Genomic DNA, 55,401 nt, shown 5'->3' on the forward strand with positions numbered 1-55,401 from the left:
AGCGCTCCGCCCATGACCGTGATCCCGGACAGGAGCTCCGGCAGGCGCGGTTCGAGCAGCAGCGCGAGGGCGAGGTTCGTCAGCGGTCCCAGGGCCAGCAGGTGCAGCTGGCGCGGCTGCTGCCGGGCGAGGCGGACGATCTGCTCCGGGCCGGTCCCGGCGGCCGGCGCGGGCGCGGCGGACGCGGCCCCGCCCGGGGTACCGGCGTCGCCCAGCCCGTCGTGGCCGTGGATGTGCGGGACGTGGGTGCACCGGCCGCCGCGCAGCGTGCGCTGCGCCCCCACCGCGACCGGTACGTCGTCGCGGCCGACGAGGCGCAGCACGCGGAAGGTGTTCCGCGCGGCGGTTTCCGCGTCGACGTTGCCGGAAACGGTGCTCACCGCCCGGATCTCGGTCTCCGGGTCGAGGGCGAGGTAGAGCAGGGCCAGGGCGTCGTCGATGCCGGTGTCGCAGTCGACGAGCAGAGTGGTGCGCGGGTTCACTGCGTCGTTCCTCCTGGTGCGCCCCGCCCGGCAGGGTGCGCGCCGCCGGGCGGGGACGGGTGGTCAGGGGGTCTGGAACAGCGAGAGCGGCGGTGCTCCGCTGGGGAGGACGTACTTGGCGATGAGCACCGGACCGGTCTCCGCGCGCACGACCTGGGTGACGAGGACGACCGGGGTGTCGGCGGGGCGTTCGAACGCGGCGCCGCGCTGCCGCCCCAGCACGGTCGCGGTGACATCGCTGGCGGCGTGCAGGGTGAGCTCGAGGTGCTCGGCGGTGAACGCGGCGAGCATGGAGCGCGACTCCTCGGCCCCGCGGTGGAGCTCCTCCGGCAGCTCAGGGTGCACGCCGGCGAGGACTTCGTCCGGCAGGGTCCACTCCTGCACGAGGCACGCGGGCGCGCCGTCCACGGCGACGACGCTCTCCCAGAAGCGGATCTCGCCGTTGGCGGGGGCGGGGAGGTGCTGCAGGACCAGGTCGGTCGGCTCCTCGAACGCCCGCGCGAGGGGGCGCACCCCCGCGCTGCCGGTGAACTGGAGCTCGATCGGGGTGAGGCGTTCGAAGCCGCGGCGGGGGCGGTTGCCGGTGACGGTGCGGCCCACGCCGCGGCGGACCGTGATCACCCCGTCCTCCTGCAGCAGGATCAGCGCCTCGCGCAGGGCCGGTCGGCTCACGCCGAACTCGGTCGCCAGCGCGGGTTCGGAGGGCAGCGTCGACCCGGGTGGGTAGGTGCCGTCGCGGATCGCGTCAACGACCCGCTCGTACAGCTCGACCGAGGGCCTGCGTTTGGGTCCCTGCCGTGGCACGGTTCCCCTTTCCATGTCGCGCGGCTCGAATGCTGTCAGACAAGTTAGGGCTCGCGCGGGGCTTCGTCAACGGTGCATCGCGGAGCTTTTCGCGGTAATCCCGCTCGGTTTTCCGCTTGACCCGGCGGTGCCCGTGCGGTAAACAGTGCGGCCAACCCATCGAGCTTGTCTGACAGGTTGTTTCGCCTCGATCCGAGGTGGACGACTGCCGACGCCTCACCCAGGCGCTCCCCGAGCCCGTCCTGCGTCGAGTGGAGGTCCTCCGTGACGACCCTCCGCACGCGGCCCGCCGCAACCGGCGGCCGCACCTTCCTGCCCGCCATGGTGCTGGCCGTGGCCGGCTACCAGGTCAACGCCACGATGCTGACCCCGGCACTGCCCGACGTGATCGCGCGACTGCGCACCACCAGCGAGCTCGTCGGCCTCTCGCAAACGCTGTTCTTCCTGTTCGCGGCCGTCGGGCAGGTCTGCATCGCCAGGGCCAGCGACCGGTGGGGCCGGCGCCGGCTGCTGCTGATGACCCTGGGGATCCTCATCATCGGCGACGTCCTGGCCGCCGCCGCTCCGACGATCCACGTCTACATCGCCGGGCGCGTCCTGCAGGGCGTGTCGGCGGCCTCGTTCGCCCTCGTCTACCTGATCATGCACGAGATGTACCCACCGCACCGATTCGGACGCGCACTCGGACTGGTGACCGCCATCAACGGCGGGATCGCCGGGTGCGACGCCGTCATCGGGGGTTCGGTGGCCGACCTGGTCGGGTTCCGGGGGATCTTCGCGGTCACCGCGTTGCTCAGCCTCGTGGCGCTGCTGGTCGTCCACCGCGCGGCCCCGGACTGCTCGGTGCCGACCCGGCGCGCTCCGGACTGGCGCGGCATGTCCCTGCTGGGGCTGGGACTGGCCGGAGTCGTCCTGGGGCTCAACCAGAGCGGGGCGTGGGGCTGGTCCTCCCCGGCGACGCTGGGGTTGCTGCTGGCAGGGGTGCTGCTCCTCGGCGTCTTCTTCCGCACCCAGCGGACGGCGCCGAACGCGATCATCGACGCCTCCGTGGTCGCCTCGCGGCGCGGGTGGCCGGTGCTGCTGACGACGACGTTCCTGCTCGCGGGAGTGTTCGGCCTGCTCAACTTCGCCGTGCCGCTGATCGCCCAGACACCCCCGCCGGCGGGTTTCGGGATGTCCGCCGCGGGATCGGCGCTGCTGCTGCTGGCGCCCGCGTCGATGATCGGACTCGTGGTCGCACCGCTCGCGGGCCACTTCGCCCCGCGCATCGGTTGGCACCGCTCGGTGCTGATCGGATGCGTCGGCACGGCCGCGGCGCTGGTGGCGCTGGTGCTCGGCTCCGGATCGATCACCGCGGTCGCCATCGCGCTCGCCGTGCTGGGGGTCACGTACACGGGGTACGGCCTGACCGCGCTGAGCGGGTTGGCCGTGGAACTGGCACCGGCCGACAAACCCGGTTCGCTGCCCGGGCTCAACGGGGCGTGCTTCGGGGTCGGTGCAGCACTGGGGATCGCCGCGTCGACGAGCGCGGTGGGGACGCTCGGCGGGGCCACCCCCGCGGCGTTCCACGCGGCGATCGCCACCGCCGCGGGATTCGGAGTCCTGGCCGTGGTGAGCGCGCTGTTCATCCGGCCGGACCTGCCCGCGGAGAAGAACGGAAGAGATCGACAACACTGAGGAGACGTGCGACGTTGCAGGAGATGAAGACACGTCCCAGCGCGGACCAGATCCAGCGGGCTCCCAAGGTGCTGCTGCACGACCACCTCGACGGTGGTCTGCGCCCGAGCACCGTCGTCGAGCTCGCCGAGCGGACCGGCTACCGGGACCTGCCGACGACCGACCACTCGGGCATCGACCAGTGGTTCGCCGGCGCGACCACGGCCGGTTCCCTGGAGGAGTACCTCGAGCGCTTCACCCACACCGTGGGCGTGCTGCAAACGCCCGAGGCGCTGCAGCGCGTGGCGGCGGAGTGCGTCGAGGACCTCGCCTCGGACGGCGTCGTCTACGCCGAGATCCGCTACGCCCCGGAGCTGAGCACGCAGGGCGGTATGGCCCCGGACGAGGTCGTCGAGGCCATCCTCGACGGGTTCCGCGCAGGCACCGGGCGGGCCGCCGAGGCCGGCAACCGCATCCGCGTGGGACTGCTGCTGTGCGCCATGCGGCAGGAGTCCCGTTCGCGGGAGATCGCCGAGCTCGCCGTGCGCTACCGCGACGCCGGGGTCGTCGGGTTCGACATCGCCGGGCCGGAGGCCGGGCACCCGCCGACGGAGTCGCTCGACGCCTTCGAGTACCTGCGGCGGGAGAACTTCCACTTCACCATCCACGCGGGGGAGGGGTTCGGACTTCCGTCCATCTGGGAGGCCATCCAGTACTGCGGCGCCGCCCGGCTCGGCCACGGCGTGCGCATCGTCGACGACATCTCGCTGGACGAGGACGGCACCGCGAAGCTCGGCCAGCTGGCCTCGTTCGTGCGCGACCGCCGCATCCCGCTGGAGATGTGCCCGCGGTCCAATGTGCACACCGGAACGGTGCCGTCGCTGGAGGAGCACCCGATCGGCCTGCTGCGGCGGCTGCACTTCCGGGTCACGGTGAACACGGACAACCGGCTGATGAGCCAGACGTCGATGAGCCGCGAGTTCATCGAGCTGGCCGAGCTGTTCGACTACACGCTGGACGACCTGCAGTGGTTCACCGTCAACGCGATGAAGTCCTCGTTCCTGCCCTTCGACCAGCGGCTCGCGCTCATCAACGAGGTGATCAAGCCCGGCTACGCGGCTCTGCGCTCGGAGTCGCTGTTCGGTCCCGTCGGCGGCAGCGGTTCCATCGCCACCGGGATGGGCTGAGGCAGCACCGCCCGCGCGGCGCGGTTCCGCCCGCAGCGGACCCCGCCGTGCGGCCACCGGTGCGCCTGGGCGCGTGCGCGGCGGAAGGCGCGTCCTCCGCCGCGCACGCGCCCGCGGTGCGGGCCCGTCACGCGCTCCAGGCGCGCTTGCGCAACAGGCGGGCACCGTTGAGGGCCACCAGCACCGTGGAGCCCTCGTGGCCGGCCACGGCCAGCGGCAGCGGCAGCGTGTGGACGAGGTCCCAGGTCACGAGCACGGCGATGACCGTGCCGGCGAGGACCAGGTTGGCCACGACGTAGCGGCGGGCCCGGCGGGACAGCGCGATGACGTTCGGCAGCACGCGGAGTTCGTCGCCGACGACGATGACCTGGGCGGTGTCCACCGCGAGGTCGGAGCCGTGCCGGCCCATGGCCACGCCGGCGGTGGCGCCGGCGAGCGCGGGGGCGTCGTTGATCCCGTCGCCGACGAGCATCACCCGACGCCCCTCGTCCTCGAGCGCGGAGACCGCGTTGCTCTTGTCCTCGGGCAGCAGGTCGGCGTGGACCACGTCGACACCCGTGCTCGCGGCGACCTGCTGGGCGGTGCGCTCGTTGTCCCCGGTCAGCAGGTGCGTGGGGTTGCCGGTGAGCTCCCCGGTGGCGCGCACCGCCCCGGCGGCGTCGGCGCGGATCCGGTCGGTCAGGCGGATCGTGCCGGCGCGCCGCCCGTCGCGCTCGACGGCCACGACGGTGCCGACCACCGCGGGGTCCTGCTCGCCGCGCTGCACGGTGACGCTGCGGCCCTCGACCTCGGCGGTGACGCCGCGGCCCGGCAGGGCGCGGAAGCCCACCGGTTCGGGCACGGCCAGCCCGCGCGCTTCGGCCGCGTCCACGACAGCGCTGCCCAGCGGGTGTTCGCTGTGCCGTTCGGCGGCGGCCGCCAGGCGCAGCAGCTCCTCCGCGGAGCACCCGTCGGCCGGGTGGACGTCGCTGACCTCCGGGTGGCCCTCGGTGAGCGTGCCCGTCTTGTCGAAGGCGACCGTGTCGGTGCGTCCGACGTCCTCCAGCGCTGTGGCGGACTTGACGAGCACGCCGTGGCGGCCCGCGTTGGCGATGGAGGCCAGCAGCGGCGGCATCGTGGACAGCACCACCGCGCACGGGGAGGCGACGATCATGAAGGTGATCGCCCGCAGCAGCGCCTCGGCGAAGGGTTCGGCGGTGAACACCAGCGGAACCGTGAACACCAGCAGCGTGGCGACGACGACGCCGAGCGAGTAGCGCTGCTCGATCTTGTCGATGAACAGCTGGCGCCGCGCCTTCGTCTCCGAGGCCTGCTCCACGAGCGCGACGATGCGCGCGATCACCGATTCGGACGCGGGTTTGGCCACGCGGACGAGCAGCGTCCCGGTGCCGTTGACCGTGCCGGACAGCACCGCGTCGCCCGCGCCGCGCACCACGGGCACGGACTCGCCGGTGACGGCCTGCTGGTCGACCTCGCTCGTCCCGTCGAGGACGGTGCCGTCGGCGCCGATGCGCTCGCCGGGGCGGGTGCGGATGACGTCGCCGGCGCGCAGCCGCTCGGTGTCGACGACCTGTTCGCGGCCCTGGTCGTCGACGAGCACCGCGTGCTCCGGGGCGAGGTCGAGCAGCGAGTTCACCGAGTCCGCGGTGCGCCGGGTGACGATGGCCTCCAGCGCACCCGAGGTCGCGAAGATGACGATGAGCAGGGCGCCGTCGAAGACCTGCCCGATCGAAGCTGCCGCGATGGCGGCGACGATCATGAGCAGGTCGACGTCGAGGGTCTTCTCCCGCAGCGCGCGCAGCCCGGACAGCGCGGGTTGCCAGCCACCGCTGGCGTAGCAGGCCAGGTGCAGCGTCCACCACACGGCGGGCGGGCCGTCGGCGAGCTGGAGGGCCCACCCGGCGGCGAACAGCAGCAGCGCCGCGGCGGCCCACCGCGCTTCCGGCAGGCGCGCCCCGGTGGTCAGCAGCGAGGCGGGTTTCGCCCGGTCACGTGCTTGCTGCGCCGCATCCCGGGGGAGGGTTCCGGTCACCGGTCGCCTCCCTGGCCGTCGTGCCGGTTGCGCTGCTGGACGTGGTCCTCGCTCACGCCGGCGCGCTGGTGCGCGGTTTCCGCGTCCAACGCGTGCTCGGCCTGGCGCACGGCTTCGGTGACCAGCTGCCGCGCGTGGTCGTCGGCGAGGCTGTAGTACATCCGCGTGCCGTCCTGCCGCGTGCGCACGATCCGGCCCCAGCGCAGCTTGGCCAGGTGCTGGGAAACCGCGGTCGGCGACTTGCCGACGCTCTCGGCGATCTCGTTGACCGAGAGTTCCGCCTCGCGCAGCGCGAGGATGATGCGCACGCGCGTCGCGTCCGCGAGCAGTGTGAACACTTCGACGGCCAGGTCGACGTACTCGCTGCGCACCCCGAATGTGCAAGCCTTCTTATCTTCGTACATGTGAAGATAATAAGTTAATGGGTGATCAGGCGGCAAGCGGTGCGCCCCGGTCGGGACGCACCGGGGAGGGGAGCGGAGGTGGGCGGTGCCCGCGCACGAAAAGCGGCGGGCGCGGGCACGTCGATCGTGCCCGCGCCCGCCGGTTCGGCCGGGAATCCCGCCGTCAGGACTCCGTGCTCGTGGAAGCCTCGGGAGCGCTCGCGGTGCTCGGGCGCCGTCCGAAGTACAGCAGACCGCTGCCGATGGACAGCACCAGCAGCGCGAGCATCACGAGGAGCATCGGAACCGCACCGAACTGGACGACCAGCGGAATCGCCGCCGCCGTCACCAGGCCGCCGCCGAAGAACGGCTCCAGGATCAGCTGCTTGTAGCCGAACGCCGGGTACGCCGGGGTGCGCAGCTCCGGATCGGCGATGCGCATGAGGATCAGCCCGGTGGGGGTCACGCCCATCGACTGGCCGAAGTCACCGAGCGCCCGCTCGAACCAGTAGTCCGGCAGCATGCGCGGCGCGAGGAACAGGAACACGAGCACGCCCCACGCGATGCCGCCGACGGCCAGCAGGAGCACCGCTTCGATGTGGCTCGCGAGCACCTCCAGCGACAGCGTGCCCATCGCGGCGATGATGAGCACGTCCAGGCCGAAGCCCTGGATGCGCTCGATCATGGCCCGATCGACGATCTCGTTCTTGTCCACCCGGCCGATGATCATCTGCAGCACGATGCCGCCCAGCATGGCCAGCGGGAACAGCGGTACGTAACCGAAGATCTCGATGGTGTCGATCCACAACCAGCTCTCCAGCGCCTGCAGGCCCCACAGCAGCAGCTGGCCGATGAGGATGGCCAGCGCGATGAGGCCGAAGTGCAGCGTCAGCGGCTCGATCGAGGAGGGGTGCATCGTCAGCGTGGCGGCGGGGCGCCGCTGCTCCCGGTCCACCAGCCCGCGCTGCTCGTTGAGCGAGGGCGTGCCGCCCGCGTTGCGCTCGGCCAGGCGACCGGAGCGCGCGCCCCAGTTGACCAGCACGATGCCCAGGACGATGCCGCTGAGCAGACCGATCGTGGCCAGTCCGAGCGCGAGGTCCTGCCCCTCCGGGAACCCGACCTCGGCGAACGTGTTGCCGAGCCCCCCGGCGGTGCCGTGGCCGCCCTCGAAACCGATCTCGATGAGCGCACCCGTCAGCGGCGGCAGTCCGAAGAGCGGTGCGAGCACCAGCACGGCGAGCAGGAGACCGATGACGTACTGGCCCGAGGCCAGCGTCAGCCCGAGCGCCACCTGCGGCCCCGCCATGCGGCCGGCTTCGCGCCCCTTCGGCAATCGCTTGCCGATGAAGAGCCCGGCGAAGACCACCGAGATGAGCAGCCCCGGCAGCTCGGACCACACGTCGAGGATCTGCGAGCCGAACAACCCGCCTTCGGTGAAGCCGTCGTAGCCGAGGACGGCGGCGATGTTGCCGAAGATGTCGGGCCCGAGGATCAGTGCGATGCCCCCGCCGATGATCGACGTCGGCAGGTACAGCCGCTGCGCCAAACGCCACCGCGTCCGGATCAGCTTCGCCGCGAGCAGCAGCACCCCCAGCAGCAGGAGCGCGAAACCAATGGTGTTGGCAGACATCGTCACCTTTCCGTACCCGAACCGTTCCCGGAGCTCCCTCCCGGCCGGAGGAGCTCCGCGAGTCGTCACAGATCCCCGCGCATCGTAGAGGCTCGCTCCACGCGTGCACAGACGACCTGGCACATCGCCGCGGTGCACGGCGGGAGCGGACCGCTGCGGTCACGCGGACCGGAGCGGATCGGCACTCTCGGTGATGCGTGGGCGTTTTCGACCCCGGAGCGCGGTCAGTCGGCCCGGTGCGGCGAGCGTTCCTCGCCGGCGTCCACACTGGCCGATGGGATCTCCGCTGCGGCCCGCCCGCGGAACCGCAGCAGGTAGGCCGCGCTCAGCAGCACCAGCCACACCACTCCGGTGCCCAGCGCGATGCGCGTGTCCGCCGAGAAGCCCAGCAGCACGATGACGAACCCGATGAAGACCGTGGTCGCGACCTGCCCGTACGGCCACAGCGGCACGGGGAAGCGCAGCTGCTCGCCGCTCGTCCTTCGGCGGGAGACCAGTTGCGCCAGCAGGATCATCAACCACACCCACACGGTGGCGAACGTGGCCAGCGACGCGATGATCGTGAACGCCCGCTCCGGGATGAGGTAGTTCAGCACCACCCCGACCAGCAGGGCGCCCGTCATGAGCACGGTGGTCACCCACGGGACGCCGTTGCGCGAGACCCGGAGCACCGCCGCGGGCGCCTGCCCGCGCTGGGCCATGCCGTAGAGCATGCGGCCGGCGCCGAAGACGTCGCTGTTGATCGCCGACAGCGCCGCGGTGATGACGACGACGTTGAGCACGGCCGCGGCCGAGGCCAGGCCGATGCCGTCGAAGATCTGCACGAACGGGCTGCCACCGGAACCGATCGCGTTCCACGGGACGATCGCCATGATCACGCCGAGCGCGAGCACGTAGAACAGCAGGATCCGCACCGGCACGGTGTTCACCGCGCGGGGGATCGTCCGCCGCGGGTCGTCGGCCTCGCCGGCCGTGATGCCGATGATCTCGGTGCCGCCGAAGGCGAACATGACCACGGCGAAGCAGGCGACGAAGCCCTCCGCGCCGGTGGGGAAGAACCCGCCGTGCTCCCAGAGGTTGCTCACCCCGACCTCGCCGCTTCCGGCGGGCAGCCCGAAGACGAGGATCGCCGCCCCGCCGATGATCATGGCGATGATCGCGAGCACCTTGATCAGCGAGAACCAGAACTCGACTTCCCCGAAGACCGCCACGCTGAGCAGGTTGACCGCGGCGATGACGCCCAGCGCCGCCAGGACCCAGATCCAGCGCGGCACGTCGGGGAACCAGAAGCCCATGTACACGCCGAGCGCGGTCACGTCCGCCAGGCACACGATGATCATCTCGAAGGTGTAGGTCCAGCCGGTGATGAACCCGGCCCAGCGGCCGAGGTAGCGCGCGGCGTACTCCCCGAACGAGCCCGGGACGGGATCCCGCACCGCCATCTCACCGAGCGAGCGGAGGACGAAGAACACCGCCAGCCCGCCGATGAGGTAGGCCAGCAGCACCGACGGCCCGGCCTGCCCGATGGCTTCGGACGAGCCGTAGAACAACCCCGTCCCGATGGCCGAACCGAGCGCGATGAACCGGATGTGACGCGCGTTCAACCCCCGGCTCAGCCCCGACTTCTCCGTGTGCACGAGCTCTCCCGGAAACGATGGCGGCCCTTCGCCTGGGCGCGGCCGCAGATCGGTCGGCCGCGAGGCGGGAGCAATGCTATGCCCCCCTGCGCGCGCCGCTGCAGGGCCGCCCCTCCGCAGGCCGCCGCAGCGGCGCGCGCTCGCACGAACCAGCCCGCGTGCCCCTGCGTTCCTGGGCAGCGGGGTGCGGCGGGTAACATGGCAGCAGTGGCGCGCGGGTGCTCGTGCGGCTCGGTGCTCGTGGTGCCGCCGAGGTGTTGCTCGTGCGGTCGGTGATGGTGAAGGTGGTCGCAGGTGTCGGAACCGGTCCCGCAGGTTTCCGGGACGCAGCAGGTTCCCGCGGGGAGGGCCGCGGAACCGCCGTCGCCGCGGGAGATCGTGGCGATCGCGCACAACATGCGCTCGGCCCACAACGTCGGAGCGCTGCTGCGGACCGCCGACGTCTTCTCCCTGTCCACAGTGTACTGCACCGGTTACACCCCGTACCCGGAGCAGGACGACGACACGCGGACCCCCGGGCTGATCCACAAGCTCACGCACAAGATCCACAAATCGGCGCTCGGTGCGGAGCAGGTCGTGCCGTGCCGGTTCCACCCGGGCATCCCCGCGCTGCTGACCGAGCTGCGGGCGGCGGGGTTCACCATCGCCGGGCTCGAACGCGACGACCGCGCGGTGGCGCTCGACGAGTACGCACCGCCGCAGCGGGTGGCGCTGCTGCTCGGCGAGGAGACCTCCGGTATTCCGGACAAACTGCGCAGCAGTTGCGACGTGCTGCTCGAAATCCCCCAGTTCGGCACGAAGGACTCGCTGAACGTCTCGGTGGCCGCCGGCATCGCGCTGCACCGCCTGCGGTGCGGGTGAGGCCGTGGCGGCGGCGTGATCGGATCGTGCATCCTGGGGCCGTCCGCAGTCCCCGCGAGGAGAGGATGGTCCCGTGGCCGCTGAGCCCGCCGCTCCCTCCGCCGTGCCCGTGTCCGCGCGCTGCACCGCCTACCTGCAGCTGCCCGGGGGGTGGTTCCTCAACAACGCGGGGTGGGTCCGGGGCGAGGACCGGACGTTGCTCGTGGACACCTGCGCCACCGAGGCGCGCTCGCGGCGGCTGCTCGCCGCGCTCCGCGCCGACGGCGGCGGGCTCCCGCTGACCGCAGCGCTCACGCACGCGCACGGCGACCACGCGAACGGCGCCGGACTCGTCGCCGCCGACGGCGGCGCGGTCGTGGCCACGCCGCCCGCGGCCGCGGAGGTCGGCGCGGGGCCGCACACCTTCCCGATGCTCGTCGACTACGACAACTGGGGCGCGATCGACCCGCCCGAGGTGATCGAACACCTCGACGGGCCCGTCGAACGGGACCTGGGCGGGGTGACCGCCCGCCTCGAACCCGTCCCGCAGCAGGCGCACACCGATGGCGACCTCGTCGTGGCGGTGCCGGGCGAGGGCGTCGTCTACGCCGGGGACCTGCTGTTCAACGGTGTGACACCGCTGGCCGCGTTCGCCTCCGTGCCGGGCTGGCTGCGGGCGCTGGAGTGGCTGGAGGGCTTCGGCGCCACGTGCCTCGTTCCCGGGCACGGGCCGATCCCGGAGGACCCCGCGACCCTGCTCGCCGACATGCGCGCCTACCTGCGGTGGCTGCTCGACGTGGCCGACGAGACCACCCCGGACTTCGCGGAGCTGGAGCAGCAGGCACGCGACGGCTGGCCCGGCTGGCACGACGCGGAACGGCACGCGGTGAACCTCCGCGTCGCCCACGCCCAGGTGCGCGCCCAGGAGGTGCCCGTCGACGAGCTCCTGAGCGCGCTGTCCCGGGCTGCCGGCGGCGCCATCCGGCCCCGGCTCGACCTGTGAGTCGCCCGGTCGGCTGATCCGGCCGGGGGAGATCCCGGTTCGCCGCGCTCGGCGGGCTGAGCTGCGCGTTCCTCGTGCGCGAACCCGTCGGCGGACCGCCGTCGGCCGCGCTGGCGGCGGTCCGCGGCGAGCGGCGGAACAGCCGGTCCAGCGCGGAGGTGGCAGTCGTGTGCTTGGCCGCAGCGGCCCGTCAGGCAAGCGGCGCAGCCGCTTCTGCCCCACGCGCGCAGACCGACCCGACGGGGTTCCCCACCCGACCCGCTACACCGGCCAATCCGCGGACTCTCTCAGGCGGTGTGCTCGCGGACGGCCTTCTCGAGCACGTCCAGCCCCTCGGAGAGCAGCTCCTCGGGGATGACCAGCGGTGGCAGCAGCCGGATGACGTTGCCGTAGGTGCCGCAGGTGAGCACCACGACCCCCTGTTCGTGGCAGGTGGCGGCGATGCGCTTGGTCAGCTCGGGGTTCGGCTGCGTCGTTCCGGGTCGGACGAACTCGATGCCGATCATGGCCCCGCGGCCGCGCACGTCGAAGATCGCCTCGGTGTCCGCGGCCAGGGAGCGCAGCCGCTGACCGGCGAGCTCACCGATCGAGCGCGCGGCACCGGACAGGTCCCGCTGCCGCATGGTCTCGATCGCGCCGAGCGCACCGGCGCAGGCCACCGGGTTGCCGCCGTAGGTCCCCCCGAGACTGCTGGCGGGCGAGGCGTCCATGACCTCCGCGCGGCCGGTGACCGCGGCCAGCGGCATCCCGCCCGCGATGCCCTTGGCCGTGGTGATCAGGTCCGGCACGACGTCCTCGTGCTCGCAGGCGAACCAGGAACCGGTGCGGCAGAACCCGGTCTGGATCTCGTCGGCGATGAACAGCGCGCCGTTGTCGCGGCACCACTGCGCGATCGCGGGCAGGAACCCCGGCGCGGGCTCGATGAAACCGCCTTCGCCCTGGATGGGCTCGATGAGCACGGCGGCCACCTCGTCGGCGCCGAGCTGCGTGTTGACGCGGTCGAGGCACTCGGCGGCGATCTCCGCACCGTCGCGGCCGTCCCGCGCCGGGTACGACATCGGCACCCGGTGCACCTCGGGGGCGAACGGGCCGAACCCGTGCTTGTACGGCACGGACTTCGCGGTCAGCGCCATGGTGAGGTTGGTGCGGCCGTGGTAGGCGTGGTCGAACGCGACGACGGCCTGCCTGCCCGTGGCCTGGCGGGCGATCTTGACCGCGTTCTCCACCGCCTCGGCACCGGAGTTGAACAGCGCGCTGCGCTTGTCGTGCTCACCGGGCGTGACCGCGGCGAGCTCCTCGCAGACCCGCACGTAGTTCTCGTACGGGGTCACCATGAAGCAGGTGTGCGTGAACGCCGCCGCCTGCTGCTGCACCGACTCGACCACCTCGGGTGCCGCGCTGCCCACGTTGGTGACCGCGATGCCGGAGCCGAGGTCGATGAGCGTGTTGCCGTCGACGTCGTGCAGCAGCCCGTCCTCCGCGTCCTCGACGTAGACCGGCAGGATGCTGGACACTCCGCCCGCGACCGCGGCCGAACGGCGCTGCTGCAGCTCGCGCGACCGCGGTCCGGGGACCTCGGTGCGCAGTTTCCGCGTCTGGGACTTCGCGCTCGTCACTGGAATCCTCCTTGTCACCTGGTTCGCCCAGCGTCACCCCCGGTGCTGGTGAACGACAGGTGCCGCTGTGGTTATTTTCGATGGGAATCATCGCCAAAGTGGCAGGGGGGCGCATGTCGTCGACGCTGCGGAACCTCGTCGCGGACCCCGCGCTGGGCCTCACGATCCGCACCGGGGCGCAGGCCTTGGACACCGCGGTGACCTGGGTGCACACCAGCGAACTGCCCGATCCCACCCCCTTCCTGGAGGGCGGGGAGCTGCTGCTGACCACGGGGATGCGGCTGGAGGATCCCGCGGCGTTCGTGGACCGCCTCGTCGACGCGGGCATCGCCGCGCTCGGCTTCGGCGTGGGCATCATCCACCGCACCGTCCCCGGCGGACTCGTCGACGCCGCCGCCCGCAGCGGCCTCCCCCTGGTGGAGGTGCCGCGCCGCACCCCGTTCATCGCCATCAGCAAAGCCGTGTCCCGCGCGGTCGCCGCCGCGGAGTACGCCGGTCTGCGCTGGACCAGCCAGGCCCAGCAGGAACTCGCCCACGCCGCGGGCCGGCAGCACGGACAGGCTGCGCTGGTGCGGAAGCTCGCCGAGCTGCTCGACGCCTGGGTGCTGCTGCTCGACGAGCGGGCCGGCGCCGTGCACGCCGCGCCGAGCGCCGCGCACGCCCGCGCGGAGCACCTGCACGGCGCGGTGGCCGACCTGCGCCGCAAGCAGGGACCGGCCGCCACGGGATTCGACCTCGGCGGCGACGAGGTGAGCATGCAGGTGCTCGGGCGGCAGGGGCGCGGCTACCTGGCGGTCGGTCGGGCGGAGCCGTTCAGCACGACCGATCAGCACGTGATCAACTCGGCGGCCTCGCTGCTGACGCTCGCGGTCGAGCAGGCCGCCGCGTTCGACGAGGCCCGCGCCCGGCTGTGCTCGACGGCCCTGGAACTGCTGCTGCGCGGCCGACCGGTGGCCGACGTGCTGACCCGGCTGGGCGAGCAGCTCCCCGGCGAACCGTTCCACGTGGTCGTGGTCAGCGACCCCCGGCCGGCGGGCCTCCTCACCCGGTGGGAGGCCGAGCGGCCGGTGGGCGCGGGCTTCCTCGCCGCCCGCGGCGATACCGTCACCGGCCTCGTCGCCGCGGGTCCCGCGCTCGACTGGCTGACCGAGCGGCCCGAGGGCGCTGCCGGCGTGTCGGAGCCCTGCGACTACACGGCCCTGGAGGAGGGGCTGCGGCAGGCCGAGCACGCCCACCGCGCGGCAGGCGAGGGAAGCGCGGTCCACTTCGGCGAGCTGTCCGGAAGCGGGGTGCTCGACCTGCTGCCCGCGCCCGCGGCGCGGGGCTTCGCCGAGTCGCTGCTCGGCCCGCTGCGCGGTGACGAGGTGCTGCTGACCGCGCTGCGCGCGTGGCTGCAGCACCACGGTCAGTGGGACCCGGCGGCGAGCCGGCTCGGCGTCCACCGGCACACTCTGCGCAACCGGGTGCGGAAGGCGGGCCGGCTGCTCGGCCGCGACCTGGACCAGCCCGGTGCGCGTGCCGAACTCTGGTTCGCCCTCCAGATCCTCGACCGCTCGGACCGCTGAGGAGGCGCCGGTGCTCGTCGCAGAGCTGCTCGACGACCCAGAACTCGCCCTCGACGTGCGCGTGCGCGGCAACGTCGAGCGCCCCATCCGGTGGGTGCACACCATCGAGATCGACGTCCCGAGCCGGTTCCTCCGCGGCGGTGAGGTGGTGTTGACCGCGGGGGTGTGGCGCACCACCGGTCTGACGGCCGCGGAGTTCCTCGCCGACCTCGCCGCCGCCGACGTCGCGGCCGTCGGCTTCGGCCTGGTGCCCCCGGAACCGGTCGTGCCCGAGGAGTTCGTCGAAGCCGCCCGCCGGCACGGTCTGACCTGCTTCGTGGTGCCGGTGAGCGTGCCGTTCCTGCACATCGCCGAAACGTTCGTCAGCGCCAAGCGCGCCGAGTGGGAACGCCCGTTGCGCAGGCACCTGGCCCAGCAGGACGAGATCGTCGCCGCGCTGCGGGTGCGGCGCGGCGTGGAGGCGGTGCTGGACACGTTGACCGGCAAGCTCGGTGCTCCGGTGGCGGTGCGCGCCGCGGGCGGTCTCGTCACCGGAACCCAGCCGCAGTCGCGGCATCCGCTGCCGCTGATCGGGGAAGGCCTGGCCGATGCCGAGCTGCTGCTGCCGCGTCCGGTGGAGGAGCTGGACGTCGTCGAGCACGCGGCCGTCGTGCAGGCGATGCCGTTCATCGCCCTGGAGATCGAACGCAGCCGCGCCGTCCGGGCGACCGAACTGCGCTACGCGTGGGAGCTGTTCGAATGGGTGGCCAGCGGTGCGGCCGGGGCGGAGACGGTGCGCACCCGCCTGAGTTCGCTGGGGCTTCCCGCCGAGGGGCCGCTGGCCGCGCTCGTGGTCCGCACGGAGGAGCCCGCGGCGCACTCGGCGCGCCTCGGCGAGTTCCTCGGCACCGACGGCATCGCCGTGCAGCGGGGCGAGGAGGTGGTGGCCTTCGCCCGGGTCCGGGGCACCGCGGCCGAGCTGGCCCGCTCCGCGCACGCGGAGTTCGACCCGGCGGTGGTGCACCTCGGGGTGGGCAAGCCGGCCACCGCCGAGGAACTGCGCATCAGCCTGCTGCAGGCGAGCCGTGCCGCCGAGGCCGCGTCGTCGCGGTCCGCGGCCGGTTGGATGACGCACGACCAGCTGAGCAGCCCGGCGATGCTGCTGGAGGCGCAGGACCCGGACCTGCTGGGGGCCACGGCCCGCGCGCTGCTGGGGCCGGTGCTCGAGAACGACGAGCGGCGGGGCGGTGACCTTCTCGCTTCCCTGCGCGTGTTCCTCGACGAGGGCGGGCGGTGGCAGGAGGCGGCGCAGCGGCTGCACGTGCACATCAACACGCTGCGGCACCGCATCAGCAGGGTGGAGGAGCTCACGGGGCGCTCGGTGGCCCGCACCTCCGACCGCGTGGACCTGTACCTGGCGCTGCGCGCCCTGCGGCGGAGCTGAGGGCGGAGCGCGGGGCCGGGATCTGCTGGTTGTGCGATCCTCCAACATCACTCGTGTTTTTCGTCCGATCCGTGCGTGGATCCCCGGGAGTGACGCACCGCACGATGGCGGGGCGCCGCTCGGCGCGCGGCCCAGCAGCACGCGCACCCGTCAGGAACAGGAACCACCGCATGGCAGAACGCACGGCGTCGGCCGAACGCGTCGGCATCGAAACGCACGGTGTGGACACGATTCCGGAGGGCGACCGCACGGGGCGTCCGCGGGACATCGTCGGGATCCTGCTCGGGTCCAACATGTGCCTGGGCGTGGTGATCTTCGGGTGGTTGCCCGCCTCGTTCGGCCTGGGGTTCTGGGCGGCCGTCGGGTCCATGCTCTGCGGCACGGTGCTGGGCATCGTGCTCGTCGCCCCGCTGGGGTTGATCTCGCTGCACACCGGGACGAACCTGTCGACGAGCAGTGGAGCGACGTTCGGCGTGCGGGGACGGCTCGTCGGTTCGGTCATCGGTCTGCTGCTGTCGCTCGGCTACGCCGCGCTGACCGTGTGGACGGGGGGTGCGGCCGTGGTCGGGCCGCTGCACAGGATCCTCGGCCTGCCGGACGACGGGATCGCCTTCGGCGCGGTGTACTCGGTGCTGGCCGTGCTGTCGGTGCTCGCGGCGATCTTCGGCTACCAGCTGCTGACCCGGATGAGCAAGTGGGTCGCCGCGGGGACCGTGGTGCTCATGCTGCTCGGGCTGCTCGCCTACGCGGGGAAGTTCCAGACCGGTCCGGTCACCGACGGGTACCTGCTGGGGACGTTCTGGCGCACCTGGGCGCTGTCCGCAGTGGCCGCGGGGCTGAGCGGGCCGATGGCGTTCATCACGCTGCTCGGCGATTACAGCCGGTACGTGTCGCCGCGCCGCTACTCCTCCGCGCGGGTTTGCGGCAGCCTGTGCCTCGGAATGGCCCTGGGACTGCTGACTCCGCAGCTGTTCGGCACGTTCACCGCGTTCGCCTCCGGCGCCGCCGGTGACTACGTCGGTCCGCTGGTCGCTGCCGCGCCCCTGTGGTTCCTGCCGCCGCTGCTGCTCAGCGGGTTGTTCGGGACCGTCGGCAACGCCGGGGTGCTCATCTACAGCATGGGGCTGGACCTGGACGCGATCGTTCCCCCGCTGTCCCGCGTCGTGGCCACGACGTTGGTGTCCGCGCTGTCGACGGTCCTGGTGTTCCTCGGCTACTTCGTCTGGGACGCGCAGAACGCGGTGACCGCGTTCGTGCTGCTGCTCACCGCTGTCGGCACCCCGTGGGCCGTGGTCACGCTGTTCGGGTTCGCGCGCTGCCGGGGCGACTACGATTCCGAGTCGCTGCAGGTGTACAACCGACGTGCCACCGGCGGGCTCTACTGGTACGCGGCCGGCTGGAACCCCCGCGCCGTGCTCGCCTGGGCGATCGGCTCCGCGGCGGGCCTGCTGTCCGTGGACACCGCCCTGTACACGGGTCCGCTGCTGCGGCTGACCGGCGGCATCGACGTGAGCTTCCTCGTCGCCGCCACCGTCACCGCGGCGGCGTTCGGAGCGCTCACCCTCGGCCGACCGCACCCCCGGCCCCCGCGGGAGCAGCAGTCCGCCCGGCCGGTTCGGCAGACCGCGCACGTTTAGGGGGCCGCGGATCGGCCGGCGTCGTGGTCGGGTGGGGAACCTCCAGCGCCGCCCCGCTCCAGGACCCCGACATCGGTAGTCACACACATCCTCGTCCGCCGGGAGAGCGGGCGAGAGCACATGAGGAGTCAGGAGAACATGGAACACTACGACGTCGTCGTCATCGGAGCGGGGTTCTCCGGGTTGACGGCAGCGCGGGAGCTCGGCGAGTCCGGTCACAGCGTGCTGGTCCTGGAAGCGCGCGATCGCATCGGCGGCTCCACGTGGTACAAGCCCGCGGAGCTCGACGGCGCCGGGCTGGAGATGGGCGGTACCTGGATCGTGCCGCAGCAGACCCACGTGTGGCAGGAAGCGCGCCGCTACGGGATCGCCGTCGAGGACAGCGAGCTCCCGGCGCGGATGACGTGGTCGGACCGCGGGGAGGTGCTGGACACCCTGCTGCCCGTGCGGGCCGAGGAGTACCCGGCGCTGGAGCGCGCCGTCTCCGCGCTGGTCGAGGCCGCCGGCCGCATCGACCCGCTGCGGCCGCTGTCCGAACAGGACCTCGCCGACCTGGACGTGCCGATCGAGCAGTGGGCCACCGAGGCCGGGCTGACCGGCAACGCCAGGGAACTGATGATCTCGTGGTTCTGCGGTTGCGCCAACGCCAGCGAGCGCACCGGTTCGGCGCTGGACGTCATCCGCTGGTGCGCGTCCATGGACGCGTCCCTGTGGGGCATGGTCCAGGCCAGCGTGCTCGGGTACACGTTCGTCGACGGGACCGCGTCGCTGGCGCGGGCGATCCTGGACGACAGCCGCGCCGCGCTCCGCCTGTCCACCCCGGTCCAGCGCGTCGAGTCCGATGGCACCGGTGTGGTGGTCACTTCCCGGGAGGGCAGCGTGCGCGCCGAGCGCGCCCTGGTCACCACGCCGGTCGGCGTGTGGCAGGACATCGAGTTCGTCCCCGCGCTGTCGCCGGAGAAGAGCGCGATCTCGCGGGAGAACCACGCGGGGCAGGGGCAGAAGGTCTGGGCGCTGGCCCGCAACGTCCCCGAGGACATCAGCGGATTCGGGTGGGGCACGTCCTTCGACTACGTCGGCGCGATGAAGACCACCGGCAGCGGTGTGGTGCTGGTGTGCTTCGCCCCGGAGCACGACCGCGTCGATCCCGCGGACCTCGCCGACGTGCAGCGCGCCGTGCGGGAGTTCGCCCCGGAGGCGGAGGTGCTCGACGCGCGGGCGCACGACTGGGTCCACGACCCGTACTCGAAGGGGACCTGGGCCACTTTCCGCGCGGGGCAGTTCGCCGCGTACGAAACCGCCGTGGGAGAGCCGGAGGGGCGGGTGCACTTCGGCGGCTCGCACACCGCCCGCCGCTGGCGCGCCTTCATCGACGGCGCGATCGAGTCCGGCAAGCGCGCGGCCGAGGAGATCCGCAGCGCTCCGTGAACCCGCGCACCGCTGGGACCGCTTTCCAGGTTGGAGACCGTTTTCTAGGTGGAGGAGCACATGAACGACCCGATCGGACCGGTCGATTCCACGCGCATCCCGCGCTACGGGGGTGACACGACGTTCGCCCGGCTGCCCCGGTACGCCGAGGTGCCCGACGCCGACCTGCTGCTGTGGGGCGTGCCGTTCGACACCGGGGTCAGCTACCGCCCCGGGGCCCGCTTCGGCCCCAACCACGTGCGGCAGAGCTCCCGGTTGCTGCGGCCGTACAACCCGGCCACCGGCGACGAGCCGTTCGCCCGGCGCCAGGTCGCCGACGCCGGCGACTTCGGGGTGAACCCGTTCGACATCACCGAGGCCATCGGCACGATCGAGTCCACCGCGCGGGAGCTGTCCGGCACGCGGCGCACGCTCGTGACCGTCGGCGGGGACCACACGATCGCGCTGCCGCTGCTGCGGGTGCAGCACGAGCGGCACGGTCCGGTCGCCGTGCTGCACTTCGACGCCCACCTCGACACCTGGGACACCTACTTCGGCGCGCCGTACACGCACGGCACCCCGTTCCGCCGGGCCTCCGAGGAGGGACTGGTCGACTTCGAGCACTCGATGCACGTCGGCCTGCGCGGACCGCTGTACTCCAAGCTGGACCTCGACGAGAGCGAACGCCTCGGCTTCGCCGCGGTGCACAGCCGCGAGTTCGCCCGCACGCCGGTGGACACGATCATCGACCGCATCCGCACCCGGCTCGGCACCCGGCCGATCTACCTGTCGATCGACATCGACGTGCTCGACCCGGCGTTCGCGCCCGGCACCGGAACTCCGGAGGCCGGTGGGCTGTCCAGCCGGGAACTGCTGGAGATCGTGCGCGGGGTGTCCGACCTGAACGTGGTGGGAGCCGACCTCGTGGAAGTGGCCCCGGCCTACGACCACGCCGAGATCACCGGAATCGCCGCCGCGCACGTCATCTACGACATGCTGAGCATCCTTCCCGGAGGCCACTGATGCGCCACGTCCGCAACATCATCGACGGGGAACGGGTGGACGCCGAAAGCGGCGCCACCGGCGAACTGGTCGACCCCTGCACCGGAAAGACCTTCGCGAGCGCACCGGTCTCCGCCGCGGCGGACGTGGACGCCGCCTACCGCGCGGCCGGGCGGGCGTTCGAGCAGTGGAGCGCGACGACGCCGGCGCACCGGCAGCGCGCCCTGCTGCGGCTGGCCGACGAGCTGGAACGCCGCACCGAGGAGTTCGTCGCCGCCGAGGTGGAGAACACCGGCAAACCGGTCGCCGTCGCGCGCAGCGAGGAGGTCGAGGCCTCCGTCGACCAGATCCGGTTCTTCGCCGGGGCGGCGCGGACGCTCGAGGGCGCGGCGGCCGCCGAGTACGCCCCGGGGCACACCTCGTACGTGCGTCGCGAGCCGGTCGGCGTGATCGGGCAGGTGGCCCCGTGGAACTACCCGCTCATGATGGCGGTGTGGAAGATCGCCCCCGCCATCGCTGCGGGCAACACCGTGGTGCTCAAACCCGCCGACACGACCCCGGTCAGCGCCGCGCTGCTCGGTGAGCTGGCCGCCGACGCGCTCGGTCCGGGCGTGCTCAACGTGGTCTGCGGCGACCGGGAGACCGGTCGGCTCGTGACGACCCACCCGGCCTCGCGGATGGTGGCGATCACCGGTTCCACGCGGGCCGGGCGCCAGGTGGCCGAAGCCGCGGCCACCGACCTGAAGCGCGTCCACCTGGAACTGGGCGGCAAGGCGCCGGCCGTGGTGTTCGAGGACGCGGACCTGCAGGCGGCCGCGGACGGGATCGCCGACGCGGGGACGTTCAACGCCGGGCAGGACTGCACCGCGGCCACCCGGGTGCTGGTGGCCGACTCGGTCGCCGAGCGGTTCACGGCGATGCTGGCCGAGCGGGTGCGCGAGCGCCGGTGCGGACCGCCCTCCGATGTGGACGCCGCGTGCGGACCGCTGAACAACGAGGGGCAGCTGCGGCGCGTGCAGGAGGTGGTCCAGCGGCTTCCCGCGCACGCGCGGGTCCTCGCGGGCGGGCACCGCGTGGGCGAGGAGGGCTGCTTCTTCGCACCGACCCTCGTCGACGGGGTGAACCAGGACGACGAGGCGGTGCAGGAGGAGATCTTCGGTCCGGTGCTCACGCTGCAGCGCTTCCGCACCGAGGGCGAGGCCCTGCGGATGGCCAACGGGGTCGACTACGCGCTCGCCTCCAGCGTGTGGACCCGCGACCACGCGCGGGCGCAGCGCGCGACGGCCGCGCTGGACTTCGGGTGCGTGTGGGTGAACACGCACATGGTGCTGGTGGCGGAGATGCCGCACGGCGGGTTCAAGCACTCCGGCTACGGCAAGGACCTCTCCCAGTACGGCTTCGACGACTACACCCGGGTCAAGCACGTGATGCACAGCTTGGACTGACCCCGCACCGCGTGCCGATCTGTCCAATCGCGCCGGGAGCGCTGTCCGGATCGGCGATGCCGAGGTGCGGTGGTGAGCGCATACGGTCGGCACGACACCGTGAGACAGGAGGAACCGATGCCACCGGTCACCGGATACTGGGTCGCCGGGGAGCGGGTGACCACCGACGCGTCGTTCGAGGTGCGCCATCCCTACGACGGATCGCTCGTGGCCGCCGTCTGCTACGCCGACGACACCGACGTGGACAAGGCAGTGGCCGCGGCGGAGGGGGTGCGGCACGAGTTCGCCGCCCTCCCGGCGCGCGTCCGCGCGTCCGCGCTGGACCACGTGCACCGCCGGATCGCGGAGCGGGCCGAGGAGTTCGCGCAGCTGATCACCGCGGAGAACGGCAAGCCGATCAGCTGGTCCCGCGCCGAGGTCGGGCGCGCCGCGTCGACGTTCCGCTGGGCGGCGGAGGAGGCCCGCCGCTGGTCGGGCGAGGTGCAGCGGCTGGACACCGACGCGTCGGCGGACGGCCGCATGGCCTGGGTGCGGCGGGTGCCGCGCGGTCCCGTGCTGGGCATCGCGCCGTTCAACTTCCCGCTGAACCTCGTGGCGCACAAGGTCGCGCCCGCGCTGGCCGTCGGCGCACCGATGGTGCTGAAGCCGGCTCCGAAGACGCCGCTGTCATCGCTGCTGCTCGGCGAGATCCTCGCCGAGACCGATCTGCCCGCGGGGGCGTGGTCGGTGCTGACCACCACCGACGCCAAGGCGCCGGAACTCGTCGCCGACCCGCGGCTGCCGGTCGTGTCGTTCACCGGTTCCGGGCCGGTCGGCTGGTCGATCCGGGACGCGGCCCCGCGCAAGCACGTCACGCTGGAGCTGGGTGGCAACGCGGCCGCGATCGTCGCGGCCGACTGCCCCGACCTCGACCGCGCCGCCGACCGCATCGCCACCTTCGCGATGTACCAGGCGGGGCAGTCCTGCATCGGCGTGCAGCGCGTCTACGCCGAGCGCTCCGCGTACGACGAGCTGCTGTCCCGGATCGCCGGCAAGGTCGAGCAGCTCGGCACGGGTGATCCGGTCGACGAGGCGACCCGGGTGGGTCCGCTGATCAACGAGGAGGCCGCCGCTCGGGTCGAGCAGTGGGTGGCCGAGGCGGTGGACTCCGGGGCGCGCGTGGTCACCGGGGGCGAGCGCACCGGGGCGACCCATGCGCCGACGGTGCTCGTCGACGTGCCCGAGAACGCCCGCGTGTCCTGCGAGGAGGTGTTCGGCCCGGTGCTCGTGGTCAGCCCGGTGGACTCGCCGGACGAGGCCTTCGAGCGGGTCAACGACTCCCGCTACGGCCTGCAGGCCGGGGTGTTCACCAACGACCTGAACCTGGCCTTCCGCGCTTCGGCGGAATTGGAGGTCGGCGGGGTGATCGTGGGCGACGTGCCGAGCTTCCGCGCCGACCAGATGCCCTACGGCGGGGTCAAGGAGTCGGGGACCGGCCGCGAGGGCGTGCACGCGGCCATGACCGATCTCACCGAGGAGCGGGTGACCGTGTTCACCGGCGTCACCCCGTGACGAAGTCCCGGGGTGCGGAGGTTCCCCGGGAACGTCCGCACCCCGGGATTCGGCGGCTGGTCAGAGGCGGTCCTGCGGGAGGACCTGGACCTCGTCGCCGGGTTGCAGCCCGTCGAAGAACCGCTGGGAAGCGGTGGTGGACAGGTGGAGGCAGCCGTTCGACCGCTCCTGCAGGCTGCCCTCGTGGAACGCGATGCCGGTCGTGGTGAAGAACACCGAGTTCGGCATCGGGGCGTCGAACTCGCCGCTGTGGTGGTCGGCGTCCTTCCACTGCACCCGGAACGTCCCGGGCGGGGTCTCCGCGCCGGGTTTGCCGGAGGTCAGCGGCACGGGGCCGTAGGTGGTGCTGCCGTCCTGCTGCAACCACGCCTGCTGCGTGGCCAGGTCGACGCAGGCCCGGGCGGAGGGCTCGCAGGGGCTCGGGCTGCCGCCGGTGGCCTGCGCGGTCACGGCACCGCCGAGCAGGCCACCCGCGACGAGCGCGCTCAGCCCCAGGGCGGAGCTCTTCCTGATCCTCATCGACTCACTCCCTCGCGCGTCATGCTCTCGTGCCCCCGATACCGCAACGGTGACACGTTCGTGTGACGCATGAGCGCGGGGAGGAGTTGCGCCGCCGGCCGCTGCTGCGCGGCGCGATCTTCCGCGGCATCACGCGCCCGGCAGCGGCCACCGCTGCCGGACGCGTGCCGGCGGGGGCGTCACCAGCCTCGTTCGCGCCACTCGGGCAGTTTGGGGCGCTCGGCCCCGAGGGTGGAGTCGTCGCCGTGGCCCGGGTAGAACCACGTCTCGTCCGGCAGGACCGCGAAGACGCGGTCCTGCACGTCGCCGAGCAGCGACGCGAAGTTCTCCGGCGAGGTGGTCTTGCCGACCCCGCCGGGGAACAGGGAATCGCCGGTGAACAGGTGCGGGTGGCCGTGCGGATCCCGGTACAGCAGCGCGATCGACCCCGGCGTGTGCCCGCGGAGGTGGATGACCTCCAGCTGGCAGTCGCCCACGCTGAGCACGTCCCCGTGCTCCACCAGGTGGTCCGGCGGGACCGGCAGCCCCGCGGCGTCGTCCGGGTGGGCCGCCGTGTAGGAGCCCGTCTGCCCGGACACCGCGGGCAGCGCCTGCCAGTGATCGCCGTGCTGGTGCGTGGTGGCGATCGTGCGCAGCCGCGGTCGCTCGTCGTCGTGCCCGAGCAGGTCGACCAGCCGCTCCGAGTCGTTGGCCGCGTCGATCAGCAGGGCGTCGCCGGTGTTGCGGCACACCAGCAGGTAGGCGTTGTTGTCCATCGGCCCGACCGAGATCTTGGTGATGCTCAGGTCGGTGAGCTGGTGGCGAGCCGGGTCTCCGCCCGGCTGCACGTGTCCGTCGTAATCCTCTCGAACCTGCACGCCCAGAGCCTATCCGGCCGTGAGGTCCGGTTCACACCGGCGGGATTCGGGCGGGGTGGTGCTGCGCGCGGGGCGCGTCACGGTGCGTGTCGGCTCCGCTGCGCGGAAGCGTATCGTCGGGCCTGGCACGCGCGCGGGGCCTCCGTCCCCCCCGTCCGCTCGCGGGCGGGCCGACAGCGGGGACTGTCGGGGGCGCCCCCTAGCATGGTTCGCGCGGGGCATGGTTCGCGCAGGCGACGACGGCCGTCCGGTTCGCTGCGGGACCGGCTGACCGCCGGCAGGTGGCCGGTGCGGTGCGGCCCCGGCCGCGCGGCTCGCCAACGACAGGATTTCGGCGAAAGGATCACAGTGGCTGACCGCCTTGTTGTCCGCGGCGCTCGGGAACACAACCTGCGCGGGGTCGACGTCGATCTGCCCCGGGACAGCCTGATCGTGTTCACCGGGCTGTCCGGGTCCGGAAAGTCCAGCCTGGCGTTCGACACGATCTTCGCCGAGGGGCAGCGCCGCTACGTCGAATCGCTGTCCGCCTACGCGCGGCAGTTCCTCGGCCAGATGGACAAGCCCGACGTGGAGTTCATCGAGGGACTGTCCCCGGCCGTGTCGATCGACCAGAAGTCGACCAGCCACAACCCCCGGTCGACGGTGGGCACGATCACCGAGGTCTACGACTACCTGCGCCTGCTCTTCGCCCGCGCCGGCACGCCGCACTGCCCCACCTGCGGCGAGGTGATCAGCAAGCAGACACCGCAGCAGATCGTCGACCAGGTGCTCGACATGCCGGAGCGCACCCGCTTCCAGGTGCTGGCGCCGGTGGTGCGCGGACGCAAGGGCGAGTACGTCGACCTGTTCGAGCAGCTGCGCACCGGCGGGTACGCGCGCGTGCGCGTCGACGGGCAGATCCACTCGCTCGACGAACCGCCGAAGCTGAAGAAGCAGGAGAAGCACGACATCGCGGTGGTCGTCGACCGGCTCACCGTCAAGGCAGGGGCGAAGCAGCGCATGACCGACTCGGTCGAGACGGCGCTGCGCCTGGCCGACGGTCTGGTCGTGCTCGAGTTCGTCGACGCCGACGAGGGCGACGCGGCGCGCGAGCGCCGGTTCTCCGAGCACCTCGCCTGCCCGAACGGCCACGAGCTCGGGGTGGACGAGCTGGAACCCCGCTCGTTCTCGTTCAACTCCCCGTACGGCGCGTGCCCGGACTGCGCCGGCCTGGGCTTCCGCAAGGAGGTGGACCCGGAGCTGGTCGTGCCCGACGAGGACCTCTCCCTGGAGGAGGGCGCGGTCGCGCCGTGGGCCAGCGGCCCTCCCGCCGAGTACTTCACCCGGCTGCTCAAGGGGCTGTCGGAGGCGATCGGCTTCCGGATGGACGCGCCGTGGCGGCAGCTGCCCACGAAGGCCAAGAAGGCGGTGCTGCACGGCAGCAACGAGCAGGTGCACGTGCGCTACCGCAACCGCTACGGCCGCACGCGCTCGTACTACGCCTCGTTCGAAGGCGTGATCCCGTTCCTGGAGCGGCGGCTCGAGCAGACCGAGTCGGACTACGCGCGGGAGAAGTGGGAGGGCTACATGCGCGACGTGCCCTGCCCCTCCTGCGACGGCGCCCGGCTCAAGCCCGAGATCCTCGCGGTGACGCTGGAGGGGGCCGAGTACGGGCAGCTGTCGATCGCGCAGGTGGCCAACCTGAGCGTGCAGGAGTGCTCCCGGTTCCTGCGCGGGATGGTGCTGGGCGAGCGCGAGCAGATGATCGCCGGCCGGGTGCTCAAGGAGATGCAGGCGCGCCTGGGGTTCCTGCTCGACGTCGGCCTGGACTACCTGACCCTGGACCGCGCCGCGGGCACGCTCTCCGGCGGTGAGGCCCAGCGCATCCGGTTGGCCACGCAGATCGGTTCGGGACTGGTCGGGGTGCTCTACGTGCTCGACGAGCCCTCGATCGGGCTGCACCAGCGCGACAACCACCGGCTGCTCGAAACCCTGTCCCGGCTGCGGGACCTGGGCAACACGCTCATCGTCGTCGAGCACGACGAGGACACCGTCCGCAGCGCCGACTGGGTCGTCGACATCGGCCCGGGTGCGGGCGAGCACGGTGGCCAGGTGGTCCACAGCGGCCCCGTCAAGGAGCTCCTGGACGAGGAGGGCTCGCTGACGGCCGACTACCTGACGCGGCGCAAGGAGATCCCCGTTCCTGAGCTGCGCCGGCCGCGGGACAAGAAGAAGCAGCTCACCGTGGTGGGCGCGCGGGAGAACAACCTCCGCAAGCTCGACGTCTCCTTCCCCCTGGGCACGTTCATCGGTGTGACCGGCGTCTCCGGCTCGGGCAAGTCCACACTGGTCAACGACGTGATGGCCGCGGCGCTGGCCAACAAGCTCAACGGGGCTCGCCAGGTCCCCGGGCGGCACACGCGGATCAGGGGGCTGGAGCACGTCGACAAGCTGGTGCAGGTGGACCAGTCGCCGATCGGGCGCACCCCGCGGTCCAACCCGGCCACCTACACCGGCGTGTTCGACCGCATCCGGAAGCTGTTCGCGGCGACCACGGAGGCCAAGGTCCGCGGGTACCAGCCGGGCCGGTTCTCCTTCAACGTCAAGGGCGGCCGGTGCGAGGCGTGCGCGGGCGAGGGCACGCTCAAGATCGAGATGAACTTCCTGCCCGACGTGTTCGTGCCCTGCGAGGTGTGCAAGGGGGCCCGGTACAACCGGGAGACCCTCGAGGTGCACTACAAGGGCAAGTCCATCGCGGAAGTGCTGGACATGCCGATCGAGGAGGCCGCTGAGTTCTTCGAGCCGATCACCGCCGTGCACCGGTACCTGCAGACCCTCGTGGACGTGGGGCTGGGGTACGTGCGGCTGGGGCAGCCCGCCCCCACCCTCTCCGGCGGTGAGGCCCAGCGCGTCAAGCTCGCCAGCGAACTGCAGAAGCGCTCGACCGGCCAGACCGTGTACATCCTGGACGAACCCACCACCGGGTTGCACTTCGAGGACATCCGCAAGTTGCTCGGTGTCGTGCACGGCCTCGTGGAGAAGGGCAACACGGTCATCGTCATCGAGCACAACCTCGACATCCTCAAAACGGCCGACTGGATCCTCGACCTCGGCCCCGAGGGCGGTGCTGCCGGTGGGAGCGTCGTCGCCGAGGGCACTCCGGAGGACGTGGCCGAGGTGGAGGAGAGCCACACCGGCAGGTTCCTGCGCCCGGTCCTCGGCCAGTAGGGCTTCGTCGGATCGTCGTGCGCGGGTCCCGTTGCCCAGGTGGTACATCGACGCTGCCGCCTCGGGACGAGCTGCGAACACGGTGCGTGCAGACGTGTGCACTCCGGCGGCGCAGTTCGACGCGGCATGTGACCGTTCTACTCCGCTGCGTTCGATTCGGATCGGGAAAGCCCGGATCCGCAGGGGTTCTCGTGATCGGCGCTGCGGATCCGCGAACCCGCGGGCGTTCTCGCGTCCGGCGCGGTGGCCGCGGCCGGGAAACGGGCCTCCGAAGAGCTGATGCCCGGCGCATTCACCGCTGTGTCGCGGAAATTTCGGAATCACCCTTCGAATCATCGCTCTGACGGGTTACGGTGGTGAGCCAATTCGGCCGCCGGTCGCCACGTGCCGTTCGCGGCGTCGGCCGGTGCTGGCCGACTGGCCGCTGTCGAACCGCCGCGGAGACCCCGCGGCGCACGACGCCCGACACGCGTGGTGCCACGAGCGCCGCGTCCGTGCAGGGAGGAGATCTTCGGTGGAAACGCTCCAAAGGGCGATCACGGCGTTCAACGACGCCTTCTGGCTCTACCTCATCATTCCGGTCCTGGCGCTGCTGAGCCTGTACTTCACGGTGCGTTCCCGCGGAGTGCAGTTCCGGATGATTCCCGAGATGGTCCGCTCCGTGTTCGGCTCGGCCGAAACGGCGGAAGACGGCGGGAAGGCGGTTTCCTCGTTCCAGGCCTTCGCCATCTCGGCGGCCGCGCGCATCGGCACCGGCAACATCGCGGGCGTGGCCACGGCGATCGCCATCGGCGGGCCCGGTGCCGTGTTCTGGATGTGGCTGATGGGCATGCTCGTCGGCGCCACGAGTTTCGTCGAGTCCACACTGGCCCAGCTGTACAAGGAGCGCATCAGCACGGGATACCGCGGTGGACCCGCGTACTACATTCTGCACGGGCTGCGGTCGCGGTGGATGGCCGTGCTGTTCGCCGTGGTCATCACGATCACCTTCGGGCTCATCAACAACGCCCTGCAGAGCAACACCATCGTGGAGGCGGTGGGAACGTCCTTCACCGACACCGGTCTCGACGTCGGTTGGCTGAGCCCGGTCCTGGCGGTGGTGCTGGCCGCGCTCGTGGGCCTGGTGATCTTCGGCGGTGTGCGGCGCATCGCGCACGTGGCGCAACTCCTCGTGCCGTTCATGGCGCTGATCTACATCCTGCTCGGGCTGGTCATCGTGGCGCTCAACATCGAACACGTTCCGGGCGTGTTCGAGCAGATCTTCGCCAATGCCTTCGGTTTCCGCGAGGTCGTCTCCGGCGGGATCGGCGCGGCGCTCGTCGAGGGCGTGCGGCGCGGCATGTTCTCCAACGAGGCCGGCCTCGGCTCCGCTCCGAACGCGGGCGCTTCGGCATCGGTGAGCCACCCGGTCAAGCAGGGGCTGGTGCAGAGCCTCGGCGTCTACATCGACACCCTGCTGGTCTGCTCGGTCACCGCGATGATCATCCTGCTCGGCGACCCGACCTACGGCGACCACAGCGGTGCCGCGATGACGCAGGCGAGCCTGGAGACCGCCCTGGGCGGCTGGGCGGTGCACCTGCTGGCGGGGATCCTGTTCCTCGTGGCGTTCACCACGGTGCTCGGCAACTACTACTACGGTGAGGCCAACGTCGGCTTCCTGACCCGGAGCAAGCGCGTGCTCACCGGATTCCGGGTGACGGTGATGCTCGCGGTCTTCCTCGGCGGCATCGGCTCGGCGGAACTCGTCTGGAGCCTCATCGACACCTCGATGGGCGTGATGGCGCTGGTCAACCTCGCCGCGATCGCCCCGCTGAGCGGGGTCCTGTTCAAGCTGCTCGACGACTACGTGCAGCAGCGCAGGCAGGGTCTCGATCCGGTGTTCACCCGCGACCGCCTGCCCGAGGTGCGCGGCGTCCAGGTCTGGGAACCGGCGGAGCCCACCGGTGCGGAACCGGCCCAGCGCACCGTCCCCGGCTGAGCACGGCCGCGGCCCGACCGCTTCCGCGGCAGCGCTGCCACCGCCCCGGCGCTTCGACCTCGCAGCGCCGGGGTGGTGGCGAGGTGGACTCGACGCAGGCGCCGCGGCGTTCGCCGGGAGCGCTGATCACCGTCCCAGGGCGGTCGGGCAGTCGGGGTCGGCGCCGACCAATCGGCAGACGAGGAGGTCCTGCGGCTGCGCGGTGCCGTGCTCCTGCGCGGTGATGCGGCGGATGGCGATGGTGCCGTCCACCGGGATCTGCCGGTGGACACCGCCGCCGGAACCGCTCGGCTGCCAGTAGGCGAGATCGCCGCTGCTGCCGTAGAGCACGTTGTTCAGGTCCACTTCCGCCAGGCCGCGCCACACCGTCGCCGGACCGATGGGTTCGGTGGGGGCGCCCGTGCCGTTGCTACCGGGGTTCTGCCCGGCCAGGACGGTGTTCACCGCGTGGTGGACGAGGTAGACCGCGTCGTAGGCGAGGTAGGCCCGCTGCTCCGCGGAGTCCACCTGCGGCCCGTCGGCGCCGTTGGGCGTGGGCGGGCCGACGAACGAGACGTAGTCGAGCGTGATCTCGCGGTACTTCGAAAGCTCTTCGCCGAGGACGTACTTCGAGGTGTCGTCGCTGGCGAGCAGGTGCGGGAACGAGTCCGCTTCGCACGCGTTCTGCACGGAGTACAGGAAGTGGTCGAGCCCCGCCGACCGGTCGGCGTAGAACAACGCGGCGTTGCAGTCGATGTTGCTCTGCACGATGGGCTTCTCGTCGACGAGCGTGGCGCGGATGCCGCGGCGCTCGAGCGCCTGCTTCGTCTTGACCGCGAGGTCCTCGCTGTAGAGGTCCAGGTTGGACGGATCCGCGTCGGCGGCGCTGTGGTAGATCTGGACGTGCTCCGGCGCGTCCGGTTTCCCGCTGAGGTAGTGCGCGACGACCTCGGCCTCGCGCCGGTTCCCCGGTGGGATCTGGTGGAACAGCTCGCTGTTCTGCGCGAGCGCCTCCGCGGAGGTGGTCGTCCCGATCATCGGCAGCCCCGCGCGGCCGAGGCGGTGGATGGCGGTCCGGGTGTTGCCCCAGCTGCCGCCCATGCCGGCGACGGCGACGAGGGAGGGGTCCTGCTCGGCTCGCTCGACGATGTCATCGGCGGCCTCACCGGCGTTCCCCATGGTGGAGCCCCCGTTGGCGAGGTGGATGCGCACGGCGCTGCCGTACTCGAGCATCTGCTGCTGCGCGGCCGCGAGTCCCCGCAGCTCCTCGGCGGTGCCCGCGAGGGAGGAGGCCTGACCGGGGTCGGCGGTGAAGATGCCGAGGTAGACCACGGTGTAGGTGGGCATGTCGGTGTTCGCCGCCCGTTCGTTCACCTTCGCGTTGTTGTCGAATATGCGGCGCTGGGCCCGCGCGAGGTCGTCGACCAGGTCCGGTTTCTCGGAGTCGGCGTCGGTGAACACGTGCTCTCCCCCGGAGTAGCCGACGCATTCGCCGTCGAGCACGCGCACGTCGGTGTCGTCGAACCACGGCCACCACTGCCCGCAGTGCTGCTGCGTGAATCCGAGTACGGTGATCACGCCTGAGACGAGGAGGGGGACCAGCGACAGCGCGGGGACCTTGCGGAGCAGCCGGGAGCGGCGCAGCACGCGGTTCCGCCGGGCCGAGGCGGCCGGCGTCCCCGCGTCGTCGTTGCTCGCCACCCGCAGCGTTAAGTACCAGGCCAGGGGCGACCGGCGGCGCCGCACTTCCGTCAGCTTCGCCTGCCACGCTTCGAGCGTGCCGGGGGTTCGTTCCCCGGCGGATTCCGGTTGCTCGAGAGGTTCGGTGCCGGCCGCGATCACCAGCAGCGGGTCGGCGGCTCCGGTCTCGTTGCGGACATCATTGACGAGGCGGATGAGCAGGGATCCGACCGAATGCGGACGGGGCTCGTCGATGAGCAGGAGAGGGTAGCAGTCCTTCGGCAGCCACTTCCACCACTTCCACCCTCGCGCGTAGTTCTCCGCGAGGTCCTCGAGGAACGCGTGGACGAGGAACTTGCGGACCTGGGTGGCATCTTCGTGCTGGGAGGGGGTGGCGATCAATCGCCGCGTGAAGCTGTGCAGATCGCCGGACGAGCGCGGGGCGAGGTAGTGCTGGTGCATGATCCAGCGGGGGACGCGGTGCAGGGATCGCCAGCCCGTGTAGGCGAGCACGAGCAGCAGCACGTAGCCGAGCCAGAAGGCGATCGGGTGTCGCTGGCCGAGCGTCGTCAACGCCGCTCCGCGGCGGACTTCGTCCTTTCCCGCCGCGGATGCCAGGTCGTTCTCCGGGTCTCGTTGGCGGCGCCTGAACACGTAGTGCGACAGCAGGCCTCTGATCTGCTCGTCCGGAGCGGAGGCGACCTTGGTGGCTTCTTCGTTCTGCTGCAGCAGGTAGTTGAGGAAGCGGAAGCGGGGGAACCGCAGTTTGCCGATGCGCGTCGAGGACGGCGCAGTGTGCAGTTGCCGTGCGGCCGCGTTGAGTGCGCGCCGGAGTTGGGCCGTACCACTTCCGGGGCAGCGGTCGACTTCCTCGCTCCCGGCCAGCCGCGCGTACGGAACGCCCTCGCGCTCGAGACCTTGGTTGACGAGGGTTTCGAGGTGACCGCTGCCGACGTCCGGATCGACGAGGTGGATGATCGGCTGGTCCGGGATCGGTCCGCGGCGCTTGGTGCGCTGCCAGTGCGGTTCGAGCCACGAGAGTAGCTGAGCGCTGGGAATGGCTTGCGCGTCGTTCGACACGGCACCTCCTCGTGACGGTGGTGCCGCAGAGTACTGATCACGCCGCTCGTTGTGATCGTTTTTGCGCGAATTTCCGCGCACCCGCGATCCCGCGTCGCCGGGGAGGAGGAGCCGGCGCCGCGCCCGGCCCAGCCGATTGGGCCGTCCGCTCCCGCCCGCTGTGATCACGCACGCGTTCGCGTCCGCGCACCGCTCGTGTTGTGCCAGAATCCCCGGGTCGAGTTATTGCAAGGAGGTGGCAGTTGCACTGCCTGCGACGCCGGGTCGGGCTGCCGGCGCTGGCGCTCGTCACGGCCCTGCTGGCCGGATGCGGGTTCACCGGTGCCGGCGGCGAGGGCAACGCGCTGCACGCGGCCATCGGCATCCCGCCGCGCTCCGGGTGGTCCCCCGCCTCGGACGACGCGATCCTGCTCACGCAGCTGGGCGTGACGGAATCGCTCACCGAGGTCGACCTGCGCGGTCGAGCGCACCCCGAGCTGGCGGAATCCTGGCAGCGCAGCGGCGAGCGGGAGTGGCGCTTCACGCTCGCCGGGGGAGTGCGCTTCCACTCCGGTGAACCGCTCACCGCCCAGGCCGCGGCGCGGTCGCTGAACAACGTCGCGCACGCCAGCACGCCTCCCCGCACGATGCGCGGCATCGTCAGCGGCGCCGAAGCCGCCGGACCGCGCACCCTCGTCGTGCGCACCGAGGTCCCCGACCCGATCCTGCCCCTGCGCCTGGGCGGGCCGAACGCGGCGATCCTCGCCCCCGCGGCCTTCCAGGGCAACGACGGGGTCGACGTCGGTGCCGGCGTGGGCACCGGCCCCTTCGAGATCACCTCCGTGCACGGCGCGAAATCGGTGGAGCTCCGCCGGTTCGACGAGTACCGCGGGTCGAAGGCCGAGCTCGACCGCGCGGAGGTGCGCTTCGTGGAAGATCCCTCGGCGCGGCTCAACGGTCTGCGCAGCGGCGAGTTCGACGTCATCGACAAGCTGCCCGTCTCGCAGGCCGAGGAGGTCTCCGCGGACCCGGACCTGCGCGAGTCCACCGTGGATCTGCCGCGCACGACCGCGCTGCACGTCAACACGCAGCGCGGGCCCTTCGCCGACGAGCGCGTGCGCCGCGCCGCCGCCCGCGCCGTCGACCGGCCGGCCCTCGTCGACGGCGTGCTGCGCGGCCGCGGCGTGCCCGCCCAGCGGTACTTCGGCCCCGCCGTGCCCTGGAGCAGCGGAGAACGACCGGGCGGAGCCGCCCCCCAGCAGGCCCGCCGGATGCTCGCGGAGGCCACCGGGCAGCAGCGCCCCTCGGTGACGATCGGCACCTACCCCGAGAGGCCCGACCTGCCCGCCGTGACCACGGCGGTCGCCGACCAGCTGAAGAAGGCCGGCTTCGACGTGCGCATCGTGCAGGCGCCCTCCACCGAGCTCGAGGAGCGGATGCTGTCCGGCGAGCTCGACGGGCTGGTGTACTCGCGCAACTACCTCGTCGACACGCCGGACGCGAGCAGCTACCTGCGCAGCGACTTCACCTGCGACGGCTCGCTGAACCTGGACCACTTCTGCGCTCCGGAACTCGAGCGGATCAACGAGGCCCTGCGCACGGTGAGCGACCCCGCGCGGCGCGCGGAGCTGTTCCGCGAAGCCGACGCGGTCCTCGCCGAGAACCAGGTCGGGATCCCGCTGTTCCACGAACAGGCCCAGATCGCCCACCGCGCCGGGGTGCGCGGCCTCCCCGCCGACCCGCTGGAACAGGAACTGCTCACCGAGGAGGTCTCCGTCTCATGACCGCCGCCGTCGACACGATCGTGGACTACTGGGACGAGCGGGCCCGGAGCGGCTACGACCAGCAGCCGGGGCAGAACCCCGCCCGCCCCGCGTGGCGGGAGCGGATCGCCCCGCTCGTCGCCGAAGCGGCTGGCCCGCGCGCCCGGGTGCTGGACAGCGGCTGCGGCACGGGTTTCCTCGCGCGGCTGCTCGCGGCGGAGGGGCACCGGGTGACCGGCCAGGACGCCTCGCCCGGGATGCTCGCCGTCGCCCGCGAGAACGCCGCGGCCGACGGCGTGGCGGCGACTTGGCTCGTCGGCACCGCCGACGAGCCGCCCTCCGGCCCGTTCGACGCCGTGGTCACCCGCAACGTGCTGTGGACGCTGCCGGAGCCCTCCCGGGCCCTGCGGTCCTGGCGCACCCGACTCCGCCCGGGTGGGTTGCTGCTGGTCACGGACGCGCTCTGGGGCCGGGCGGAGGAGAACGACCCCAGCGTGCAGGAGCGGTTCGCGGCCAGCTACGCACCGCAGCTCGGCGGGCTGCCGCTCGGCCGCGGACTGGACTTCGCGGCCTGCGCGGAGCTCGCCGCGCAGGCCGGTTTCGAGGGCATCGCCGACCGCACGGACCTGTTCGACACCGCGCCGTACCCGAGTGCGCCGGGCTTCTTCCTGCTGAGCGCACGCACCCCGCAGTCGTGACGGATACCGGGGTGCGCGGCGCCGCGCTCACGCGGCTGGCCGTCGCACCGGTCGTGCTGGCCGCCGTGGCCGTCGTCGCCATGCTGCTGCCGGAGCTGACCGGGGTGGACTCGGCGCGCACCGTGCTGGCGCAGCGCTACTCCGACGCGAGCCCCGACCCGCAGGTGCTCGCCGCGCTGCGCGCCGACCTCGGCCTCGACCAGCCGCTGCCGGTGCGCGTGGCCCACCGCCTCGGCGGGCTGCTCACCGGTGACCTCGGGGCGTCCTGGGTGTCCGGTGCGCCGGTGGCGGGAATCCTGGGGAGCGCGCTGCCGGTCTCGCTGAGCCTCATGTGCGCCGCGCTGGCGGTCTCGCTGCTCGGCGGCGTGCTCGCCGGCCTCGTCGCCGGGTACCGCCCGGGGTCGGCGGTGGACCGGATGGTCCGGATCGGCAGCCGGATGGCGGCCGCGGTGCCGGAGTTCGCGCTCGCTCCGCTGCTCGTCGCCCTGTTCGCGGTGACCTGGCACCTGCTGCCCAGCTCGGGCTGGAGCGGACCGGCCTCCATGGCCCTGCCGGTGCTCTCGCTCGTGCCCTCGCTGGCCGCGCCGGTGGCGGCGACGACGCGGGAGCACGCCCGGCAGCTGCGCGAAGCCACCTTCCTCACCGCCGCGCGCTCCCGCGGGGTGGGCGAGTGGCGGGTGCGCCTGCTGCACCTGGCGCGCCCCGCGCTGCCCGGCGCCCTGTCGGTGTCGACCTACAACGCGGCGGGCATGATCGCCGGCACCGCGGCCGTCGAAGTCGTCTTCGACATCCCCGGTCTCGGCTGGACGCTCGTCGACGCGGTGCAGGCCCAGGACGTCCCCGTGGTCCAGGGAGGGCTGCTCGTGGCCGCCGCGATCGCGCTGGCCGTGGGCGCGCTCGCCGACGGGCTGCGCCTGCTGGTGGATCCGCGTTCCCGGGAGGCCGAGGCATGAGGCGCTGGATCGGACCGGCGGTGTTGGCCGCGCTGCTCGCTCTCTGCTCCACCGCCGGCATGCTGCGCGACCCGTGGCGGACGCGGATGGGTGCGGTGCTGCAACCGCCGAGCGCGCGGTTCCCGCTCGGCACGGACGAGCTGGGGCGCGACGTGCTGGCCCGGCTGGCGCACGGGGCCCCGGCGACGCTGGGAACGGCGGTCGCGGCGCTGGTCGTCTCCGCCGCGGTCGGCGTGCTCGTCGGCTGCGCCACGGGGTGGTCCTCCGGGAGGGGTGCACGCGTGGTGCGCGCGGTCGTCGACGTCGCCGTCGCGCTGCCGCCGCTGCTGGTGGCCCTGGTCGCCAGCCTCGTCGCCGGACCGGGCCGGGGCACGCTGCTGCTGGCGCTCGTCGGGGTGGCCTGGCTGCCGTTCGCCCGGCACACCGATGCCCTGACGACCGCGCTGCGCAGCGAACCGTGGGTCGCGGCGCACCGCGCCGTCGGCGCCGGCACGGGGCGGATCTGGTGGCGGTCGATCCTGCCGCGGGTGGTCCCGGCCAGCGCGGAGCTGGCGGTGCTGCGGCTGCCGGCCCTGGTCAACACGGTGGCGGCGCTGGGATTCATCGGGCTCGGACCGCCGCCGCCTTCCCCGGAGTGGGGAGCGATGCTCGCGGAGTCGGTGAACCACCTGGGCACGGCACCGTGGCTGCTGCTGGTGCCGGTGGTGGCGCTGGTGCTCGTGCAGGTCCTGCTGGCGGGCCTCGCCGGCCGCGGCGGGGCGGCCGCCGCGGGGCCGCACCTCCGGCGGTCCGCCCGCCCCGAGATCGCGGCCTGACGGCTCGGGGACTCCGCGGGCTGGTTGCCGCGGTGGAGCGCGCAGCCGGCCGGAGCGATCCCGTCCGGCACACCTCCGCCCGGCCGGTGCGGCCACCGGCCGGGCGGAGCGAAAACCCCGTCGGTGCGCGGTCAGTGCACCGGTCCGGTGTACTTCTCCCCCGGGCCCTGCCCGGGTGCGTCGGGAACGGTCGAGGCCTCGCGGAACGCGCGCTGCAGGGTCTGCAGGCCGTCGCGCAGCGCCCCGGCGTGCGGCCCGAGGTACTCGACCGAGGACATGACCAGCCCGGCCAGCGCGGTGATGAGGCGGCGGGCCTCGTCGAGGTCGCGCTCGGGGGAGGCGTCCGGGTCCTCGTCGGCGAGGCCGAGCTTCTCGGCCGCCGAGGACATGAGCATCACCGCGGCGCGGCTGATCACTTCGATGCTGGGAACATCTGTGAGCGAGCGGACGTTGTCCTCGGAGACGGCATCGTGGCCCGAGGAACCGCTCGGATCCACGGGGGTTGGTTGGCTGTCGGTCACGCCTGCTAGCCTGTCACGTGCTACCAGCCCCCGTGCTCCGGGGGCGGCGAAAGCGGAGTTCGCTCCCACCCGTCGTGGCCGGCTCGCAGGCCTCCGGGTTCCGATTCCGCCGGCGGTGCGCGCCGTCGGCGGTTCGAACGGTGTCGCGTACGCGGTTCGATCGGTGGAAGGCTGCGCCCGTGCCTCCCGCTGCGGCGGGGTCGGGGACCTTCCGGGGCGAGCTCGTCAGCCACGGTGCAGCAGTGAAACACCAATCATCGAACCGAGGAGGCCCCATCCCCGAGACGCGCATCAATGACCGCATCCGCGTGCCCGAGGTCCGCCTGGTCGGACCGAACGGTGAACAGGTCGGGATCGTTCGCATCGAGGACGCTCTGCGGCTTGCCGAAGAAGCGGATCTGGACCTCGTCGAGGTCGCCCCGCAGGCGCGCCCGCCGGTCTGCAAGCTCATGGACTACGGCAAGTACAAGTACGAGAGCGCGCAGAAGGCTCGCGAATCGCGCCGTAACCAGCAGCAGACCGTCATCAAGGAGCAGAAGCTCCGGCCGAAGATCGACCCGCACGACTACGAGGTGAAGAAGGGGCACGTCTCCCGCTTCCTCGGTCAGGGTCACAAGGTCAAGGTGACGATCATGTTCCGCGGTCGTGAGCAGTCGCGTCCGGAGCTGGGGTTCCGCCTGCTGCAGCGACTGGCCGAGGACGTCTCCGACAAGGGCTTCATCGAGGCCAATCCGAAGCAGGACGGTCGGAACATGATCATGGTCCTCGCGCCGCACAAGAACAACAAGGCGAAGGCCAAGGCGAACGCCTCCTGATCGGGGGCACCGCGCGGCGGTGCCTCCGCGGATGCGGAGCCGAGGCCGGACTCGTACCCGAGGAGCCGGGTCGGGGCGGCGGTTCGTTCCGGCCCGGCGTCAGTACGAAATGAGGACGACGATGCCGAAGCAGAAGACGCACAGCGGCGCTTCCAAGCGTTTCCGCGTGACGGGCAAGGGCAAGCTGCGCCGCGAGCAGGCCGGCCGGCGCCACATCCTGGAGAAGAAGTCCAACCGGGTGAAGCGCCGTCTGGAGGGCACCGAGTCGGTGGCCAAGAACGACGTCAAGCGCGTCAAGCGCCTGCTGCGGGACTGAGTCCCGCCGCGCCGAGCGCGCTCGGCGCACTCGCACGCAATCCAGCAACCGCTCGGGCGGCAGCCGGGTGCCGGCGGGCACCACGGGAGCACGCCCCCGATGAGAGTGACAGGACGGACTCGTGGCACGCGTCAAACGGGCGGTCAACGCCAAGAAGAAGCGTCGCAGCACGCTGGAGTCGGCCAAGGGGTACCGCGGGCAGCGCTCCCGCCTGTACCGCAAGGCAAAGGAGCAGATGCTCCACTCCATGCAGTACAACTACCGGGACCGGCGGGCCCGGAAGGGTGAGTTCCGCAAGCTGTGGATCACCCGCATCAACGCCGCCACCCGGCAGCACGGCATGACCTACAACCGGTTCGTGCAGGGCCTGAAGGCCGCCGAGGTCGAGGTCGACCGCAAGATGCTCGCCGAGCTCGCGGTGAACGACCCGCAGGCGTTCTCCCAGCTGGTCACCGTCGCGCGGGAGAACCTGCCGGAAGGAGTGTCCTGATCGACTCGGGCACTTCCGCGGCCCGACCCGGGGCGGCGGCGCTGACCCAGCGCTCGTCCCGGGTCGTCTCGGCCGCGAAGCTCACGCGTCGCGCCGGCCGGAACAAGGCCGGCGCTTTTCTCGCTGAGGGAGCCCGAGCGGTCCGGGAGGCGCTGGCCGCGCACGACTCCGGCGAGATGCGGGTGCGCGAGCTGTTCCGCACCGCCGACCCGCGGCACGAGGAGGTGGCCGCGGCGGCCCGCGCGCTCGGCGTTCCGGTGCGGGAAGTCACGGACCGCGCCGCGGAGCACCTCTCCGAGACCGTCACGCCCCAGGGCGTCGTGGCGGTGTGCGCCCTGCCCGACCGCGGAGTCGCCGCGGCGCTGGCCGGTGCTCCCACCCTCGTGGCGGTTCTCGTGGACATCGCGGACCCGGGCAACGCGGGCACGGTGGTCCGCGTGGCCGACGCGGTCGGCGCCGACGCGGTGCTGTTCGCCGGCGACTGCGTCGATCCGTACAACGGCAAGGCCGTGCGCGCCTCCACCGGCAGCCTGTTCCACCTGCCGATCGCGCGGGAGCGCGAGACCGCGGCGGTGCTGGCGCAATGCCGGCAGGCGGGGCTGCGCCTGGTCGGTGCCGACGGCGCCGCCGAGGTGGACGTGGACAGCGCCGCCGAGGCGGGGGAGTGGCACGCCCCCACCGCGTGGGTGCTCGGCGGCGAGGCCCACGGCCTGCCCGCAGCGGTCTCCGCCGAGCTGGACGCGGTGCGCCGCGTGCCGCTGTACGGCAGGGCGGAGAGCCTCAACCTCGCCACGGCCACGGCCGTGTGCCTGTACACCTCGGCGCGAGCCCTGCGGCGCGGCTAGCTGGGCCGGAAGCGGTGCGCGGTGAACACGCGGAACGCGGATCACCGCGGAATCCGCTTCCTCCGGTCGCTTAGACTCGAAGGGTTACAGGGGTGGCGACGTCGCGCGCCGACGGGCGCGCCGAACCGGAGCAACGGGAGTTACGCACGAACGATGTCCGCAGCCAACGAGCATGACGACGCCGCGGGGGGCGCCGCGTTGTCCCCGGAGACCTTGGAGAACGCGGTGGCGCGTGCGGCGGAGGACTTCGCCGGCGCCACCGACCTCGACGAGCTGGCCGGGGTCAAACCCGCCCACCTCGGCGAGCGGTCACCGCTGCTGACCGCGCGCCGCGCGATCGGCGCGCTGTCCAAGGAGGAGCGAGCCGAAGCGGGCAAGCGGGTCAACGACGCGCGCGAGCGGATCCAGACCGCCTTCGACGAGCGGCAGGCGGTCCTCCGGGCCGAGCGCGACGAGCGCGTCCTCGCCGAGGAAGCGGTCGACGTGACGCTGCCGGTCGAGCGGGTGCCCTCGGGCGCCCGGCACCCGATCACGCAGCTGATCGACCGCGTCGAGGACACCTTCCTCGGGATGGGCTGGGAGGTCGCCGAAGGCCCCGAGCTGGAGAACGAGTGGTTCAACTTCGACGCGCTCAACTTCGGCAAGGACCACCCGTCCCGCACGATGCAGGACACGTTCTACGTCGCCCCGGAGGGGTCCGGGCGCGTGCTGCGGACCCACACCTCTCCCGCGCAGGTGCGGGCCCTGCTGGAGCGGGAGCTGCCGGTCTACGTGGTCTGCCCGGGCCGCACGTTCCGCACCGACGAGCTCGATTCCACGCACACCCCGGTGTTCCACCAGGTCGAGGGGCTCGCGGTGGACGAGGGGCTGACGATGGCCCACCTGAAGGGCACGTTGGACGCGTTCGCCCGCGGCATGTTCGGCGCGGACGCGAGCACCCGGCTGCGGCCCTCCTACTTCCCGTTCACCGAACCGTCCGCCGAGATGGACGTCTGGTTCCCGGAGAAGCGCGGCGGCGCCGGCTGGGTCGAGTGGGGCGGCTGCGGCATGGTCAACCCGAACGTGCTGCGCGCCTGCGGCCTCGACCCCGAGGTCTACACCGGCTTCGCCTTCGGCATGGGGTTGGAGCGCACGCTCCAGTTCCGCAACGGGATCCCCGACATGCGGGACATGGTGGAGGGCGACGTGCGGTTCACCCTGCCGTTCGGGATCGAATCCTGAACACCCCTGAAACGACACCCACCGACGACAGAAGGGCCTGACCCAAGTGCGGATCCCGGTTTCGTGGTTGGCCGAGCATCTTGAGCTGCCCGAGGAGACGACGCCGGAGGAGCTGGCCGACGCGTTCGTCCGAATCGGGTTGGAGGTCGAGGAGGTCACACCGTTGACGCGGGTGCGCGGCCCGCTCGTCGTGGGGCGCGTGACCGACGTCGAGGAGCTCGCCGAGTTCAAGAAGCCCATCCGGTACTGCCGGGTGGAGGTCGGTTCCTCCGAGGGGGAGCCGCAGGTGAACGGCATCGTCTGCGGTGCGACGAACTTCCGCGAGGGCGACCTCGTCGTCGTCGCGCTGCCCGGTGCCGTGCTGCCCGGCGAGTTCGAGATCTCGGCGCGCAAGACCTACGGGCGCACCAGCGAGGGCATGATCTGCTCCACCTCCGAGCTGGGCATCGGCGAGGACGCCGACGGGATCCTCGTGCTGCCCGCGGGGGCCGCCACCCCGGGCGCGGACGCGCGCGAGCTCGTCGGCCTCAACGACACGGTCATCGAGCTGTCCATCACGCCGGACCGCGGGTACTGCTTCTCGGTGCGCGGGCTGGCCCGGGAGCTGTCGAACGCCCTGGACGTGCCCTTCGGGGACCCGGGCGCGCGCCAGGTGCCGGAGGAGGAGCGCTCCTCGCGGTCGGTGTCCATCGCGGACGCCTCGGCGTGCTCGCGGTTCGTGCTCCGCCGCGTCACGGGCGTGGATCCCACCGCGCCGACCCCGTGGTGGATGCGGCGGCGGCTCGCGCTGGCCGGGATCCGCTCGATCTCGCTGGCGGTGGACATCACCAACTACGTGATGTTGGAGCTCGGGCAGCCGCTGCACGCCTGGGACACGAGCAAGCTGTCCGGCGAGGTGCAGGTGCGGCGCGCGGAACCCGGCGAGGAGTTGACCACGCTGGACGGGATCGCCCGGGACCTCGACCCGGACGACGTGGTCATCTGCGACGACACCGGCCCGGTGTCGCTGGCCGGCGTGATGGGCGGCGCCTCCACCGAGATCAGCCACGACTCGCACGACGTGCTGCTGGAAGCCGCCACCTGGGACCCGGCGAGCATCGCCCGGGTGATGCGCCGGCACAAGCTGCCCAGCGAGGCGGGCAAGCGCTTCGAGCGCTCCGCCGACCCGGCGCTGCCCCCGGTCGCCGCGGAGCTCGCCGCGCAGCTGCTCGTCCGCTACGGCGAGGGCACGATCGTTCCGGAACGCACCGATGTCGGCGAACCGCGGTTGCCCGCACCGGTGACCATGCCGCTGGGGCTGCCGGACCGGATCGCCGGCGTCTCCTACGGGCGCGGCGTGACGGCGCGGCGCCTGACGCAGGTCGGCTGCGCCATCGAGGTGAGCACCTCGGACGAGGGCGTCGGCCTGGTGACGGCGACTCCGCCGAGCTGGCGGCCCGACCTGCAGCAGCCGGCCGACCTCGTCGAGGAGGTCCTGCGCCTGGAGGGTTACCACACGGTGCCCTCGGTGCTGCCCTCGGCGCCCGCGGGACGCGGGCTGACCGAGGAGCAGCGCCGCGAGCGGGCCGTCTCGCGCGGCCTGGCCGCCGACGGCTACGTCGAGGTGCTGCCGTTCCCGTTCACCGGCGACGAGGTGCTCGACGCGCTCGGCCTCGACGAGGACGACCCGCGGCGGCGCACGCTGTCGCTGCAGAACCCGCTGGAGGCCGAGCACGCGCGGCTGTCGACGACGCTGCTGACCGGCCTGGTCGACGCGTTGCGGCGCAACGTCTCCCGCGGCCAGCGCGACCTCGCGCTGTTCCACATCGGACAGGTCGTGCAGCCCTCCGCGGACCTGGCCGAGGTCCCCGACGTCGGTGTGCACGCCCGCCCTTCGGGGGAGGAACTGTCCGCGCTGCACGGCTCGCTGCCCGCGCAGCCGCGGCACGTGGGCGCGATCCTGTCCGGCAAGCTCGAGCGCGCCGGTTGGTGGGGCGGCGGCCGGGACGCGAACTGGGCCGATGCGGTCGCGGCCGCGCACCGGGTCGCGCACGCGGCCGGGGTGGAGCTTTCCGTCTCGGCCGGCGAGCTGGCGCCGTGGCACCCGGGACGGTGCGCCGAGCTCCGCGTCGGCGGCGCGGTCGTCGGCCACGCCGGGGAGCTGCACCCGAAGGTGGTGGAGGCGCTGGAGCTGCCCAAGCGCACCTGCGCGATGGAGGTGGACCTGGACGCGCTGCCGGTGAGCGAGCAGCGGCCGGCGCCGGCGGTCTCGGCGTACCCGCCGGTGCTGCTCGACGTGGCGCTCGTCGTCGACGACGCCGTCCCGGCCGGTGACCTGGTCGAGACCGTCCGCGCCGGCGGCGGCGAGCTGCTGGAGGACGTGCGGCTCTTCGACGTCTACACCGGCCAGCAGGTCGGCGAGGGGAAGAAGTCGCTGGCGCTGGCCCTGCGGTTCCGGGCCGGGGACCGCACCCTCAAGCAGGAGGAGGCCACGCGGGCCCGGGACGCGGCGGTCGCCGCGGCCGCGGACCGCTTCGGGGCCGTTCTCCGCGGCTGACGCACCGGCGGCCGGTCCTCACCCGCGGCGGGGATCGGCCGCTCCCGCGGAGGAGGTGCGCGTCCGCTCCGCGGTGCGCGGGTCCGCGTCCCGCGCCGGCCGCGGGGCGCGGACGCTAGTAGCGCTGCCGGTGCGCGGCGAGGAACTCGGAGGGCTCCAGCGTCATGCGCACCAGGCACGGGGCCGGTTGGATCGGGTGCTCGGTGTCGCGGCCGCGGCCGACCTCGCGGAACCCGAGTTTGCGGTGCAGGTGCAGCGAGGAGTGGTTGTCGGCGTAGATGGCCACCTCGCACAGGTGGTAGTCGCGCTCGGCGAACATGAACGCCAGCAGCACGTCCAGCGCGTCGGTCGCGTAGCCGCGGCGCTGGTGGGCCGCGCCGATGCCGATGCCGTAGCTGAACCGCCGGGCCTGCGGCTGGGTCGGCGTGGTGCACAGGGATCCGACGAGCTGCCGTTCGGCGCGGGTCTCGATCGCCAGCCGGACGTCGTCGCCGCCGGTTCCGGAGGCGGCGCGGTGCGCGGCCCAGTGCCGGTATCCCGCCTTGCTGCCGCCGCCGCGGGCCGCTTCGCGGTCGAAGCGCACCAACGTCTGCCGGTCGTCGGGACTGATCACGCGCAGCTGCACTCGTCGACCGACCCAGCTCGGCTGCGTGATCGTCATGGAATCACGTGGAGCCGTCCCGGAGGAGGCGGGCTGCGGGGACGCGTGCCGGCCGCGGGGAGGCGGCGTGGGCGTGGTCCGCGCCGCGGACCGCTCCGGGGGCATCGGCATCATCGTTGATGATGCCGTGCGGGCCCCGCCACGATCGAGCGGGGGAGCGGTGCGGGAGGTTCCCGGCGCGCCGCTGCTGGTGCGCGCTGTGAGTCCACCCTCCCGCACTGCGGGCCTGCTTGATTAACTTTGCATCTACATGCATAATTATCCGCATGGCGATTCGAGTGGCCGTGGCCGGTGCGAGCGGTTACGTCGGCGGGGAGCTGCTGCGACTGCTGCTGGCGCACCCGCAGGTGGAGATCGGCGCCCTGACCGCGGGCGAGAGCGCGGGCAGCGGCCTCGCGCAGCACCACCCGCAGCTGACACCGCTGGCCGAGCGCCGGCTGACCGGGACGAGCGCGGAAGAGCTGCGCGGCCACGACGTCGTGTTCCTCGCGCTGCCGCACGGCCACTCCGCCGCGCTGGCGGCCGAGCTCGAGGCGGACGCGGTCGTCATCGACTGCGGCGCCGACCACCGGCTCGCCGACGAGACCGACTGGCAGCGCTGGTACGGCGGGGAGCACGCGGGCAGCTGGCCCTACGGCATCCCCGAGCTGCCCGGCGGGCGCGACCCGCTCACCCGGGCCACGCGGATCGCCGTGCCCGGGTGCTTCCCGACCGTGTCCTCGTTGGCGCTGGCACCGGCGTTCGCGGCGGGCCTCGTCGAACCGGACGTGGTCGTCGTCGCCGCCACCGGCACGTCGGGTGCGGGCAGGGCGCTGAAACCGCACCTGCTGTCGGCCGAGGTGATGGGCTCGGCCAGCGCCTACGGCGTGGGCGGGGCCCACCGGCACACCCCTGAGTTCGTGCAGAACCTCTCCGCGGCGGCCGGCGAGCACGTGCGGGTGTCGTTCACCCCCGTGCTGGCCCCCATGTCCCGCGGGATCCTCGCCACCTGCACCGCGCCGCTGCGCTCCGGGGCGGACGCTGCGGGGGTGCGCGAGGTCTACCGCGACGCCTACGGCGCCGAGCCGTTCGTGCACCTGCTCGACGAGGGCGCGTGGCCGCAGACCGCCGCCACGCTCGGGGCCAACACGGTGCACCTGCAACTGGCCGTCGACCCGGACGCGGACCGCCTCGTGGTCGTCGGAGCCGAGGACAACCTCACGAAGGGAACCGCCGGAGCAGGCGTGCAGTGCATGAACCTCGCGCTCGGCCTGCCCGAGACCACCGGCCTGCCCGCCACCGGGGTGGCCCCGTGACGAGCGCGCAGCAGACAGGAGCGACGATGAGCGTGACGGCCCCGCAGGGGTTCCGCGCGGCCGGAGTGCCCGCGGGCATCAAGAGCGGTGGCGCGCTGGACCTGGCCCTCGTGGTCAACGACGGCCCGCGCCAGCAGGCCGCGGGCGTGTTCACCACCAACCGGGTCAAGGCAGCCCCGGTGCTGTGGTCCCAGCAGGTCCTCGAGCAGCGCGCGCTGCGGGCCGTGGTGCTCAACTCGGGCTGCGCGAACGCGGCCACCGGCCCGCGCGGCTTCCAGGACGCCCACGCCACCGCGGAGAAGGTCGCCGATGTGCTCGGCGCGGGCGCGATCGAGGTCGCCGTCTGCTCCACCGGTCTCATCGGCGAACCCCTTCCGCGGGAGGCGGTGCTGTCCGGCGTGGACAAGGCGGTCGCCGATCTGGCGCGCGGTGCGGGGACGGACCGGGCCGCGGCCACCGCCGTGCTGACCACCGACACCGGGCCGAAGCAGGCGCACCACGCGCACTCCGCGGGCTGGTCCGTCGGCGGGTTCGCCAAGGGCGCGGGCATGCTCGCGCCGAACATGGCCACCATGCTCGGCGTGCTGACCACCGACGCCGTCGCCGATCCCGCGGTGCTCGACCGCGCGCTGCGCGCGGCGACCGGTGCCACGTTCGACCGGCTCGACGTCGACGGCGGCACCTCGACCAACGACACGGTCCTCGTGCTCGCCTCGGGGGCTTCCGGCGCGGAGCCCACCGAGCAGGAGCTGACCGAGCTGCTCACCACCACCTCCCACGACCTCGTGCGCCAGCTGCAGGGCGACGCCGAGGGCGTGACGAAGACCGTCGACATCGTCGTGCGCGGCGCCACCAGCACCGCCGAGGCGGAACGCATCGGGCGCACGATCGCCGAGGACAACCTGGTGAAAACGGCGCTGTTCGGTTCGGACCCGAACTGGGGCCGGATCGCCATGGCGCTCGGCCGGGCCGAAGCGGAGGTCGACGCGGACCGGGCCTCCATCGCCGTCAACGGGGTGACGCTGTTCACCGGCGGCGCGCGAGCCGCAGACCGGTCCGAAGTGGACCTGTCCGGCCGGGAAGTGGAAATCGTCGTGGACCTGCACCTCGCGGACGGCGGGGCAACGATCCTGACCACGGATCTCTCCCACGGCTACGTCGAGGAGAACAGCGCGTACAGCTCATGACTGAACAGGTATCGGACCGGCTCGCCAGCGCCACCGAGAAGGCCAACGTCCTCGTGGAAGCGCTGCCGTGGCTGCAGCGCTTCCACGGCACCACCGTCGTCATCAAGTACGGCGGCAACGCCATGGTCGACGAGGACCTCAAGCGCGCCTTCGCCGAGGACATGGTCTTCCTGCGCCTGGCCGGGATCCACCCGGTCATCGTGCACGGCGGCGGTCCGCAGATCACCTCGATGCTCGACCGGCTCGGGATCGAGGGCGAGTTCCGCGGTGGTCTGCGGGTCACCACCCCCGAGACCATGGACGTCGTCCGGATGGTCCTCGTCGGCCAGGTGGGCCGCGAACTGGTCGGGCTCATCAACCAGCACGGCCCGTACGCCGTGGGCATGTCCGGCGAGGACGCGCGGCTGTTCACCGTGCGGCGGCGCAACGCGGTCGTCGACGGCGAACCGGTCGACGTCGGGCTCGTCGGCGACGTGGACACGGTCAACGCGACGGCCGTGGCGGACCTGATCAACGCGGGCCGGATCCCCGTGGTCTCCACCGTGGCACCCGACGCGGACGGCGTGGTGCACAACGTCAACGCGGACACGGCGGCCGGCGCCCTCGCCGTCGCGCTCGGTGCCGAGAAGCTCGTCGTGCTCACCGACGTCGAAGGGCTCTACACCGACTGGCCGGACCGCTCCTCGCTGATCTCCAAGATCGGCGCGCAGCGCCTGGAGGGGCTGCTGCCGGAGCTGAACTCCGGGATGGTGCCCAAGATGGAGGCCTGCCTGCGCGCCGTGCGGGGGGGCGTGCCTCGGGCCCACGTGATCGACGGGCGGCTGGCGCACTCGGTGCTGCTGGAAGTGTTCACCAGTGCCGGCGTCGGCACCATGGTGGTGCCCAGCGATTCAGGAGAGGAAGGCGAATGACTTCCGACAACGGTTTCACCCAGCGCTGGGGTCGGTCCATGATGGACAACTACGGCACGCCGGGGGTGCTGCTGACGGGCGGCTCGGGGTGCGTGGTCACCGACGCCGACGGCGCGGAGTACCTCGATCTGCTCAGCGGCATCGCGGTCAACGTGCTGGGGCACGCCCACCCGGCCGTGCGCGAGGCGGTGACCGACCAGATCGGGCAGCTCGGCCACGTGTCGAACCTCTACGCCCACGAGCCCGGCCTGCGCCTGGCCGAGCGCCTGCTGGAGGTCGCCGGCCTGTCCGGGAGCGGCCGCGTGATGTTCTGCAACTCCGGCGGGGAGGCCAACGAGGCCGCGTTCAAGATCGCCCGCCTGACGGGGCGCACCAAGATCATCGCCACCAACGGAGGTTTCCACGGACGCACCATGGGTGCGCTCGCGCTGACCGGACAGCCCGCCAAGCAGGCGCCGTTCGCGCCGCTGCCCGGCGGTGTGGAGCACGTCGACTACGGCGACGCCGAAGTGCTCGAGTCCGCCGTGGACGACAGCACGGCGGCCGTGTTCCTCGAACCCGTGCAGGGGGAGAACGGCGTCGTCGTCCCGCCGGAGGACTACCTGCGCCGCGCTCGCGAGATCACCGAGCGGCACGGCGCGCTGCTCGTGCTCGACGAGGTGCAGACCGGCATCGGCCGCACCGGCGCGTGGTTCGCCTTCCAGGACGCCGGCATCACCCCGGACGTGATCACCACGGCCAAGGGGCTCGGCGGCGGCCTGCCGATGGCCGCCTGCATCGGCGTCGGGCGCGCCGCGGAACTGCTGCGGCCCGGCCAGCACGCCACGACGTTCGGGGGCAACCCCGTCGCCGCGCGGGCGGCGCTGGCCGTGCTCGACACGATCGAGCGCGACGAGCTGCTGGCCCACGTGCGCGAGAGGGGCCGGCAGCTGCGCGACGGGATCCGCGAGCTCGGGCACCCGCTCGTGCGCGAGATCCGCGGGGCCGGGCTCCTCGTCGGCATCGGGCTGCACGAGTCCGCGGCCGCGCAGGCCGTGGACACCGCGCGCGCGGCCGGCTACCTGATCAACGGGGTGCAGCCGGACGTGGTGCGGCTGGCCCCACCGCTGATCATCGACGAGTCCCAGGTGGACGCGCTGCTCAGCGACCTTCCCGCCATCCTGGACAAACTGGAGGTGCACGGCTGATGCGGCACTTTCTCCGCGACGACGACCTGACCCCGCAGGAGCAGGCCGAGGTCCTCGACCTCGCCGACGGCTTCAAGCGCTCTCCCCGGGGCGACGACCTCGCAGGCCCCCGCACCGTGGCCGTGCTGTTCGAGAAGAACTCGACGCGCACCCGGTTGTCCTTCGAGGTCGGCATCGCGCAGCTCGGCGGGCACCCCGTCATGGTCGACGGCAGGATGATGCAGCTCGGCAGGGAGGAGACCATCGAGGACACCTCCCGCGTGCTGGCGCGCTACGTCGACGCCGTCGTCTGGCGCACGTTCGCCCAGGCCCGCATCAACGCGATGGCCTCGGCCAGCACCGCACCGGTGATCAACGCGCTCACCGACGAGTTCCACCCCTGCCAGGTGCTCGCCGACCTGCAGACCGTCCGGGAGCGGCACGGCGCGCTGGCCGGGCTGACCCTGACCTACCTCGGCGACGGGGCCAACAACATGGCGCACTCGCTGGCGCTGGGCGGGGTGACCGCGGGCATGCACGTCCGCATCGCCGCCCCGGAGGGGTTCGAACCCCTCGACTGGGTGCTCACCGCGGTGCGCAAGCGCGCCGCGGAGACCGGCGGGTCGATCACCGTGGTGCACGACCCGCGCGCCGCCGTGGACGGTGCCGACGTGCTCAGCACCGACAGCTGGACGTCCATGGGGCAGGAGAACGACGGCAAGGACCGCGTCAGCCCGTTCCGGCCGTTCCAGGTCAACACCGACCTGCTGGCCGCCACCGGCAGGAGCGACACGAGCGTGCTGCACTGCCTGCCCGCCCACCGCGGGTGGGAGGTCACCGACGAGGTGCTCGACGGCCCGCAGAGCGCCGTGTTCGACGAGGCCGAGAACCGGCTGCACGCGCAGAAAGCGCTGTTGGCCTGGATGGTGCGACGGCAGTGATGACACGGGCGGCACGACAGGCGCGGATCGTGGACCTGGTCAGCTCGCGGGAGATCCGCAGCCAGACCGAACTGGCCACGCTCCTGGCCGAGGACGGGATCGAGGTCACCCAGGCCACGTTGTCCCGGGACCTCGACGAGCTCGGCGCGGTGAAGCTCCGCGGCGCGGACGGGGGAACGGCGGTGTACGTGATCCCCGAGGACGGCAGTCCCGTGCGGGCCGTCCAGGGCGGGACCTCCCGGCTGAGCCGGCTGCTGAGCGAACTGCTCGTCAGCACGGACGGATCCGGCAGCGTCACCGTGCTGCGCACTCCCCCCGGGGCGGCGCAGTTCCTCGCCAGCGCCATCGACCGGGCCGCGCTCGCCGAGGTGGTCGGCTCCATCGCCGGCGACGACACCGTCATGGTCGCCGCCCGGGAACCGCTGACCGGACTCGAACTGGCCGACCGCTTCACGGCAATGGCCGCCGGCAGCGCAGCCGCCGCGCCGGCGGGAAACGACACAACCGAACCTGACTTCGAGGAGAACGACAATGACTGACCGGGTAGTGCTGGCCTACTCCGGTGGCCTGGACACCTCCGTGGCCATCGGCTGGATCGCCGAGGAGACCGGCGCCGAGGTCGTCGCCGTGGCCGTGGACGTCGGCCAGGGCGGCGAGGACCTGGAGACCGTGCGCAAGCGGGCGCTGGAGTGCGGCGCGGTGGACGCCGTCGTCGCCGACGCGCGCGACGAGTTCGCCGAGCAGTACTGCCTGCCGGCGCTGCGCACCAACGCGCTGTACATGGACCGGTACCCGCTCGTCTCGGCGCTGTCCCGGCCGCTGATCGTCAAGCACCTGGCCGACGCGGCCGCCGGGGTCGGTGCGAACACCGTTGCGCACGGCTGCACCGGCAAGGGCAACGACCAGGTCCGCTTCGAGGTCGGCATCGGCGCGCTCGCCCCCGACCTGAAGGTCATCGCGCCGGTGCGCGACTTCGCCTGGACCCGGGAGAAGGCCATCGCCTGGGCCGAGCAGCGCGACCTGCCGATCGACGTGACCAAGTCCTCGCCGTACTCGGTCGACCAGAACGTGTGGGGCCGCGCGGTGGAGACGGGCTTCCTCGAGGACATCTGGAACGCCCCGGTCGAGGACGTCTACTCCTACACCGCCGATCCGGGCCAGCCGCGCGATCCCGACGAGGTGGTCATCACCTTCGACCGGGGCGTGCCCGTGGCCCTCGACGGCGAGACCGTCACCGCCCTGCAGGCCGTGCAGGAGCTCAACCGGCGCGCGGGCGCGCAGGGCGTCGGCCGCCTCGACATGGTCGAGGACCGGCTGGTCGGCATCAAGAGCCGCGAGATCTACGAAGCTCCCGGCGCGCTCGCGCTGATCACCGCGCACCAGGAGCTGGAGGACGTCACGCTCGAGCGCGACCAGGCGCGGTTCAAGCGCACCGTCGCCCAGCGGTGGGGCGAGCTGGTCTACGACGGCCTGTGGTTCTCCCCGCTGAAGCGCTCCCTCGACGCGTTCGTCGAGGACACCCAGCAGCACGTCAGCGGCCAGGTCCGGATGACGCTGCACGCCGGGCGGGCCGTCGTCACCGGCCGCAGCAGCGACCGCTCGCTGTACGACTTCAACCTGGCCACCTACGACGAGGGCGACACCTTCGACCAGAGCCAGGCCAAGGGCTTCGTCCAGCTGTGGGGCCTGCCGAGCAAGATCGCCGCCAAGCGCGACCAGGGCTGAGCCCGGAGCACGCTGATCTCCGGGTCCAGCCGAGCCCGGGTCCCGCCGGGACCGCGACGTTCGCACGACGGCCGTCGCGGCCCGGCGCACCGCGTCCGGAGGGGCGCCGCACGAACCACCGACCACATCGAGGAACCCGCGTGACCACCCAGGACAGCGAACCCACCAAGCTCTGGGGCGGCCGGTTCGAATCCGGCCCGGCCGAGGCCATGGCCCAGCTGAGCGCGTCCACGCACTTCGACTGGCGCCTCGCGCCGTACGACATCGCCGGATCGCGGGCGCACGCCCGCGTGCTGCACCGGGCCGGTCTGCTCGACGCGGACGAGCTGGAGCGGATGCACGCGGGCCTGGACCAGCTGGCCGCCGACGTCGAGTCCGGGCGGTTCCAGCCGGTCGTCGCCGACGAGGACGTGCACACCGCCCTGGAGCGGGGCCTCATCGAACGCGTCGGCGCGGAGCTCGGCGGCAAGCTGCGCGCGGGACGTTCCCGCAACGACCAGGTCGCCGCCCAGTTCCGGATGTGGCTGCGCGCGGCGGTCCGCCGCGTGACAGCGGGCGCGCTCGACGTCGTCGACGCCCTCCTCGCGCAGGCCGAGCAGCACCCGGACGCGGTGCTGCCGGGACGCACCCACCTGCAGCACGCGCAGCCGGTGCTGCTGGCGCACCACCTGCTCGCCCACGCCCAAGCGCTGCTGCGGGACGTGAGCCGCTTCCGCGACTGGGACGAGCGGACGGCGTACTCGCCGTACGGCTCCGGGGCGCTCGCCGGCTCCTCGCTCGGCCTCGACCCCCGCGCGGTCGCGGAGGAGCTCGGCTTCACCGACGCCGTGGACAACTCGATCGACGGCACGTCCGCGCGCGATTTCGCCGCCGAGGCCGCGTTCGTCCTGGCGATGCTGGGCACGGACCTCTCCCGGCTGGCCGAGGAGGTCGTCCTGTGGAACACGGCCGAGTTCGGCTACGTCACGCTGGACGACGCCTGGGCCACCGGCAGCTCGATCATGCCGCAGAAGAAGAACCCGGACGTGGCCGAGCTGGCCCGCGGCAAGTCGGGGCGGCTCATCGGCAACCTGACGAGCCTGCTGAGCACGTTCAAGGCGCTGCCGCTGGCCTACAACCGGGATCTGCAGGAGGACAAGGAGCCGGTGTTCGACTCGGTCGCGCACCTGGACCTGCTGCTGCCCGCCTTCGCCGGGATGATGCGCACGGTGACGTTCCACACCGGGCGGATGGCCGAGCTCGCTCCGGCCGGTTTCACGCTCGCCACCGACCTGGCCGAATGGCTGGTCCGCCGCGGCGTGCCGTTCCGCGAGGCGCACGAGGCCTCCGGTGCGTGCGTGCGGACCGCCGAGGCCCGGGGGGCGGGGCTGGACGAGCTCAGCGACGCCGAGCTCGCCGCCGCGCACCCCGCGCTCACCCCGGAGGTCCGGGAGGTGCTCACGGTGGCCGGCTCGGTCGCCTCCCGGAACGCCCGCGGGGGCACCGCGCCGGACCGGGTCGCCGAGCAGCGCGAGCGGGTCGCGGAGGCGGTGCGGCAGCACCGCGCGTGGTTGGGCGAGTGAGGCCTGCGAGGACCGCGGTCCCGGAGCGGTAGTGTGCCGGTCGTGCATCAGGTGAACAGCGAGGAACTCGCCGACGACCCCCTGTGGGTGGCGCGGCGGATGCTCGGGTGCGAGCTGCGCTCGTCCGGCCCGGAGGGCGAGGTCGGCGTGCGCCTCGTCGAAGTCGAGGCGTACCGCGGTCAGGACGATCCCGCTTCGCATTGCTACCGCGGCCGCACGGAGCGCAACGCCGTGATGTTCGGCCCCGCCGGGAACCTGTACGTGTACTTCGTGTACGGGATGCACTTCTGCATGAACGTCGTCTGCCTGACCGACGGCGTGCCGGGTGCGGTGCTGCTGCGCGCCGGGGAGGTCACCACCGGTGTGGAGCTGGCGCGCACGCGCCGCCCCGCGGTGCGCAAGGACAGGCACCTGGCCAGCGGCCCCGCTCGGCTGGCCGGGGTGCTGGGCGTGTCCCGCGAGCACAACGGTGTCGACCTGACCAGCCCGGACTCCGCGGTCCGCCTCTACCGCGGCGGCGAGGTCGACGAGGACGACGTGCGCAGCGGCCCGCGGGTGGGTGTCGCCGCCGCGATGGACCTGCCCTGGCGTTCGTGGGTGGACGGCTCCCCCTCGGTGAGCTCCTACCGCCGCGGAGGACGGCGCAGCGGGGCGCGGGCCCGGGCGTAAAACCGGTGGTGCGGTGCGCCAGACTGGTGCCCGTGAGTGAGCACATCCTTGACGAACTGTCCTGGCGCGGTCTGATCGCGCAGTCCACCGAACTCGACGCTCTGCGGCGGGACCTCTCCGCCGGCCCGCTCACTCTCTACTCCGGCTTCGACCCGACCGGGCCGAGCCTGCACGCGGGCCACCTGGTGCCGATGCTGATGCTGAGCAGGTTCCAGCGAGCGGGGCACCGCCCGGTCGTCCTCGCCGGCGGCGCGACCGGGTTGATCGGCGATCCGCGCGACGTGGGCGAGCGCAACCTGCACGACGAGGACACGATCGCCGAGTGGACCGAGCGCATCCGCCGCCAGCTGGCGCAGTTCGTGGAGTTCGACGACTCGCCGACCGGCGCGGTCATGGAGAACAACGCGCACTGGACGGCCGAGCTGCCGGTGACCGCGTTCCTCCGCGACGTGGGCAAGTACTTCTCGGTGAACACGATGCTGTCCCGGGACACCGTCAAGCGGCGCCTGGAAACCGACGGCATGTCCTACACCGAGTTCAGCTACATGCTGCTGCAGGCCAACGACTTCGTGCAGCTGCACCGGCGTTACGGCACGAAGCTCCAGGTGGGCGGTTCGGACCAGTGGGGCAACATCATCGCCGGCGTCGACCTGGTGCGCCGGCAGGACGGTGAGCAGGCGCACGCGCTGACCTCACCGCTGGTGACCGATTCGGAGGGACGCAAGATCGGCAAGTCCACCGGCGGCGGCAACCTCTGGCTGGACCCGTCGATGACCAGTCCGTACGCCTGGTACCAGTACTTCGTGAACACCGCGGACGCCGACGTGGGAACGTTCCTGCGACTGTTCACCTTCCTCGACCGCGAGGAGATCGAGGAGCTGGAGCGGACCACGGCCGAACGTCCGCAGCTGCGGGCGGGGCAGCGCAAGCTCGCCGAGGAGTTGACGACCCTCGTGCACGGGCCGGAGCAGACCCGCAAGGTCGTCGCGGCCAGCCAGGCGTTGTTCGGCAGGGGCGAGCTGGGCGAGTTGGACGAGGCCACGCTCGAGGCGGCGATGGCGGAGGCGCCGACGGCGCAGGTGCGGCTCGCGGACGAGCCGAGCATCGTGGACCTGCTCGTGGAGACGGGCCTGGCGCAGGGCAAGTCGGCGGCGCGGCGCACCGTCAACGAGGGCGGCGCGTACGTGAACAACCGCAAGATCGGTGCGGACACGTGGACACCGGTCAAGGACGACCTGCTTCCGGGGAACTGGCTCGTGGTGCGCCGTGGCAAGCGTCACACTGCGGGCGCCAAGGTCGTGTACTAGGCTCCGGGTAGCCCCGAAAGGTGGCGCTGAGCAGGCGTTTCGCAGTCCTTTCGGGGGTTGGTCCCCGCTGTTTGACGGCGGTATCGGGCTCGTGTAAATTGTTTTGTGCCGGCGACGGAGCGGGCTGATTTCGGGAGTTTCCTTCGGTTTTCGAGGGGCTTGTGGGGTTGGTCCGGAGTTGTCGGGTGGTCTTTGAGATGGGCGAAAATCGTGGCGTGGCCGTCGTGTGTCGTGGGCCCGTGGTTCTGCTGGTGGTAGTGCGTGTGGTGCTGGTGCTGGTGGGGTTGTGGGGTCTGCTGGTGCGGGCGACCCCCCGGGTGTGGGGGGTGGTTGGCGGGTGCTAGGGTTTTTGCTCGGGAGATGCCGCCGGTTCGGTGGTGTGTTCTTTGAGAACTCGACAGCGGATGCTTGTTGAATGACGCGTG

At 72.4% G+C, this 55,401-nt stretch carries 45 protein-coding genes (1 of these 45 cut by a window edge); 33 read left to right on the forward strand and 12 right to left on the reverse strand.

Annotated features, from left to right (window positions below; genetic code table 11):
• Positions 1-482 carry the 5' portion of a nucleoside hydrolase gene (locus ACYVJE_RS08250; RefSeq protein WP_461144001.1) on the reverse strand. It extends 502 nt beyond the left edge of the window, so only the first 482 of its 984 coding nucleotides appear in the window; the start codon lies at positions 480-482; its stop codon lies off the left edge, out of view.
• A 63-nt stretch (positions 483-545) separates the two neighbouring features.
• On the reverse strand, positions 546-1,286 hold the full coding sequence (locus ACYVJE_RS08255) for a GntR family transcriptional regulator (RefSeq protein ID WP_461144002.1): 741 nt from the start codon (positions 1,284-1,286) through the stop codon (positions 546-548).
• Between the two features lie 264 nt (positions 1,287-1,550).
• On the opposite strand from ACYVJE_RS08255, the gene ACYVJE_RS08260 reads away from it, so the two are divergent.
• Positions 1,551-2,963, forward strand: a complete 1,413-nt coding sequence (locus tag ACYVJE_RS08260; RefSeq protein WP_459155981.1) for an MFS transporter — start codon at positions 1,551-1,553, stop codon at positions 2,961-2,963.
• Positions 2,964-2,986: 23 nt separating this feature from the next.
• Positions 2,987-4,129: an adenosine deaminase gene (locus ACYVJE_RS08265; RefSeq protein ID WP_461144003.1), complete on the forward strand. Its 1,143-nt coding sequence runs from the start codon at positions 2,987-2,989 to the stop codon at positions 4,127-4,129.
• Positions 4,130-4,256: 127 nt separating this feature from the next.
• Here ACYVJE_RS08265 and ACYVJE_RS08270 read toward each other — a convergent pair whose 3' ends face one another.
• The 4 genes from ACYVJE_RS08270 to ACYVJE_RS08285 form a co-directional block, all read right to left on the reverse strand.
• Entirely contained in the window at positions 4,257-6,161 is a 1,905-nt protein-coding gene (locus tag ACYVJE_RS08270) for a heavy metal translocating P-type ATPase (protein WP_461144004.1), read from the reverse strand.
• Positions 6,158-6,565, reverse strand: coding sequence for an ArsR/SmtB family transcription factor (locus ACYVJE_RS08275; RefSeq protein WP_459155978.1), 408 nt, complete (start codon positions 6,563-6,565; stop codon positions 6,158-6,160). Before ACYVJE_RS08275 ends, ACYVJE_RS08270 begins: the two co-directional genes overlap by 4 nt.
• Before the next feature lie 163 nt (positions 6,566-6,728).
• Positions 6,729-8,174, reverse strand: a complete 1,446-nt coding sequence (locus ACYVJE_RS08280; RefSeq protein WP_461144005.1) for a sodium/glutamate symporter — start codon at positions 8,172-8,174, stop codon at positions 6,729-6,731.
• Between the two features lie 224 nt (positions 8,175-8,398).
• Entirely contained in the window at positions 8,399-9,811 is a 1,413-nt protein-coding gene (locus tag ACYVJE_RS08285; protein WP_461144006.1) for an amino acid permease, read from the reverse strand.
• 294 nt (positions 9,812-10,105) lie between these two features.
• Here ACYVJE_RS08285 and ACYVJE_RS08290 point away from each other — a divergent pair, with 294 nt between their 5' ends.
• Both ACYVJE_RS08290 and ACYVJE_RS08295 read left to right on the forward strand, forming a co-directional pair.
• Positions 10,106-10,672: a TrmH family RNA methyltransferase gene (locus tag ACYVJE_RS08290; RefSeq protein ID WP_459155975.1), complete on the forward strand. Its 567-nt coding sequence runs from the start codon at positions 10,106-10,108 to the stop codon at positions 10,670-10,672.
• Between the two features lie 73 nt (positions 10,673-10,745).
• Positions 10,746-11,654, forward strand: a complete 909-nt coding sequence (locus ACYVJE_RS08295) for an MBL fold metallo-hydrolase (protein ID WP_459155974.1) — start codon at positions 10,746-10,748, stop codon at positions 11,652-11,654.
• A gap of 287 nt (positions 11,655-11,941) precedes the next feature.
• On the opposite strand, the gene gabT is transcribed toward ACYVJE_RS08295, so the two are convergent.
• Positions 11,942-13,270 carry a 4-aminobutyrate--2-oxoglutarate transaminase gene (gabT, locus tag ACYVJE_RS08300; protein ID WP_461144007.1) on the reverse strand — a complete coding sequence of 443 codons (1,329 nt, stop codon included), beginning with the start codon at positions 13,268-13,270 and terminating at the stop codon, positions 11,942-11,944.
• A gap of 113 nt (positions 13,271-13,383) precedes the next feature.
• Between gabT and ACYVJE_RS08305 the strand changes: the two genes are divergently transcribed.
• From ACYVJE_RS08305 to ACYVJE_RS08335, 7 genes are all read left to right on the forward strand, one after another.
• A complete protein-coding gene (locus ACYVJE_RS08305) occupies positions 13,384-14,835 on the forward strand; it encodes a PucR family transcriptional regulator (protein WP_461144008.1) in 1,452 nt (483 codons plus the stop codon).
• Positions 14,836-14,845: 10 nt separating this feature from the next.
• Positions 14,846-16,258, forward strand: a complete 1,413-nt coding sequence (locus tag ACYVJE_RS08310; protein WP_461144009.1) for a helix-turn-helix domain-containing protein — start codon at positions 14,846-14,848, stop codon at positions 16,256-16,258.
• Between the two features lie 170 nt (positions 16,259-16,428).
• Positions 16,429-17,895 carry a purine-cytosine permease family protein gene (locus ACYVJE_RS08315; protein WP_461144010.1) on the forward strand — a complete coding sequence of 489 codons (1,467 nt, stop codon included), beginning with the start codon at positions 16,429-16,431 and terminating at the stop codon, positions 17,893-17,895.
• 120 nt (positions 17,896-18,015) lie between these two features.
• Positions 18,016-19,323, forward strand: a complete 1,308-nt coding sequence (locus ACYVJE_RS08320) for a flavin monoamine oxidase family protein (protein WP_459155969.1) — start codon at positions 18,016-18,018, stop codon at positions 19,321-19,323.
• A 60-nt stretch (positions 19,324-19,383) separates the two neighbouring features.
• A complete protein-coding gene (gene speB / locus ACYVJE_RS08325) occupies positions 19,384-20,325 on the forward strand; it encodes an agmatinase (protein WP_461144011.1) in 942 nt (313 codons plus the stop codon).
• A complete protein-coding gene (locus tag ACYVJE_RS08330; RefSeq protein ID WP_461144012.1) occupies positions 20,325-21,749 on the forward strand; it encodes an aminobutyraldehyde dehydrogenase in 1,425 nt (474 codons plus the stop codon). Before speB ends, ACYVJE_RS08330 begins: the two co-directional genes overlap by 1 nt.
• A 117-nt stretch (positions 21,750-21,866) precedes the next feature.
• On the forward strand, positions 21,867-23,300 hold the full coding sequence (locus ACYVJE_RS08335) for an aldehyde dehydrogenase family protein (protein WP_461144013.1): 1,434 nt from the start codon (positions 21,867-21,869) through the stop codon (positions 23,298-23,300).
• A 60-nt stretch (positions 23,301-23,360) separates the two neighbouring features.
• Here the strand turns inward: ACYVJE_RS08335 and ACYVJE_RS08340 are convergent, their stop codons facing one another.
• Together ACYVJE_RS08340 and ACYVJE_RS08345 are read right to left on the reverse strand one after the other, a co-directional pair.
• Complete coding sequence (locus tag ACYVJE_RS08340) at positions 23,361-23,819, reverse strand: L,D-transpeptidase (RefSeq protein WP_459155965.1); 459 nt, start codon at positions 23,817-23,819, stop codon at positions 23,361-23,363.
• Between the two features lie 179 nt (positions 23,820-23,998).
• Complete coding sequence (locus ACYVJE_RS08345) at positions 23,999-24,676, reverse strand: MBL fold metallo-hydrolase (protein ID WP_459155964.1); 678 nt, start codon at positions 24,674-24,676, stop codon at positions 23,999-24,001.
• Positions 24,677-25,024: 348 nt separating this feature from the next.
• On the opposite strand from ACYVJE_RS08345, the gene uvrA reads away from it, so the two are divergent.
• Both uvrA and ACYVJE_RS08355 read left to right on the forward strand, forming a co-directional pair.
• Entirely contained in the window at positions 25,025-27,883 is a 2,859-nt protein-coding gene (gene uvrA, locus ACYVJE_RS08350; RefSeq protein WP_461144014.1) for an excinuclease ABC subunit UvrA, read from the forward strand.
• A gap of 514 nt (positions 27,884-28,397) precedes the next feature.
• On the forward strand, positions 28,398-29,861 hold the full coding sequence (locus ACYVJE_RS08355; protein ID WP_461144015.1) for an alanine/glycine:cation symporter family protein: 1,464 nt from the start codon (positions 28,398-28,400) through the stop codon (positions 29,859-29,861).
• A 126-nt stretch (positions 29,862-29,987) separates the two neighbouring features.
• Here ACYVJE_RS08355 and ACYVJE_RS08360 read toward each other — a convergent pair whose 3' ends face one another.
• Complete coding sequence (locus ACYVJE_RS08360; RefSeq protein ID WP_461144016.1) at positions 29,988-32,600, reverse strand: ABC transporter substrate-binding protein; 2,613 nt, start codon at positions 32,598-32,600, stop codon at positions 29,988-29,990.
• A gap of 242 nt (positions 32,601-32,842) precedes the next feature.
• On the opposite strand from ACYVJE_RS08360, the gene ACYVJE_RS08365 reads away from it, so the two are divergent.
• From ACYVJE_RS08365 to ACYVJE_RS08380, 4 genes are read left to right on the forward strand one after another with little or no spacing between them, the layout of a single operon-like run.
• Positions 32,843-34,363, forward strand: a complete 1,521-nt coding sequence (locus tag ACYVJE_RS08365; RefSeq protein WP_461144017.1) for an ABC transporter substrate-binding protein — start codon at positions 32,843-32,845, stop codon at positions 34,361-34,363.
• Positions 34,360-35,040, forward strand: coding sequence for a class I SAM-dependent methyltransferase (locus ACYVJE_RS08370; protein WP_459155959.1), 681 nt, complete (start codon positions 34,360-34,362; stop codon positions 35,038-35,040). Before ACYVJE_RS08365 ends, ACYVJE_RS08370 begins: the two co-directional genes overlap by 4 nt.
• Positions 35,037-35,993, forward strand: a complete 957-nt coding sequence (locus ACYVJE_RS08375) for an ABC transporter permease (RefSeq protein WP_461144018.1) — start codon at positions 35,037-35,039, stop codon at positions 35,991-35,993. The genes ACYVJE_RS08370 and ACYVJE_RS08375 overlap by 4 nt, the downstream gene beginning before the upstream one ends.
• On the forward strand, positions 35,990-36,808 hold the full coding sequence (locus ACYVJE_RS08380; RefSeq protein WP_459155957.1) for an ABC transporter permease: 819 nt from the start codon (positions 35,990-35,992) through the stop codon (positions 36,806-36,808). Before ACYVJE_RS08375 ends, ACYVJE_RS08380 begins: the two co-directional genes overlap by 4 nt.
• 131 nt (positions 36,809-36,939) lie before the next feature.
• Here the strand turns inward: ACYVJE_RS08380 and ACYVJE_RS08385 are convergent, their stop codons facing one another.
• On the reverse strand, positions 36,940-37,305 hold the full coding sequence (locus tag ACYVJE_RS08385; protein ID WP_459160011.1) for a DUF1844 domain-containing protein: 366 nt from the start codon (positions 37,303-37,305) through the stop codon (positions 36,940-36,942).
• A gap of 266 nt (positions 37,306-37,571) precedes the next feature.
• Here ACYVJE_RS08385 and infC point away from each other — a divergent pair, with 266 nt between their 5' ends.
• The 6 genes from infC to pheT all read left to right on the forward strand — a co-directional run bounded on the left by infC (position 37,572) and on the right by pheT (position 43,552).
• A complete protein-coding gene (infC, locus tag ACYVJE_RS08390) occupies positions 37,572-38,144 on the forward strand; it encodes a translation initiation factor IF-3 (protein ID WP_459155956.1) in 573 nt (190 codons plus the stop codon).
• Between the two features lie 121 nt (positions 38,145-38,265).
• Complete coding sequence (rpmI, locus tag ACYVJE_RS08395) at positions 38,266-38,460, forward strand: 50S ribosomal protein L35 (protein WP_459155955.1); 195 nt, start codon at positions 38,266-38,268, stop codon at positions 38,458-38,460.
• A gap of 121 nt (positions 38,461-38,581) precedes the next feature.
• The gene (gene rplT, locus ACYVJE_RS08400) at positions 38,582-38,950 is read left to right on the forward strand and encodes a 50S ribosomal protein L20 (RefSeq protein ID WP_459155954.1); all 369 of its coding nucleotides are present in this window, start codon (positions 38,582-38,584) and stop codon (positions 38,948-38,950) included.
• 41 nt (positions 38,951-38,991) lie between these two features.
• The gene (locus ACYVJE_RS08405) at positions 38,992-39,795 is read left to right on the forward strand and encodes a TrmH family RNA methyltransferase (protein WP_461144035.1); all 804 of its coding nucleotides are present in this window, start codon (positions 38,992-38,994) and stop codon (positions 39,793-39,795) included.
• 153 nt (positions 39,796-39,948) lie between these two features.
• Positions 39,949-41,016: a phenylalanine--tRNA ligase subunit alpha gene (gene pheS / locus ACYVJE_RS08410; protein ID WP_459155953.1), complete on the forward strand. Its 1,068-nt coding sequence runs from the start codon at positions 39,949-39,951 to the stop codon at positions 41,014-41,016.
• A gap of 46 nt (positions 41,017-41,062) precedes the next feature.
• The gene (gene pheT, locus ACYVJE_RS08415; RefSeq protein WP_461144019.1) at positions 41,063-43,552 is read left to right on the forward strand and encodes a phenylalanine--tRNA ligase subunit beta; all 2,490 of its coding nucleotides are present in this window, start codon (positions 41,063-41,065) and stop codon (positions 43,550-43,552) included.
• Between the two features lie 115 nt (positions 43,553-43,667).
• Here pheT and ACYVJE_RS08420 read toward each other — a convergent pair whose 3' ends face one another.
• On the reverse strand, positions 43,668-44,213 hold the full coding sequence (locus ACYVJE_RS08420) for a GNAT family N-acetyltransferase (protein ID WP_461144020.1): 546 nt from the start codon (positions 44,211-44,213) through the stop codon (positions 43,668-43,670).
• A 266-nt stretch (positions 44,214-44,479) separates the two neighbouring features.
• Between ACYVJE_RS08420 and argC the strand changes: the two genes are divergently transcribed.
• The 10 genes from argC to tyrS all read left to right on the forward strand — a co-directional run bounded on the left by argC (position 44,480) and on the right by tyrS (position 54,976).
• Positions 44,480-45,508 carry an N-acetyl-gamma-glutamyl-phosphate reductase gene (gene argC / locus ACYVJE_RS08425; protein WP_461144021.1) on the forward strand — a complete coding sequence of 343 codons (1,029 nt, stop codon included), beginning with the start codon at positions 44,480-44,482 and terminating at the stop codon, positions 45,506-45,508.
• A 26-nt stretch (positions 45,509-45,534) separates the two neighbouring features.
• Positions 45,535-46,695 (forward strand): bifunctional glutamate N-acetyltransferase/amino-acid acetyltransferase ArgJ, encoded by a 1,161-nt coding sequence (argJ, locus tag ACYVJE_RS08430; RefSeq protein WP_461144022.1) that lies wholly within the window; start codon positions 45,535-45,537, stop codon positions 46,693-46,695.
• Positions 46,692-47,606: an acetylglutamate kinase gene (gene argB, locus ACYVJE_RS08435; RefSeq protein WP_459155948.1), complete on the forward strand. Its 915-nt coding sequence runs from the start codon at positions 46,692-46,694 to the stop codon at positions 47,604-47,606. The genes argJ and argB overlap by 4 nt, the downstream gene beginning before the upstream one ends.
• On the forward strand, positions 47,603-48,793 hold the full coding sequence (locus tag ACYVJE_RS08440) for an acetylornithine transaminase (protein ID WP_459155947.1): 1,191 nt from the start codon (positions 47,603-47,605) through the stop codon (positions 48,791-48,793). Before argB ends, ACYVJE_RS08440 begins: the two co-directional genes overlap by 4 nt.
• Complete coding sequence (argF, locus tag ACYVJE_RS08445) at positions 48,790-49,713, forward strand: ornithine carbamoyltransferase (RefSeq protein ID WP_459160009.1); 924 nt, start codon at positions 48,790-48,792, stop codon at positions 49,711-49,713. The genes ACYVJE_RS08440 and argF overlap by 4 nt, the downstream gene beginning before the upstream one ends.
• Positions 49,713-50,252: an arginine repressor gene (locus ACYVJE_RS08450; protein WP_459155946.1), complete on the forward strand. Its 540-nt coding sequence runs from the start codon at positions 49,713-49,715 to the stop codon at positions 50,250-50,252. The genes argF and ACYVJE_RS08450 overlap by 1 nt, the downstream gene beginning before the upstream one ends.
• A complete protein-coding gene (locus tag ACYVJE_RS08455; protein WP_461144023.1) occupies positions 50,245-51,438 on the forward strand; it encodes an argininosuccinate synthase in 1,194 nt (397 codons plus the stop codon). The genes ACYVJE_RS08450 and ACYVJE_RS08455 overlap by 8 nt, the downstream gene beginning before the upstream one ends.
• A 209-nt stretch (positions 51,439-51,647) precedes the next feature.
• Complete coding sequence (gene argH / locus ACYVJE_RS08460; RefSeq protein WP_461144036.1) at positions 51,648-53,000, forward strand: argininosuccinate lyase; 1,353 nt, start codon at positions 51,648-51,650, stop codon at positions 52,998-53,000.
• 51 nt (positions 53,001-53,051) lie between these two features.
• Positions 53,052-53,669 carry a DNA-3-methyladenine glycosylase gene (locus tag ACYVJE_RS08465; RefSeq protein ID WP_461144037.1) on the forward strand — a complete coding sequence of 206 codons (618 nt, stop codon included), beginning with the start codon at positions 53,052-53,054 and terminating at the stop codon, positions 53,667-53,669.
• A 32-nt stretch (positions 53,670-53,701) separates the two neighbouring features.
• Positions 53,702-54,976: a tyrosine--tRNA ligase gene (tyrS, locus tag ACYVJE_RS08470; RefSeq protein WP_461144024.1), complete on the forward strand. Its 1,275-nt coding sequence runs from the start codon at positions 53,702-53,704 to the stop codon at positions 54,974-54,976.
• Positions 54,977-55,401: the final 425 nt, after the last annotated feature.

The sequence above is a fragment of the Salinifilum aidingensis genome (genome assembly GCF_054782015.1).

What these genes read in the sequence shown, in the direction of transcription:
- ACYVJE_RS08280 (WP_461144005.1), bottom strand. Translation starts at nt 8,174, where the DNA reads ATGTCTGCCAACACCATTGGTTTCGCGCTCCTGCTGCTGGGGGTGCTG.
- ACYVJE_RS08320 (WP_459155969.1), top strand. Translation starts at nt 18,016, where the DNA reads ATGAGGAGTCAGGAGAACATGGAACACTACGACGTCGTCGTCATCGGA.
- ACYVJE_RS08455 (WP_461144023.1), top strand. Translation starts at nt 50,245, where the DNA reads ATGACTGACCGGGTAGTGCTGGCCTACTCCGGTGGCCTGGACACCTCC.
- argC (WP_461144021.1), top strand. Translation starts at nt 44,480, where the DNA reads ATGGCGATTCGAGTGGCCGTGGCCGGTGCGAGCGGTTACGTCGGCGGG.
- ACYVJE_RS08265 (WP_461144003.1), top strand. Translation starts at nt 2,987, where the DNA reads ATGAAGACACGTCCCAGCGCGGACCAGATCCAGCGGGCTCCCAAGGTG.
- ACYVJE_RS08380 (WP_459155957.1), top strand. Translation starts at nt 35,990, where the DNA reads ATGAGGCGCTGGATCGGACCGGCGGTGTTGGCCGCGCTGCTCGCTCTC.
- rpmI (WP_459155955.1), top strand. Translation starts at nt 38,266, where the DNA reads ATGCCGAAGCAGAAGACGCACAGCGGCGCTTCCAAGCGTTTCCGCGTG.
- ACYVJE_RS08420 (WP_461144020.1), bottom strand. Translation starts at nt 44,213, where the DNA reads ATGACGATCACGCAGCCGAGCTGGGTCGGTCGACGAGTGCAGCTGCGC.
- ACYVJE_RS08275 (WP_459155978.1), bottom strand. Translation starts at nt 6,565, where the DNA reads ATGTACGAAGATAAGAAGGCTTGCACATTCGGGGTGCGCAGCGAGTAC.
- speB (WP_461144011.1), top strand. Translation starts at nt 19,384, where the DNA reads ATGAACGACCCGATCGGACCGGTCGATTCCACGCGCATCCCGCGCTAC.
- argB (WP_459155948.1), top strand. Translation starts at nt 46,692, where the DNA reads ATGACTGAACAGGTATCGGACCGGCTCGCCAGCGCCACCGAGAAGGCC.
- argJ (WP_461144022.1), top strand. Translation starts at nt 45,535, where the DNA reads ATGAGCGTGACGGCCCCGCAGGGGTTCCGCGCGGCCGGAGTGCCCGCG.
- pheS (WP_459155953.1), top strand. Translation starts at nt 39,949, where the DNA reads ATGTCCGCAGCCAACGAGCATGACGACGCCGCGGGGGGCGCCGCGTTG.
- ACYVJE_RS08440 (WP_459155947.1), top strand. Translation starts at nt 47,603, where the DNA reads ATGACTTCCGACAACGGTTTCACCCAGCGCTGGGGTCGGTCCATGATG.
- ACYVJE_RS08305 (WP_461144008.1), top strand. Translation starts at nt 13,384, where the DNA reads ATGTCGTCGACGCTGCGGAACCTCGTCGCGGACCCCGCGCTGGGCCTC.
- argH (WP_461144036.1), top strand. Translation starts at nt 51,648, where the DNA reads ATGGCCCAGCTGAGCGCGTCCACGCACTTCGACTGGCGCCTCGCGCCG.
- ACYVJE_RS08315 (WP_461144010.1), top strand. Translation starts at nt 16,429, where the DNA reads ATGGCAGAACGCACGGCGTCGGCCGAACGCGTCGGCATCGAAACGCAC.
- ACYVJE_RS08330 (WP_461144012.1), top strand. Translation starts at nt 20,325, where the DNA reads ATGCGCCACGTCCGCAACATCATCGACGGGGAACGGGTGGACGCCGAA.
- ACYVJE_RS08340 (WP_459155965.1), bottom strand. Translation starts at nt 23,819, where the DNA reads ATGAGGATCAGGAAGAGCTCCGCCCTGGGGCTGAGCGCGCTCGTCGCG.
- ACYVJE_RS08335 (WP_461144013.1), top strand. Translation starts at nt 21,867, where the DNA reads ATGCCACCGGTCACCGGATACTGGGTCGCCGGGGAGCGGGTGACCACC.
- ACYVJE_RS08450 (WP_459155946.1), top strand. Translation starts at nt 49,713, where the DNA reads ATGACACGGGCGGCACGACAGGCGCGGATCGTGGACCTGGTCAGCTCG.
- ACYVJE_RS08370 (WP_459155959.1), top strand. Translation starts at nt 34,360, where the DNA reads ATGACCGCCGCCGTCGACACGATCGTGGACTACTGGGACGAGCGGGCC.